Origin of the sequence: Microbacterium sp. HD4P20, assembly GCF_019449275.2 — a bacterium.
In the GTDB taxonomy this organism is placed as follows: Bacteria; Actinomycetota; Actinomycetes; order Actinomycetales; family Microbacteriaceae; genus Microbacterium.
The window spans coordinates 173,015-228,433 of the sequence record NZ_JAHZQZ020000012.1 but is presented as its reverse complement, the minus strand read 5'-3'; the positions used below and the strand labels follow the sequence as shown (position 1 = coordinate 228,433).

At 69.2% G+C, this 55,419-nt stretch carries 55 protein-coding genes and 1 tRNA gene (2 of these 56 only partly in view); 28 read left to right on the top strand and 28 right to left on the bottom strand.

Going from position 1 to position 55,419, the window contains the following annotated elements; all coding sequences use genetic code 11:
- The 3 genes in view from K0817_RS06095 to K0817_RS06085 are tightly spaced (each overlapping or abutting the next) and all read left to right on the top strand, a layout consistent with a single transcriptional unit that may run on beyond the window.
- Positions 1–99, top strand: partial view of an ABC transporter ATP-binding protein gene (locus K0817_RS06095; protein ID WP_253735219.1) — the final stretch only. 714 nt of this gene lie to the left of the window's left edge; the window shows 99 of its 813 coding nt (coding positions 715–813); the start codon falls outside the window, past its left edge; the stop codon is at positions 97–99.
- A complete protein-coding gene (locus tag K0817_RS06090; RefSeq protein ID WP_219980495.1) occupies positions 96–917 on the top strand; it encodes an ABC transporter permease in 822 nt (273 codons plus the stop codon). The genes K0817_RS06095 and K0817_RS06090 overlap by 4 nt, the downstream gene beginning before the upstream one ends.
- The gene (locus tag K0817_RS06085; RefSeq protein WP_219980494.1) at positions 914–1,957 is read left to right on the top strand and encodes an amidohydrolase family protein; all 1,044 of its coding nucleotides are present in this window, start codon (positions 914–916) and stop codon (positions 1,955–1,957) included. Before K0817_RS06090 ends, K0817_RS06085 begins: the two co-directional genes overlap by 4 nt.
- Positions 1,958–2,097: 140 nt before the next feature.
- Here the strand turns inward: K0817_RS06085 and K0817_RS06080 are convergent.
- From K0817_RS06080 to K0817_RS06070, 3 genes are all read right to left on the bottom strand, one after another.
- Positions 2,098–2,170: transfer RNA gene (locus K0817_RS06080), tRNA-Arg, on the bottom strand.
- Positions 2,171–2,276: 106 nt separating this feature from the next.
- The gene (locus tag K0817_RS06075; protein WP_253735218.1) at positions 2,277–2,672 is read right to left on the bottom strand and encodes an MmcQ/YjbR family DNA-binding protein; all 396 of its coding nucleotides are present in this window, start codon (positions 2,670–2,672) and stop codon (positions 2,277–2,279) included.
- A 53-nt stretch (positions 2,673–2,725) separates the two neighbouring features.
- On the bottom strand, positions 2,726–3,295 hold the full coding sequence (locus tag K0817_RS06070) for an asparagine synthase (protein WP_219980493.1): 570 nt from the start codon (positions 3,293–3,295) through the stop codon (positions 2,726–2,728).
- Between the two features lie 100 nt (positions 3,296–3,395).
- Here K0817_RS06070 and K0817_RS06065 point away from each other — a divergent pair, with 100 nt between their 5' ends.
- The 4 genes from K0817_RS06065 (at position 3,396) to K0817_RS06050 (ending at position 5,716) form a co-directional block, all read left to right on the top strand.
- Positions 3,396–4,247, top strand: a complete 852-nt coding sequence (locus K0817_RS06065; RefSeq protein WP_219980492.1) for an SDR family oxidoreductase — start codon at positions 3,396–3,398, stop codon at positions 4,245–4,247.
- A 153-nt stretch (positions 4,248–4,400) separates the two neighbouring features.
- Entirely contained in the window at positions 4,401–4,598 is a 198-nt protein-coding gene (locus K0817_RS06060) for a hypothetical protein (protein WP_219980491.1), read from the top strand.
- A gap of 153 nt (positions 4,599–4,751) precedes the next feature.
- Positions 4,752–5,171, top strand: a complete 420-nt coding sequence (locus tag K0817_RS06055) for a DUF4383 domain-containing protein (protein ID WP_219980490.1) — start codon at positions 4,752–4,754, stop codon at positions 5,169–5,171.
- Between the two features lie 8 nt (positions 5,172–5,179).
- A complete protein-coding gene (locus K0817_RS06050) occupies positions 5,180–5,716 on the top strand; it encodes a hypothetical protein (protein WP_219980489.1) in 537 nt (178 codons plus the stop codon).
- Between the two features lie 9 nt (positions 5,717–5,725).
- Here the strand turns inward: K0817_RS06050 and K0817_RS06045 are convergent, their stop codons facing one another.
- The 6 genes from K0817_RS06045 to K0817_RS06020 form a co-directional block, all read right to left on the bottom strand.
- Positions 5,726–6,616, bottom strand: coding sequence for an RNA polymerase sigma-70 factor (locus K0817_RS06045; protein WP_219980488.1), 891 nt, complete (start codon positions 6,614–6,616; stop codon positions 5,726–5,728).
- Between the two features lie 42 nt (positions 6,617–6,658).
- Positions 6,659–7,663 (bottom strand): aldose 1-epimerase family protein, encoded by a 1,005-nt coding sequence (locus K0817_RS06040; protein ID WP_253735217.1) that lies wholly within the window; start codon positions 7,661–7,663, stop codon positions 6,659–6,661.
- 129 nt (positions 7,664–7,792) lie between these two features.
- Entirely contained in the window at positions 7,793–9,304 is a 1,512-nt protein-coding gene (araA, locus tag K0817_RS06035; protein WP_219980487.1) for an L-arabinose isomerase, read from the bottom strand.
- 114 nt (positions 9,305–9,418) lie between these two features.
- Positions 9,419–11,035: a xylulokinase gene (locus K0817_RS06030; RefSeq protein WP_219980486.1), complete on the bottom strand. Its 1,617-nt coding sequence runs from the start codon at positions 11,033–11,035 to the stop codon at positions 9,419–9,421.
- Positions 11,032–11,760, bottom strand: coding sequence for an L-ribulose-5-phosphate 4-epimerase (locus K0817_RS06025; protein WP_219980485.1), 729 nt, complete (start codon positions 11,758–11,760; stop codon positions 11,032–11,034). Before K0817_RS06025 ends, K0817_RS06030 begins: the two co-directional genes overlap by 4 nt.
- A gap of 94 nt (positions 11,761–11,854) precedes the next feature.
- A complete protein-coding gene (locus K0817_RS06020) occupies positions 11,855–12,466 on the bottom strand; it encodes a TetR/AcrR family transcriptional regulator (RefSeq protein WP_219980484.1) in 612 nt (203 codons plus the stop codon).
- 108 nt (positions 12,467–12,574) lie between these two features.
- On the opposite strand from K0817_RS06020, the gene K0817_RS06015 reads away from it, so the two are divergent.
- Positions 12,575–13,594: an aldo/keto reductase gene (locus K0817_RS06015; RefSeq protein WP_219980483.1), complete on the top strand. Its 1,020-nt coding sequence runs from the start codon at positions 12,575–12,577 to the stop codon at positions 13,592–13,594.
- Between the two features lie 10 nt (positions 13,595–13,604).
- Here the strand turns inward: K0817_RS06015 and K0817_RS06010 are convergent, their stop codons facing one another.
- The 5 genes from K0817_RS06010 to K0817_RS05990 all read right to left on the bottom strand — a co-directional run bounded on the left by K0817_RS06010 (position 13,605) and on the right by K0817_RS05990 (position 20,241).
- Positions 13,605–14,603: a LacI family DNA-binding transcriptional regulator gene (locus tag K0817_RS06010; RefSeq protein WP_253735216.1), complete on the bottom strand. Its 999-nt coding sequence runs from the start codon at positions 14,601–14,603 to the stop codon at positions 13,605–13,607.
- 79 nt (positions 14,604–14,682) lie between these two features.
- The gene (locus K0817_RS06005; RefSeq protein ID WP_219980482.1) at positions 14,683–15,609 is read right to left on the bottom strand and encodes a carbohydrate ABC transporter permease; all 927 of its coding nucleotides are present in this window, start codon (positions 15,607–15,609) and stop codon (positions 14,683–14,685) included.
- The gene (locus tag K0817_RS06000; RefSeq protein ID WP_219980481.1) at positions 15,606–16,580 is read right to left on the bottom strand and encodes a carbohydrate ABC transporter permease; all 975 of its coding nucleotides are present in this window, start codon (positions 16,578–16,580) and stop codon (positions 15,606–15,608) included. The genes K0817_RS06005 and K0817_RS06000 overlap by 4 nt, the downstream gene beginning before the upstream one ends.
- Positions 16,581–16,715: 135 nt before the next feature.
- Positions 16,716–18,065 (bottom strand): ABC transporter substrate-binding protein, encoded by a 1,350-nt coding sequence (locus tag K0817_RS05995; protein ID WP_219980480.1) that lies wholly within the window; start codon positions 18,063–18,065, stop codon positions 16,716–16,718.
- A gap of 43 nt (positions 18,066–18,108) precedes the next feature.
- Complete coding sequence (locus K0817_RS05990) at positions 18,109–20,241, bottom strand: beta-galactosidase (protein ID WP_219980479.1); 2,133 nt, start codon at positions 20,239–20,241, stop codon at positions 18,109–18,111.
- Positions 20,242–20,427: 186 nt separating this feature from the next.
- Here K0817_RS05990 and K0817_RS05985 point away from each other — a divergent pair, with 186 nt between their 5' ends.
- From K0817_RS05985 to K0817_RS05975, 3 genes are read left to right on the top strand one after another with little or no spacing between them, the layout of a single operon-like run.
- Complete coding sequence (locus tag K0817_RS05985; protein WP_219980478.1) at positions 20,428–21,498, top strand: LacI family DNA-binding transcriptional regulator; 1,071 nt, start codon at positions 20,428–20,430, stop codon at positions 21,496–21,498.
- A 47-nt stretch (positions 21,499–21,545) separates the two neighbouring features.
- The gene (locus K0817_RS05980; RefSeq protein ID WP_219980477.1) at positions 21,546–22,400 is read left to right on the top strand and encodes an NAD(P)-dependent oxidoreductase; all 855 of its coding nucleotides are present in this window, start codon (positions 21,546–21,548) and stop codon (positions 22,398–22,400) included.
- Complete coding sequence (locus tag K0817_RS05975; RefSeq protein WP_219980476.1) at positions 22,397–23,017, top strand: DUF1992 domain-containing protein; 621 nt, start codon at positions 22,397–22,399, stop codon at positions 23,015–23,017. The genes K0817_RS05980 and K0817_RS05975 overlap by 4 nt, the downstream gene beginning before the upstream one ends.
- Before the next feature lie 3 nt (positions 23,018–23,020).
- Here K0817_RS05975 and K0817_RS05970 read toward each other — a convergent pair whose 3' ends face one another.
- Both K0817_RS05970 and K0817_RS05965 read right to left on the bottom strand, forming a co-directional pair.
- Positions 23,021–23,311 carry a DUF4287 domain-containing protein gene (locus K0817_RS05970; RefSeq protein WP_219980475.1) on the bottom strand — a complete coding sequence of 97 codons (291 nt, stop codon included), beginning with the start codon at positions 23,309–23,311 and terminating at the stop codon, positions 23,021–23,023.
- Positions 23,312–23,324: 13 nt separating this feature from the next.
- Positions 23,325–23,732 (bottom strand): cupin domain-containing protein, encoded by a 408-nt coding sequence (locus K0817_RS05965; RefSeq protein WP_219980474.1) that lies wholly within the window; start codon positions 23,730–23,732, stop codon positions 23,325–23,327.
- 74 nt (positions 23,733–23,806) lie between these two features.
- Between K0817_RS05965 and K0817_RS05960 the strand changes: the two genes are divergently transcribed.
- Entirely contained in the window at positions 23,807–24,796 is a 990-nt protein-coding gene (locus tag K0817_RS05960) for a DUF5937 family protein (protein ID WP_219980473.1), read from the top strand.
- 10 nt (positions 24,797–24,806) lie between these two features.
- On the opposite strand, the gene K0817_RS05955 is transcribed toward K0817_RS05960, so the two are convergent.
- The gene (locus tag K0817_RS05955; protein WP_219980472.1) at positions 24,807–25,829 is read right to left on the bottom strand and encodes a LacI family DNA-binding transcriptional regulator; all 1,023 of its coding nucleotides are present in this window, start codon (positions 25,827–25,829) and stop codon (positions 24,807–24,809) included.
- 164 nt (positions 25,830–25,993) lie between these two features.
- Between K0817_RS05955 and K0817_RS05950 the strand changes: the two genes are divergently transcribed.
- The 11 genes from K0817_RS05950 to K0817_RS05900 all read left to right on the top strand — a co-directional run bounded on the left by K0817_RS05950 (position 25,994) and on the right by K0817_RS05900 (position 40,055).
- Positions 25,994–27,295: a sugar ABC transporter substrate-binding protein gene (locus K0817_RS05950; RefSeq protein WP_219980471.1), complete on the top strand. Its 1,302-nt coding sequence runs from the start codon at positions 25,994–25,996 to the stop codon at positions 27,293–27,295.
- Positions 27,296–27,353: 58 nt separating this feature from the next.
- Entirely contained in the window at positions 27,354–28,292 is a 939-nt protein-coding gene (locus K0817_RS05945) for a carbohydrate ABC transporter permease (RefSeq protein WP_219980470.1), read from the top strand.
- 11 nt (positions 28,293–28,303) lie between these two features.
- Complete coding sequence (locus K0817_RS05940; RefSeq protein WP_219980469.1) at positions 28,304–29,197, top strand: carbohydrate ABC transporter permease; 894 nt, start codon at positions 28,304–28,306, stop codon at positions 29,195–29,197.
- Entirely contained in the window at positions 29,194–31,137 is a 1,944-nt protein-coding gene (locus tag K0817_RS05935) for a glycoside hydrolase family 127 protein (RefSeq protein WP_219980468.1), read from the top strand. Before K0817_RS05940 ends, K0817_RS05935 begins: the two co-directional genes overlap by 4 nt.
- Positions 31,138–31,278: 141 nt before the next feature.
- Entirely contained in the window at positions 31,279–32,517 is a 1,239-nt protein-coding gene (locus K0817_RS05930) for an MFS transporter (protein ID WP_219980467.1), read from the top strand.
- Positions 32,518–32,741: 224 nt separating this feature from the next.
- A complete protein-coding gene (locus tag K0817_RS05925; protein ID WP_219980466.1) occupies positions 32,742–33,722 on the top strand; it encodes an ABC transporter substrate-binding protein in 981 nt (326 codons plus the stop codon).
- 113 nt (positions 33,723–33,835) lie between these two features.
- The gene (locus K0817_RS05920) at positions 33,836–35,383 is read left to right on the top strand and encodes a sugar ABC transporter ATP-binding protein (RefSeq protein ID WP_219980465.1); all 1,548 of its coding nucleotides are present in this window, start codon (positions 33,836–33,838) and stop codon (positions 35,381–35,383) included.
- A complete protein-coding gene (locus K0817_RS05915; protein WP_301339720.1) occupies positions 35,383–36,450 on the top strand; it encodes an ABC transporter permease in 1,068 nt (355 codons plus the stop codon). The genes K0817_RS05920 and K0817_RS05915 overlap by 1 nt, the downstream gene beginning before the upstream one ends.
- Positions 36,447–37,466, top strand: a complete 1,020-nt coding sequence (locus tag K0817_RS05910; RefSeq protein WP_219980463.1) for a sugar ABC transporter permease YjfF — start codon at positions 36,447–36,449, stop codon at positions 37,464–37,466. Before K0817_RS05915 ends, K0817_RS05910 begins: the two co-directional genes overlap by 4 nt.
- Before the next feature lie 49 nt (positions 37,467–37,515).
- Positions 37,516–39,045 (top strand): sugar ABC transporter ATP-binding protein, encoded by a 1,530-nt coding sequence (locus K0817_RS05905; protein ID WP_219980462.1) that lies wholly within the window; start codon positions 37,516–37,518, stop codon positions 39,043–39,045.
- On the top strand, positions 39,042–40,055 hold the full coding sequence (locus K0817_RS05900) for a LacI family DNA-binding transcriptional regulator (RefSeq protein ID WP_219980461.1): 1,014 nt from the start codon (positions 39,042–39,044) through the stop codon (positions 40,053–40,055). Before K0817_RS05905 ends, K0817_RS05900 begins: the two co-directional genes overlap by 4 nt.
- 112 nt (positions 40,056–40,167) lie before the next feature.
- On the opposite strand, the gene K0817_RS05895 is transcribed toward K0817_RS05900, so the two are convergent.
- A complete protein-coding gene (locus K0817_RS05895) occupies positions 40,168–40,968 on the bottom strand; it encodes an ion transporter (RefSeq protein WP_219980460.1) in 801 nt (266 codons plus the stop codon).
- Positions 40,969–41,118: 150 nt separating this feature from the next.
- On the opposite strand from K0817_RS05895, the gene K0817_RS05890 reads away from it, so the two are divergent.
- Positions 41,119–41,493, top strand: a complete 375-nt coding sequence (locus tag K0817_RS05890; protein ID WP_219980459.1) for a PadR family transcriptional regulator — start codon at positions 41,119–41,121, stop codon at positions 41,491–41,493.
- A 1-nt stretch (position 41,494) separates the two neighbouring features.
- Positions 41,495–42,859 carry a hypothetical protein gene (locus K0817_RS05885; protein ID WP_219980458.1) on the top strand — a complete coding sequence of 455 codons (1,365 nt, stop codon included), beginning with the start codon at positions 41,495–41,497 and terminating at the stop codon, positions 42,857–42,859.
- Between the two features lie 64 nt (positions 42,860–42,923).
- Here K0817_RS05885 and K0817_RS05880 read toward each other — a convergent pair whose 3' ends face one another.
- The 10 genes from K0817_RS05880 to K0817_RS05835 all read right to left on the bottom strand — a co-directional run bounded on the left by K0817_RS05880 (position 42,924) and on the right by K0817_RS05835 (position 53,192).
- Positions 42,924–43,268 carry a sugar ABC transporter ATPase gene (locus K0817_RS05880; RefSeq protein ID WP_219980457.1) on the bottom strand — a complete coding sequence of 115 codons (345 nt, stop codon included), beginning with the start codon at positions 43,266–43,268 and terminating at the stop codon, positions 42,924–42,926.
- 21 nt (positions 43,269–43,289) lie between these two features.
- Entirely contained in the window at positions 43,290–43,736 is a 447-nt protein-coding gene (locus K0817_RS05875) for a DUF6098 family protein (RefSeq protein WP_219980456.1), read from the bottom strand.
- Positions 43,737–43,838: 102 nt separating this feature from the next.
- The gene (locus K0817_RS05870) at positions 43,839–44,303 is read right to left on the bottom strand and encodes a DUF3237 domain-containing protein (RefSeq protein ID WP_219980455.1); all 465 of its coding nucleotides are present in this window, start codon (positions 44,301–44,303) and stop codon (positions 43,839–43,841) included.
- Positions 44,300–45,775: an amidase gene (locus K0817_RS05865; RefSeq protein WP_219980454.1), complete on the bottom strand. Its 1,476-nt coding sequence runs from the start codon at positions 45,773–45,775 to the stop codon at positions 44,300–44,302. The genes K0817_RS05870 and K0817_RS05865 overlap by 4 nt, the downstream gene beginning before the upstream one ends.
- Positions 45,772–47,466, bottom strand: a complete 1,695-nt coding sequence (gene nikE / locus K0817_RS05860; protein WP_219980453.1) for an ABC transporter ATP-binding protein — start codon at positions 47,464–47,466, stop codon at positions 45,772–45,774. Before nikE ends, K0817_RS05865 begins: the two co-directional genes overlap by 4 nt.
- Positions 47,463–48,326, bottom strand: coding sequence for an ABC transporter permease (locus K0817_RS05855; RefSeq protein WP_219980452.1), 864 nt, complete (start codon positions 48,324–48,326; stop codon positions 47,463–47,465). The genes nikE and K0817_RS05855 overlap by 4 nt, the downstream gene beginning before the upstream one ends.
- Positions 48,323–49,282 carry an ABC transporter permease gene (locus K0817_RS05850; RefSeq protein ID WP_219980451.1) on the bottom strand — a complete coding sequence of 320 codons (960 nt, stop codon included), beginning with the start codon at positions 49,280–49,282 and terminating at the stop codon, positions 48,323–48,325. Before K0817_RS05850 ends, K0817_RS05855 begins: the two co-directional genes overlap by 4 nt.
- A 52-nt stretch (positions 49,283–49,334) precedes the next feature.
- Positions 49,335–50,990: an ABC transporter substrate-binding protein gene (locus K0817_RS05845; protein WP_219980450.1), complete on the bottom strand. Its 1,656-nt coding sequence runs from the start codon at positions 50,988–50,990 to the stop codon at positions 49,335–49,337.
- Between the two features lie 55 nt (positions 50,991–51,045).
- A complete protein-coding gene (locus K0817_RS05840; RefSeq protein ID WP_219980449.1) occupies positions 51,046–51,519 on the bottom strand; it encodes a DUF3237 domain-containing protein in 474 nt (157 codons plus the stop codon).
- Positions 51,516–53,192, bottom strand: coding sequence for a CocE/NonD family hydrolase (locus tag K0817_RS05835; RefSeq protein WP_253735215.1), 1,677 nt, complete (start codon positions 53,190–53,192; stop codon positions 51,516–51,518). Before K0817_RS05835 ends, K0817_RS05840 begins: the two co-directional genes overlap by 4 nt.
- Positions 53,193–53,309: 117 nt before the next feature.
- Here K0817_RS05835 and K0817_RS05830 point away from each other — a divergent pair, with 117 nt between their 5' ends.
- From K0817_RS05830 to K0817_RS05820, 3 genes are all read left to right on the top strand, one after another.
- A complete protein-coding gene (locus K0817_RS05830; protein ID WP_219980448.1) occupies positions 53,310–53,885 on the top strand; it encodes a TetR/AcrR family transcriptional regulator in 576 nt (191 codons plus the stop codon).
- Positions 53,886–53,958: 73 nt separating this feature from the next.
- On the top strand, positions 53,959–55,065 hold the full coding sequence (locus K0817_RS05825) for a DNA polymerase IV (protein ID WP_219980447.1): 1,107 nt from the start codon (positions 53,959–53,961) through the stop codon (positions 55,063–55,065).
- Positions 55,066–55,192: 127 nt separating this feature from the next.
- Positions 55,193–55,419, top strand: the 5' end (the start) of a protein-coding gene (locus K0817_RS05820; protein WP_219980446.1) for a glycosyltransferase. It continues 1,051 nt past the right edge of the window; 227 of the gene's 1,278 nt are visible here — the first part of the coding sequence; it begins with the start codon at positions 55,193–55,195; its stop codon lies off the right edge, out of view.

The window sequence follows — 55,419 nt, the reverse complement described above, 5'->3', positions numbered from 1 at the left end:
TACGTCGAGATCACGGCCCACCTCTGGGACCGGCTGCGTGAGATGCATGAAGAGCACCGCGGTCTCGGGCAGGGCCCGGAGCGGCGGGCAGCCGGATGAGCACCATAACGCAAACTCGCACACATCCGGTCGTCGGCATTCTCAAGCCGCGGCTCAGTTGGAGTCGGGTTCCAGTCAGCCTGATCTCGCTGGCCATCGGCGCGGTTCTCTGGGAGATCATCGGTCGAATTGCGAACGTCCCGTTCTTCCCGCCCCTGACGGAAGTACTCGCCACCTTGTGGGAGATGATCGCGTCCGGTTTGATATTCGGCAACCTGCTGGTCAGCCTGGGGAATCTGGCACTTGGCTTCGGCATCTCCCTCGTCACCGGCATCGTCGTCGGCACAGCTATCGGACGCTACCGCCGGGTCAACGCCGCGTTGGGCATCTATGTCTACGCGCTGCTGACCGCACCGTCGCTGGTGTTCGCACCGATCTTCTTCTCGATATTCGGCGCTGGGCAGGCAGCGATCATCGCCGTCATCTTCATGTACTCGGCGTTCATCATGATCATCAACACGGCCTCCGCCGTGGAGAACGTGAACCCGAGCCTGTCCGAGATGGGTCGCTCCTATGGAGCGAGCGAATGGCAGCTCGTCACTCGCATCATCCTTCCCGCTGCGCTCCCGATGATGTTCGCCGGCATCCGCCTGGGTATGGGACGCGCCGTGACAGGCATGATCAACGGCGAGATGTTCATCGCGGTGACCGGGCTTGGTCGCATCGTCACACAAGCCGGCAAGAGCTTCGACGGGGCCGCGGTGCTCGCGATCCTCGTCGTCATCATCGTCGTGGCCCTTGCCGCCGTCGCCCTCGTCCAGCTCGTCGACAACCGTCTGACGAGCTGGATTCCCTCCACGAACAAGGAAGCCCGATGAAGATCGACGCGTTCAGCCACATCCTGCCGCGTCGATACTTCGACGTCATGCAGAAGCACGTCACCGACCCGCGCGCTCTCAAGCGTTGGCTGGATCTGCCAGCACTCCACGACCACGAGGCGCGACTGCTCATGATGGACGAATTCGGCGACGACTACCAACAGATACTCACCCTCTCGTCCCCGCCGATCGAACTGCTGGACGGCCCAGCGACGTCGTGGAAGCTCGCCCGGTTGGCGAACGAGTCGATGCAGGAGCTGGTCGAACAGCATCCGCACCGGTTCCCGGCGTTCGTGGCATCGCTGCCGATGAACTCTCCGGAAGCCTCTCTTCGTGAGCTCGCGTACGCAATCGACGAACTCGGGGCCATCGGTGTCCAGGTCTTCACCAATGTCAACGGCGTCGCACTCGATCACCCGCAGTTCGAGCCGATCTTTGCGGAGATGGCTCGCCGTGATCTTCCCGTATGGATGCACCCCACTCGGTCCGCGGCCTCCGCGGACTACAAGACGGAGGAACGATCCGAGTTCGAGGTCTGGTGGGCGCTCGGCTGGCCGTACGAAACCAGCGTCGCAATGTCCCGGCTCGTCTTCAGTGGCGTCATGGAACGGTGCAAGGGCCTCAAAGTCATCACCCACCACATGGGCGCCATGATCCCGTTCCTGGAGGGGCGGATCAGGCTCGGTTGGTCCGATCAGTTCGGCAGCAGGACGCACGGGTCGTCTGCTGACGAGATCCTCGGACGCCTGAGCGAAGAGCCGATCGAGTACTTCCGCTCGTTCTACGCCGATACCGCGCTATCAGGATCGGAGATCGGCACCAAGTGCGGGCTGGAGTTCTTCGGTGCTGAGCACGTCCTCTTCGCGAGCGACTGTCCGTTCGACCCCGAGGGTGGCCCAACGTACATCCGCGAGATGATCCGTATCATCGACAGCCTGGACATCTCGGAATCGGATCGCCGCCTCATCTACGAGGGAAATCTGCGGAGGATCTGCGGCCTCAATGAAGCCCAGTCGATCGCAACCAGCCGCGTCGCCTGATCTGTCAGGTGGGGCACTCGGAGCCCCCTTCTGGCGAAGCGGGAACCGTGACGCCATGCGCTCTGCCGATCCCGACAAGCGAAAAGACGAAGAGCCGCGGACATCCGCGGCTCTTCGTCGTTCACTGTCTCAACACAGTGCGCGCCTCGAGGGACTCGAACCCCCAACCTTCTGATCCGTAGTCAGATGCTCTATCCATTGAGCTAGAGGCGCACGTTGCCGCTCTCGCGCACAACGTCGTCAAGAATACCTCACGGCGTGGATCGGCGCGAATCGGTGCGGGGATGCCGCGGCCCGATCCCGTGCGTGGTCCGGAGCATCACGGCGACCCGCCGTCGAGCGCCCGCAGCTGCCTCTGCAGCGCGATACGCCGGTACGAGGTGTCGATGAGTTCGGCCAGCAGTTCCCAGTCACCGGCATCCGTGTCGACGCGGATCGCGAGCCAGCCGTAGGCCCCCTCGTACGGCGGTACGAAGACGTCTGCCCGCTCGAGGAGAACGGGTCGCTCCATATCGTCCGGGATGAACAGCACGGCTGCCTCGCGACCGTTGCCGACGATCGCGAACTGGCGCTTGCCGGCGCGGAAGGTGCACCGTCCGTGAGAGATCGCCTCGACCGCCTCGGGGTACGACATGCAGAGTTCGCGCGCCCTGAGCACCAGCGGGTGATCGGGCGGGAACCACATCGGGTGGGCGGAGTACGTGGCGGCATCCACGAGGTGAGCGTAGCCCGCGACCCTCTTCGCGTCAGCCCGTCAGTCGTGAGCGATCAACTCTCGGCGTCGCCCACGTCCGGGTTCGTGGCCCGCCGACGGTGAGCCGACAACCGCGGCAGATCGACCAAGCGAATCGACTGCATGCGCGCGGCCCGCATCCGCTCATAGTCCGGGTCGAGGTCCGGCCGCATCCCCTCGACCGTCAGTCGCCGCTGCAGGTTGGCCTCGACGTCTCCCCACGCCGCATCGCGGGCCTGCTCCACGATCGTGCGGACGACATGGGGATCCTCCGCCATCCGGCGGAGCTCCTTCGCGACGCCGACGTACTGCCTGTGACGCTTGCGCAGATTTCGGGTGTCGCGATCGCGATAGTCGTGCGTGCCGTCGGGGTCGGAGAACTTTCCCCACGCCTTCTTGCGCTGGCGCCGCGCGAGCTCGGCCGCCTGCTCCTGCTCGTCGGCCAGCGAGATCAGAATCTCGCGCGCGTACGGCCCGAAGCCGGCGACGTCGAAAGGCTCGTCCTTGGCGATGGTGTCGACCAGGATCCGGTTGCGCAGAGCCAGACGGGCGGCGGCGGACGCGATGGAGACGCCCTCGGCGATCGCATCCGCGGTCTTGCCCATCGCACCTCCCTCGAAAAGGCTAGTGCGTCCGCACACCGCACGTGGGCGAGAATCGAGGGCGGCGGTCATCACAGGCGATGTCCGTAGCGGGGAGGGCAGCATGGCACGGGCGCGACGACTCGACGTGCGGGGGCGGACCACGGTCATCACGGGGGCGGCCGCCGGGATGGGGGCCGAGGTGGCGCGCGACCTCGCTCGGCGCGGGGCACGCGTCGCCCTCGCCGACCGCGACCCCGACGGGCTCGCGGCCGTGATGGCCGACCTCCACGGCTCAGGTCACACGACGCATGTCGTCGACCTCGCCGATGACAGCGCGGTGTTCGCGAGCGTGCACGAGATCGAGGCATCCCATTCCCGCGTGCAGGCGCTCATTACCTGTGCCGGATCGTCGATGCTGGGCAACCTCGACCAGCTCACGATGGACGAGATGCGCTGGCTGATGGACGTGAACCTGTGGGGAACCGTGAACATCACCAAGGCGCTGCTGCCGGCCCTCCGACGCGAGCCGGCCGCTCACATCACCCACCTCGTGTCGATCTACGGCCTTGCCGCCCCCGCCGGGCGGATTCCCTACGCGATGAGCAAGTTCGCCGTGCGCGGGTTCACCGAGGCGCTGCGCCACGAGCTCGAGCGCTCGACCGTGACGGTCGGCGCCATCTACCCGGCCGGCGTCAAGACCGGCATCATCCTGCGTGGACGCTTCGCGGCTGCCGTCGATCCAGCGATCGCTCAGCGCGCCGCCGCAGCGCAGGCGGCGATGTACCACACCGAGCCGGCCGCCGCCGCGCAGCGGATCGTCGAAGCCACCGTCGCCCGTCGGCCCCGCACGATGATCGGCCGCGAGGCGCATCTGGTCGACGTGCTCGCACGGATCACGCCGAACCACTATTGGGCGCCGATGCGTCGGCCGCTGCGGGCAGCCATCGACACGACGACACCGGTCGGCCGGTAGAACTCGCGCCAGCGGCCCGGAAGCCGCGGCATCCAGCGCAGCATCCCTCGACTGCGTCGCAACTAGCAACCGGCCAGGCCCGGCGCAAGCCCCCTGACCGGGGAATCGGCGATCCGTACCGTCGGAGTCACGACCCCACGAGAGGAGTGAACCATGGGATTCATGGACGACGCCAAAGAGACGGCGAAGGCCGTGGGCGAGAAGGTCAAGGACACGTGGGACGACACGACCGACCGGATCGGCGACAAGGTCGACGAGATGAAGGCCGAATCCGAGGTGAAGAAGGCCGAGGCCGAACGGGACTCGGTCAAGACCCGCAACGACCTCAAAGAGGACCTGCGCGACAACTGACGTCGCGCGATGCCGGGCCAGTCGCCGGTGCGGATGGGCGAGGGCTCCGGTTCGACGGGGCCCTCGTGGCATCCCTCCGGCAAACCGATCCATCCCCGGGTCCGAACAACCCCTGACGCGGCACCGGCCGCACAGAAACTAGGAGGAACGCACATGCGATCGTCACCTAATCGCCTCGTCGCGACGATCTTCGGAGCCGTCTACCTCGTCGTCGGCGCGCTCGGGTTCGCCGTCACGGGCGGCGTGGGATTCATCGCGACCGAAGGCGGTCTGCTGCTCGGGATCTTCGAGGTGAACCCGCTCCACAACGTCGCGCACCTGCTGATCGGCGCCGCTCTGCTGATCGGCGGACTGAAGTCGGTCACCGCTGCCAAGGCCGTCAACATCGTCGTCGGAGCCGTCTACCTGCTGCTGGGCATCGTGGGCTTCTTCCTCGTCGGCACGGCCCTCAACATCCTCGCGTTGAACACCTTCGACCACTTCCTGCACCTGGTGAGCGCCCTCGTGCTCCTCGGCGTGGGACTCGCAGCCGAGCGAGGCGTGCGCAGCTCGACGTCGCCGCGCACGGTCTGAGGACGCACATGCGCACCGCAGCCAAGGCTTCCTCCGCTCCGGCGGTGGCTGCGGTCGCCGCGTGGGGCGCGGGGCTGATTCTGCTCGCTCTGGGGGCGGGCGGATTGACCGGCGCCGAGGGCGCGACAGGGAGTGAGGCCGCCCGGGGGGCCGGCCTCATCCTCGTCGCCCTCGGCGCCGGGGGCGTCGCGTGGGGCGTCGCCGTCCTGATGCAGGGCCGCGCGGTGCTGCCGCGCGTCGCGATCGCCGTCGTGCTGGCGGCGATCGGCGGGCTCACCGCCCTACTGGTGCTGCAGCCGGCGCGGACCAGCGTGATCGCCGTCGCTGCGGCATCCGGTCTGCTCATCGTGGTGGCGCTCGCGTGCGGCCTGCGGCTGCGAGCGAACACCGGCACGACGGATGCCGCTCCCCTGCGTCTGCGGGCGCTCATCGTCGCTGCGGTCGTGGTCGCCGCCGTCGTCACCCCGGCGCTGAGCACCACCGAAGCCGCCCAGCTGGCACCCGACCACGGCACGCACGGTGTGGTCGACCCCGGGCATCACTGACGCCCGAGCTCAGCGGGCCAACGGCATCTCGGCATCGAGCCGGGCCAGCTTCTCGGGGTTGGCGATGGTGTAGACGTGCGTGACCTTGCCGTTCTCGACGGTGACGCTGATGGCGCCGACCAGCTCGCCGTCGACCTCGGCGCGCAGTCCGGGCTGTCCGTTGACGAGCATGGGCGTCATCGACAGGGTGACGCCGTACTTGGCGATTCCGGCCACGAGGTATCTCGCGAGCTTGTCGGAGCCCACGATCGGCCGGCGCGCGGCGCCGCGCACCTTGCCGCCGCCGTCGGCGACCGAGACGACATCGGGCGCCAGCACGTCCATGAGCGCCTGGAGGTCGCCAGTGGTCATGGCGACACCGAGGCGTTCGACGACCTTCTCGTGCTCCGACCGCGCGACCTTCACGCGTGGCCGCCGGGCAGCGACGTGATCGCGCGCTCGATGGGCGATCTGCCGCACCGAGGCGGTCGTTTTGTCCACCGCCGCGGCGATCTCGTCGTAGGGGAGGTCGAAGACCTCGCGCAGCACGAACACCGCACGCTCGGTCGGGGCGAGGGTCTCGAGCACGGTCAGCATGGCGATGGAGATGTTCTCGGCCAGCTCGACGTCGTCGGCGACGTCGGATGAGGTCAGCAGCGGCTCGGGAAGCCACTCCCCCACGTACTCCTCGCGACGCCGCGACACGGTGCGCAGATGATTGAGCGCCTGGCGCGTGACGATCCGCACCAGGTACGCCCTCGCGTCGTGCACCTGGTCGCGGTCGACCGCGGCCCAGCGCAGCCACGACTCCTGCAGCACGTCCTCCGCGTCGACGGCCGACCCGAGCATCTCATAGGCGACCGTGAAGAGCAGGCCGCGGTGCGTGACGAACGGGTCGACGGCCGCCGCGGACGTGCTCATGCCGCCGAGCCTACGGCGTTCGCCGCCGACCCGGCGCGGGTGTCAGACGATCGCGCCGATACGCCAGGAGGCGGTGACGGTCCCCGCGCCCCCTCCGATCGACGCCGGCGCGTCGCGCGGAGCCTCCGAGCGCGCCGACCCGGCCTCCGGCTCGAGCACGATCAGACCGGCGTCGTAGTCGTACGACCCGGCGTTGAATGCGTCGGGCGCGCACGTCATCGGCTCGACCGCGAGCCCCAGCCGGCTCTGCGCGGGGTCGGGCTTGTCTGCCGTGTGGACCTGCACCCACGGGCACGAGGCATCCCATGACATCTCGACACCGGTGCCGGAGGCATCCGTCAGCCGTACCGTGGCGATGCCGTCCGAGCCGCGGATGAGGCCCGAGTACGCGTGGTCGATCTCGGCCGACCCGATGGTGCGCGCCGTACGGAAATCGAAACGCTCCGGATCGTTCGCGTCGACCGGCACGAGGTCGGTGGGGATGAGGCGGTCGGGCGTGGCCTCCAGCACTTGGGCTGCCGGAAGCTCGAGCGTCCACTCGTCGACGCGACCTTCGCCCGCCACGAGGTACGGGTGCGGAGCGGTGCCCCACGGTGCCGGTTCGGCGCTGTCGTTGCGCGCGGTGACCGACTGGGTGAGCCCATCCGGTCCGAGCTCGAAGCGCGCGGTCACGAAGATGCGCCACGGGTAGGCCGTCTGGGGCTGGATGACCGCGGCGAGGGTCACGTGGTCGGAGCCCTTGTCGATCGCCTCGAAGTCGAGCCAGGTGGCAAGCCCGTGGAGGGCGTGCGAGCGGGCCGGCTCGGTCAGTGCCAGCTGGAATTCTCGCCCTCCGAAGGAGTACTTGCCGTCGACGACGCGGTTCGGCCAGGGCGCGAGGGTCGCGCCGCGGTGCGCGGGGCGCACCTCATCGGCTTCGAAGGGGACGACGAGGTCGCGTCCGCGATACGTCAGCGAGCGCAGCGTCGCACCGACGCTCGCGATCACGGCCTCGTAGTCGCCGGCCCGGAGGGCGTGCTGAGTGCCGGATGCGGGGGTTACAGCCATGTTCGATCCTCTGAGTGGGTTTCGGGAAGTTCGCCGCAGGCCAGGCTACCGGGATCGCTCTCACGGTGCCGGTGCGGCCCGTCCGTGAGGCGCTCGGGCCCAGGGCCCGCGCGCCGTGAGGCGGCAGGCCTAGAGGCCCTGTGCCAGGCGGTAGTAGGCCTGGTTCCAGCGCAGCTCGCGCTGGAAGCCGCGGACCGTGGTGTCTTCGTCGATGACGACGAGCTCGGTCTTCGCGATCTCGGCGAAGTCGCGGAACACGTCGATGCCGACAGCGGTGGTCATGACCGTGTGGTGGGCGGCGCCCGCAGCAAGCCAGCACGCGGCGCTGGTCGCGAAGTCGGGCGCGGGCTCCCATACGGCACGGCCCACCGGAAGCTTCGGCAGGTCGGGCGCGTCGACGTTCTCGACGACGTTGGCGACCAGGCGGAACCGGTCGCGCATGTCGCTCATCGCCACCACGAGGGCAGGTCCCGGGTCGGCTGTGAAGACCAGGCGCACCGGGTCGTCCTTGCCGCCGATGCCCAGCGCGTGCACCTCCAGCCGTGGCTTCGCCGTGGTCAGCGACGGCGACACTTCGAGCATGTGGGCGCCGAGGATGCGCTCCGAGCCGGGCACGAGGTCGTACGTGTAATCCTCCATGAGACTCGCGCCGCCCGGCAGGCCCGCGCCCATGACGTTGGCGACCCGGACGAGGATCGCGGTCTTCCAGTCCCCCTCCGCACCGAAGCCGTAGCCGTCGGCCATGAGCCGCTGCACCGCGAGCCCGGGCAGCTGCTTCAGCGCGCCCAGGTCCTCGAACGAGGTGGTGAAAGCGCCGAAGCCGCCCTCCTCGAGGAATGATCGCAGGCCGAGCTCGATCGCCGCACCGTCGCGCAGGGACTGGTGCCGCTCGCCGCCGGGCAGGAGCTCGGGCACGACGTCGTACGACTCGAGGTACACCGCGACCAGGGCGTCGATCTCAGCGTCGGACGCGGCATCCACCGCCTCCACCAGCTCGTTCACGCCCCACGTGTTCACCTGCACGCCGAACCGCAGTTCGGCCTCGGTCTTGTCACCCTCGGTCACCGCGACGTAGCGCATGTTGTCACCGAAGCGCGCGAGCTTGAGCGTGCGCGCGGCCGTCCACCCGGCGGCCGCGCGCTGCCAGTCCTCGACCTGCTGTCGTACCGACGGGTTCGACACGTGGCCGACGACGGTCTTGCGCGCGACGCCGAGGCGCGTCTGGATGTAGCCGAACTCGCGGTCGCCGTGCGCGGCCTGGTTGAGGTTCATGAAGTCGAAGTCGATGTCGGCCCAGGGCAGCTCGACGTTGGCCTGCGTGTGCAGGTGCAGGAGCGGCTTCTGCAGCGCGTCCAGGCCCGCGATCCACATCTTGGCCGGGCTGAAGGTGTGCATCCAGGCGATGACGCCGATCACGTCGTCGCGCGCGTTGACCTCGAGCGCCAGCTTGCGGATGGAGTCGGAGTCCTTGAGCACCGGCTTCCATACGACGTTGACCGGCAGGCTCTCGAGGCCGGCGACGACCTGCTGAGACTGCTCGGCGACCTGGCGGAGGGTCTCTTCCCCATAGAGGTTCTGGCTGCCGGTGACGAACCAGACCTCATACGAGTCGAGCGAGGTGGAAAGGGGCGTGCGGGTCATCGGAGTTCCTTCAGGTCAGTGGGTCCGCGGCATCCATGTCCCACTTTCGTTCGGCAGAGAGGCCTCTACCGGCAGAAAGTGGGACATGAGCGCGGGAAATCGGGACACGGTCGGTCAGAGGGCGGCCACGGCGGCGGCTTCGATGGCGAGACCGGCGCGGTAGCGGTCGAGGTACGAGGCGAAGCCGGCGACGTCGGCCGGATCGGGATCGACCGTGTCGATCGGCGCGTGCGCGAAGACGCGGTCGTCGAGGTAGGACGAGAGCGTGATTCCGGATGCCTGGTTCGCGGCTTCGGCGAAGGCTGCGAGCACCGCGATGCCCCAGGCCCCGCCCTCGGCGGCGGTGTCGCCGACCGACACGGGCGCGACGAGCGCACCCGCGAGGAAGCGCTGAGCGACGCCGGCGGTGCGGAACATGCCGCCGTGGGCGAACATGCGGTCAAGGCCGACCCCTTCGTCTTCGAGCACGCGCATGCCGAGCGCGAGGGTGCCGAAGACGCCGTACAGCTGTGCGCGCATGGCATTGGCGAGTGTGAAACGGCTGTCAGGGGTTCGCACGAACAGCGGGCGACCCTCGGTCAGCCCGGCGATGGGCTCGCCCGCGAGGTGGTTGTAGGCCAGCAGGCCGCCGGCATCGGCGTCGCCGGCCAGCGCCTCGCGGAACAACGTCTCGTACACGGCGTCGTCGTCGAGGGGTGTGCCTGCCGCCGCGGCGAATCGCGAGAACATGCCGGCCCACGCCGCGAGTTCGCTCGCACCGTTGTTGCAGTGCACCATCGCGACGGGATCCCCCGCGGGGGTCGTGACCAGGTCGAGTTCGTGGTGCACCTCCTTGAGAGGCCCTTCGAGCACGACCATCGCGAAGATGCTCGTGCCGGCGCTCACGTTCCCGGTTCGCGGGGCCACGGCATTGGTCGCGACCATGCCCGTCCCGGCATCCCCTTCCGGAGGACACAACGGGATGCCGGGGCGCAGTGCTCCGGTCGGGTCGAGCAGAGCAGCGCCCTCGACCGTCAGCTCGCCGGCCGGCTCACCCGCGGCGAGCACCTCGGGAAGCAGGCCGGTGACACTCGAGCCGTGCAGGCGCCCAGCGGCGAGCCGGTCGTAGCGTGCGATGAGATCCGCGTCGTAGCCGCCGGTCGCCGAATCGATCGGGAACATGCCCGACGCGTCGCCGACGCCGAGCACGCGCCGACCCGTGAGCCCGAAGTGCACGTAGCCGGCGAGAGTGGTGAAGAAGCGAACCTCCGGCACATGGGGTTCCTGGTCGAGCACGGCCTGGTGCAGGTGCGCGATCGACCACCGCAGCGGGATGTTGACGCCGAACGCCTCGGTGAGCTCGGCGGCCGCGAGCCCGGTCGTGGTGTTGCGCCACGTGCGGAACGGGACGAGGAGGTCATCGGCTTCGTCGAAGGCGAGGTAGCCGTGCATCATCGCCGAGACGCCGATCGCGCCGTACGTCTCGGGCCGCACGCCGTGGCGTGCCTCGGCGTCGGCGAGCAGTCCGGCATATGCAGCCTGGAGACCCGACCACACGTCCTCGAGCGCGTACGTCCACATACGGTCCTCGAAGACGTTCTCCCACGCGTACGACCCCACCGCCAGCACCTGGGTGGGGTCGTCGGCCGAGATCAGGCACGCCTTGATGCGCGTCGACCCGAGCTCGATCCCGAGCGCGGTGCGGCCGTCTCGGATCGCCTGGGCGGCGGCATCCTGAGCCATTGCGCTCATCGCCGCTCGTCTCCGCTCTGTCCGTAGACGTTCTGGTACCGGTCGAAGAGCCGGTCGACCGCCTCCTGTGGGATGGGGATCAGCGGGCCGGCCTCGCGTGCGTAGTGCACCGTGCGCGCGACGTCCTCGACCATGACGGCGGCCTTCACCGCATCCTTCGCCGAGACCCCGATCGTGAACGGGCCGTGATTCTGCATCAGCACCGCGCGCGACCGGTGGCCGCGGAGGGTCTCGACGATGCCGCGTCCGATCGAGTCGTCGCCGATGATCGCGAAAGGCCCGACGGGGATCGGGCCGCCGAACTCGTCGGCCATGGCCGTGATCACGCACGGGATCTCTTCGCCGCGTGCGGCCCACGCCACCGCGAACGTCGAGTGGGTGTGCACGACGCCGCCGATGTCGGGCATGTGCCGGTAGACGTACGCGTGGGCGGCGGTGTCGCTCGACGGGCTGCGCTCACTGCCCGGCGTACCGGGGATCGCATTGCCGTCCAGGTCGCACAGGATCATGTTCTCGGGCGCCAGATCGTCGTAGCTGACGCCGCTCGGCTTGATGACGAACAGGTCGGCGCCGGGCACTCGCCCCGAGACGTTGCCGCCGGTCCACACCACGAGGCCGTAGCGCACGAGCTCGCCGTGCAGCTGTGCGACCTCGGCGCGTGTGGCGGCGATGGATGCCTCGACCTCGGGTTCGAAGGTCGGGGTCGCCGATTCCTGGCTGGTCACGAAGGTCCTCCATCGGTTTCGCGGGCTTGCGGTCGGCATCTCGACGCGCGATCGTAACAATGTTACCGGTAACAGAGCCGACTCGCCATCCGTCTCAGCTTTCTTCGTGGCCCACGGCTCCCGGCGATCGAATGACCAACCCGTCCAGGAGCACGTCCATCATCGGGTTGACGGGCTGACCCGGCTGCGCGGGATGACCATCGGCGAGTCGGCTGAGCGCGTTGATGAGGTCCTCGGCGCGGACATCACGGCGAATGGTTCCCTGGGCCGCGCCGGCGTCCAGGATCCTCTGAACTCGTGGTGCGAGCGCCCCCAGGAATTGCGCCGGAAGAGGCTGGTATGCGGGGTCGCCGGAGTGGAGGGCGCTCGCGAATCCGCGCTTGGTCGCGATGAAGCGGGCCAGACTCTGCGCCCACAGCCGGAGCGCCTCCGCGGGCGGATGCTCCGCTGACAGCCGGTCCGCCTCCGCGGCCGTCGCATCGAGCTCACGACGGAAGACGGCGATGATCAAGTCGGAGCGCTGGGGATAGTTGCGGTAGATCGTTCCGACGCCGACCCCCGCCCGGGCCGCGATGTCGCGCATCGACGCGTCGACCCCTGACTCTGCGAACGCCGCCTTCGCCGCCTCGAGCACTGTCTCGGCGTTGCGCACGGCGTCCGCGCGTTTGCGTCGGCCGACGTCCTCCGGGACGTTCTGAGCATCCATTCTCATCTCCAGCGTGACAATCGGAACGGCGTTCCGTATAGTTGCGGACGGCTGTTCCGTTTACGACCAACATACGCACTCGACCACAGCAACACCTCTGGAGGAATCATGCACTACCGCCCGCTCGGCCGCTCCGGCATCCGCGTATCGCCCTTCGCGCTCGGTGCGATGATGTTCAGCTCGTTCGGCAATGGTGACCAGCAGGAGGTGAACCGGATGGTCTCACGTTCCCTGGATGCCGGCGTCAACCTCATCGACACCGCCGACGCCTATGGCGATTCGGAGGAGATGCTGGGCCGTGCGCTGAAGGGACGACGCGACGAGATCGTGCTGGCCTCGAAGTTCGCGCGGCCGATCGGCGACGATGTCAACCATCAGGGGGGCTCCCGTCGTTGGATCGTCACCGCGGTCGAGAACTCACTGCGGCGGCTGCAGACCGACCACCTCGACCTCTACCAGATGCATCGCCCCGACCCCGAGACCGACATCGAAGACACCCTGTCGGCGCTCACAGACCTCGTGCACAGCGGCAAGGTGCGCGCGATCGGCTCGTCCGACATGCCCGCCTCCGAGATCGTCGAGGCACAATGGGTCGCCGAACGTCGCGGCCTGGAACGCTTCCGCACCGAGCAGCCGCACTACTCGCTGCTCGACCGCACGATCGAGCGCGAGGTTCTGCCCGTCGCCCAGCGGTACGGCATGGGCACGGTGATCTGGAGCCCGCTCGCGAGCGGCATGCTCACCGGTCGCATGCGCCGCGGGAAGCCATCGGACCTGCGTCGTAGCGGGATGTTCGCGGCCCTGCGGGACGAGCGGCGCATCGACGCCGTCGAAGAGTTCATCCCCCTCGCCGAGGAGGCGGGGATGTCGCTCACTCACATGGCGCTTGCCTTCGTGATCGCCCACCCGGGCGTGACGGCGGCACTCATCGGCCCGCGCACGATCGAGCAGCTGAACGACCTGCTCGCGGCCGCCGAGATCCGCCTTTCTGACGACGTGCTCGATCGGATCGACGCGATCGTGCCGCCCGGGACCGGCGTGGGCCGGATGGACCAGGAGTACAACACCCCGCCCATCGTCTCGGCACCGTTGCGCCGTCGGGCCGCCCACGAGCGATCGGCGGCCTGAACCCGGGACGTCAGATGCCCCGCGGCGGGGCCGTCGAGGCGCGAGCTACAAGGACAGGCGGAGCTGGATCGACACTGTCCCCACCAAGCACCGCAGCGACGGCGCGTCGCGCCTCACCGGCCAGATCGAGACCGACGGTCGTGAGCGCCGGGTGGTAGAAAGCGGCATCAGGGTTGTCGTCGAAGCCGGCGATGCTCACGTCTCCAGGCACGTCGAGACCGGCCGCCCGCAACCCCGCGATCAGTCCCAGAGCCATCTGATCGTTCGCTGCGGCGATGGCCGTCGGGCCGTCGACTGATCGCACGGCCGCGGCGACTTCGGCGGCCAGATCAGCGCCTGAGGCGGCCGTCCAGTCACCACTCCACCGCACGCCCGGTTCAAGACCCGCGGCCGCCAGGGCGCGTGCCCCACCCGCGTCGCGCCAACGCGCCTCGAGCCAGTCGCCCGGCCCCACGACACGCGCGATCCGGCGGTGACCGAGCGAGACCAAATGGTCGACCGCCAGCGAAGCACCCTCCTCCTGCCGAGTCGCACCGGTATCAGCGTGCAGCGCCGTGATCACCACACCCAATCGCGCGTCCAGCAGCGCAGCGAGCGTGGTGGCGTGGGGCGCCAGCACGATGAGGCCGTCGACCCCCTGCCCGAGCAGCCGGTCGGCGGCTTCGCGGACGGATGCCTCGGATGAGGCATCCGCGTACGCCGTCGCAATCCACCGCCCGGCCTCGCGTGCGGAGGTCTCGAGCGCCGCGATGCCGACCGATGGGCCGTAGAGCGTGGCGTCCGAGGCGATGACGCCCAGCGTGCGGCTCGTGCGCGTGCCGAGAGTGCGTGCGGCATTGTTCACCCGGTACCCGAGGTCGGCCATCGCGTCGAGCACGCGGTTGCGCGTCTCGGGGCGGATGTGGGGATGGTCGTTGATGACACGCGACACAGTCTGCGTCGAGACGCCGGCTCGCGCCGCGACCTCACGCATCCCGGCGCGCGGTCGTGGCATGGCAGGCTCGGGCATGACGTTCAGGCTAGCCCCGGGCGAACCCCGACGGAGTGACGGGGCCGTCTCGGGGCCACCGGGCACCGGCATCCGCCTGTCATCCCTTCACGCCGCCGGTGCCCAGGCCTGACTGCCAGTACCGCTGCAGGAACAGGAACGCGATGACGAGCGGCAGGATCGACACGAACGCCCCCGTGATGACTGTCGAGAACACCGCCTGCGAACCTCCGCCCGCCGACGCCGCGGCCTGCAGCTGGGCCAGGCCAACCGTGATCGGGTAGAGCTCGGACGTGTTGAGCATGATGAGGGGAAGGAAGTAGTTGTTCCAGGTGCCCACGAGGGCGAAGAGGAACACCGTGACCAGGCCGGGCCCGAGCAGGCGGAGGCCCACCTGCCAGAAGATCCGGAACTCCCCCGCACCGTCGACGCGTGCCGCCTCGATGAGGCTGTCGGGAATGGCATCCGCCGCATAGACCCGCATGAGGTAGACCCCGAACGGGCTGACGAGCGAGGGGATGATGATCGCCCACGGGGTGTCGGTGAGACCGGCGCGTGCGAACAGCAGGTAGGTCGGCAGCGCGAGCGCCGTCAGCGGGATCATGATCGCCCCGAGCGTCACGCTGAACAGACCTTTGCGCCCTGGGAAGTCGTATTTCGCGAAGGCGTAGCCGGCCATCGCCGACAGGAGTGTGGCGCCGATCGCGGCCGAGACGGCGTAGACGATCGTGTTCAGCATCCATCGTGCGAAGAGGCCCCCGCGCACCGTGAAGAGCTCGACGAGGTTGTCCCACAGCGAGAACTCACCGCCGAACCACAGCCCGAACGTCGAGAACAGTGCCGAGGTGTCTTTCGTGGATGCGACCAGCAGCCACCACAACGGCAGGACGAAGTACGCGACGCAGATCCACAGGAGCACGGTGAGCAGGATGCTGCGGCGCTTCTGGGGAACGTAGCGGCGCGGTGCGCGGCGTCTGGCCGGGGCAGGACGGCCGGTCACGATGGTGCGGGTTTCGAGGTTCGTCATGACAGCCCCTTCCGTTCGCGACGCTCACGTCGCTGCTCACCCAGCTGCACCACGTACGAGACGATCGCGATGACGAGGCCCAGCAGGAACGCGATCGCGGCGGCGTAGTTCAGTTCTCGGTTGATGAAGGCGAGGTTGTAGGCGTAGTAGTTCGGCGTGAACGAGTTGGTGATCGCGTCGGGGGCGATCGCGTTGAGCAGGCTCGGCTCGTTGAACAGCTGGAACGATCCGATGATCGAGAAGATGATCGTCAGCATGATGGCGGGGCGGATCGCGGGGATCTTGATGCTCCATGCCACCCGGAACTGCCCGGCTCCGTCGATCTCGGCCGCTTCGTAGAGGTCTGCGGGGATCGCACGCAGCGCCGCGTACATGATGATCATGTTGTAGCCGATGAACTCCCACGTGACGATGTTCATCATCGAGCCGAGGATGTTGCCGGGCGACAGGAAGTCGGGTGTGCCCCAACCGAGTCCCCGCGCGACCTGCGCGAGCGGTCCGAAGTCCGGCCCGTACAGGTAGCCCCACATCAACGTGGCGATGACGGCCGGCACGGCATAGGGCATGAAGATCAGCAGCCGGATGCCACGGGAGCCGCGCGCGCGTCCGCTGTCGAGCGCGAGCGCGAAGAACAGCGCGAGGCCGAGCATGATCGGCACCTGCACCACGAGGAAGAGGGCCACGCGCCCGAGCCCCGCCCAGAAGTCGGGATCGCCGAAAGCACGGAAGTAGTTGGCGAGCCCTGCGAACTGCTCTCCGCCGATGAGCCTGCTCTCGAAGAGGCTCAAATAGCCGGCGTAGACCAGTGGCACGACGAGCATCGCGATGAAGACGACGAAGAACGGGAGGATGAACAGATACGCGGCGCGATGCTGGCGACGCGTCGTCGAACTCGGCTTGCGGCCGGACGGCGTCCGCGTGAGGCGGGCCGTCGACGCCGCAGGACCGTCGAGCGTCGGGGAGTGCGACATTGCTGCTCCTTCTTGGTGTTGGTGCTCGAGTAGCGGGCGGGCGATGGGGTCCAACCGAGGCCGGGTGGACCCCATCGCCTCCTCACTCCGAGGCGTCCGATTGACGAGGGCCGCGTGGATGCCGAGGGCCGGTGCTCACTCGACCGTGAAGCCCTGCGACTCCGCGTACGACACGAGCTGCTCCTGCCACGTGTCCAGGGCGTCCGAGATGTCGCCCTTGTCGGCGATCACGGTGCCCATCGTCTCCTCGTAGCTGGAGTACACGTAGTCCATGAAGGGCAGCCACTCGAAGTCGGTGTCGACCGTCTCGGAGATCTCGGCGAACAGCTGGTTGACCTGCTGGCCGCCGTAGAACTCCGACTCTTGGTCGGTGAAGGCCGGATCCTCGAGCACCGACACCTGCGGCGGGAACAGGAACTGCTCCGTCGCGAGCTTCAGCGCGGACTCCTCGTCGTGATTGATGAACTCCGCGAGCATGTACGCGGCGATCGGGTTCTCGCTCGTGGCGAGCACGGCGTCCGACGAGCCGCCCCAGTTGCCCGACACGTTCTCACCGGCGTTCCACTGCGGAAGGGGCGCCGCGCGCCACAGACCCGACGTGCCCTCGGCCGTGCCCTGCAGGAAGATCGGTCCCCATGCGGCGGTCAGCCACCCGGCGTACTTGCCGTTGGCGAGGCCCTGATACCACTCGTCGTTGAAGTCGACATCGGTGGAGATGAGATCCCTCTGGATGAGGTCGGTCCAGTAGTCCGCGACGACCTTCGCCTCTGCGCTGTTGACATCGATCGAGACCGTCTCCGCGCCGTCGTAGCCGAAGGGCTTGACTCCGGCCTGCCAGAAGAAGCCGATCATCTGACCGGCCTGCGTCGCGCCGACATTGGAGATGTAGGAGCCCGTGGCGTCCTTGACGGCCTGAGCGGCTGTCGCGTAGTCGTCCCACGTCGCGGGCGGCTCGTTGATCCCGGCCGCGGCCAGGATGTCCTCGCGATAGAGGTTCCCCATCGGGCCGACGTCCTGCGGGATCGCCCACACCTCTTCGCCGGGCGCCACCTGGTTCCACGCCCACTCGACGAAGTCGCCGGAGATCTCGTCCGCGCCGTAGGGGCTCAAGTCCAGGAGCGATTCGCTCAGCACGAACGAGGGGATGTACTGGTACTCGATCTGTGCGACGTCGGGAGCGCCCTCCCCCGCCTCCAGCGCGCTGCGCAGCTTCTGATAGTGCGCGAGTCCCTGGCCGACGTTCTCGACCTTGACGTCGATCGCCGGGTAGGCCTCCTCGAAGAGCGCGACCTCCTGCTCGATGTCGGGCACCCACGTCCAGAACGTCAGCTCTGTCGGCGTCTCCATCGCGGCGTCGATGTCGTCCTGTGTGACTTCTTCCGTCGCAGCGCCGCCGTTCGAGCCCGGACTGCAGCCCGTGATCACCAGCCCCAGCGCAACGGTTCCGCCGAGCAGCGACGCTGCTGTTCTCCGCGACTTTCTCATCTTGTCCTCCTGTGATTGGTCGGATCGCATGATCCCTTGGCGCTCACTGCCCGAAGAGTGTCCTCGTGGACCAGGCCGGCAATGAGACATCGGTGCCGGCCGGGAGGCTCTCCCCGGTCACGGCGTCGGTGACGGGCGCAGCGAGCGTCAGCGTGCGCGGCTCCCACCCCCAGTTGAAGACGAACCAGGCCCGCGTGCCGCCCGGCAGGGAGCCCGACGAGACCGTGACGGGCAGGGCCCGGCCGGGTGCGAGCTGGTCGGCGATCGGTTTTGCGACGACATGGCGCATGATCGCCGTCGCGAAGCCGGGCGAGGGCACTGTGCCGACGACCGTGATGCGGCCGGCGCCGTGCCCGTTGCTCGTCACTGCCGGGAAGTCCCGGAAGCGAGGGTGATCGTAGCGGCCGAGCACCTCGGCGCCGTCGGCGATGAGGCCGTCCGCCCACAGCCGCGCCGTGACGGGAGACGTGGTCGCCTCGCCCCCCGCACCGTTCCCGGCGAGCGCGAGGTCGCCCTCCGGCTCCACCGGCAGATCCTCGCGCAGGTTCGAGAACTCCTCGTACCGCACCCCCGCCGCCTGCGCGAGCCGCGCGGGGGCCACCTCGACGCGGGCACGCGCCTCTTCATCGCCGTATCCGGTGCGGATGCCGACGATGAGGTGGCCGCCGGCGGCGGCGTAGTCGCGGAGCAGGTCCAGCTGCGCATCGGATGCCGCATAGAGGGCGGGGGCGACCAGGACCGGGAACCGCGCGGCCAGCGCTGCCGCGCCGAGCTCGATCGCCTGGGCGGCATGCAGGACCCGCGCCTGCGCCCCGGCGTCGATGACGCCCCGGTGGAACGCGTCGAAGATCCGCGTGTAAGCGTCGCGGTCGGGGGATCCGTCGGACGTGGCGAGCGGGGGCGAGAACTCCAGCGCGTAGCGGCTGTCGTTCGACCACAGCAGGGCCACGTCGGCGTCGGGCTCGTAGCCGTCGAGGGCGTCGCCGATGCGGTTCAGCACACCGCCGAGAGACGCGACTTCGTCGTAGACACGGCCGGGGCGCAGGCTGTGCGGCAGCACTCCTCCCCAGTAGGTCTCGGTGCCGTAGGGCAAGGTGTGCCAGTGCCAGTACTCGATCATCGCGGCACCGCGCGAGATCAGCGCGAGGGCTGATTGCGCCAACTGGCCCGGGTAGGGCGGAAGGTTGAACTCGGGGCCGCCGATGGACTGCGCGTCCGTCTCGGTCACCAGGAACCGTGACTGCTTGGACGAGTACAGCCGGTCGGCCTGCCGGAACAGCCCCGCAACGCCGGATGTCGTCCACGGCGAGGCCGGAGGCAGCTCGAGGGACGCGTCCAGGTGGTCCTGCATCGCGTAGTACGGGTTTCCGGCGGTGACATCGAGCGCGCGCACGACGTGCTCGTCGTCGACGGCGGGCCGCGGGTAGGCGATGCAGGTGGTCACGAACTGACCCGGTCGCGCGTACTCGCGCACGATGTCGGCCTGCCACGCGATGAACTCGGTGGTGAGATCCGACTGATAGCGGCGCCAGGCGAGGTCGTACTGGGGCAGGCTGTTGCCGTCCGGCGTCCACAGATCCGACCAGTCCGAGAGCCGGTGTGACCAGTACGTGAGACCCCACTCGCGGTTGAGGGTCTCCACATCGCCGTACTTCGCCTGCAGCCGGCGAACGAACCGCCGGAACGTGCTCCGGTTGTGGAACAGCAACATGCCCGGCTCATTGTCGACCTGGTAGCCGATCACGGCGGGGTGACCGGCATAGCGCTCGATCACGGCCCGAATGACGCGCTCGGCGTGGAAGCGGAAGGCGGGGTGCGAGTAGTCGACTTCCTGCCGGGCGCCCCACGGAACGGGCTCGCCGGTGCGGCGCTCAGCTGCGATCTCGGGATAGGCCGTCTGCAGCCACGGCGGCACGGCGTACGTGGGGGTACCGAGGATCACCGCGATCCCGCGCTCGTGTGCGGCGTCGAGCACGGGCTGCAACCAGTCGAGGTCGAATTCACCGTCGCGCGGCTCCCATGTGGACCACACCGATTCCCCGACCCGGATCACGGTGAACCCGGCCTTCTTCATGAGATCGAGGTCGGTGAGGGTCCGATCCTCCTGGTGGTACTCGGCGTAATACGCGGCGCCGAAGAGGATGCCGCTCAGGGGCTGCGGCGGACGGGATTCCATGAAGACGTACTCCGTTGCAGGTCGTTCGAGAGGTGAGGGCTCCGGCCGATGTTTTCGATAACTCGACCGTCGCGGACCACTATGTTGCCGATAACATCGCCTTGTCAAGGGGTAGGATCGCCACGCGCACCAACGGCTCACGGCCGGTGCGGGGCCGACGTGGGGACGGCCGGAGAAGGAGCCGGCATGGAGCTCGAGGAAGCCCGCGGGCAGAGCAGTCGCTCCCCCGCGTGGGCGGACGGTGAGCCGGTGACAGCTGCGCCGTCTCGAGAGGGCCGGCCGGCGACGATCTACGACGTGGCTGCGGCCGCCGGCGTGTCGCATCAGACCGTCAGCCGATTCCTCCGGGGCTTCGAGGGCATCCGGCCGGAGACGAGAGCCCGGGTCACTGCGGCGCTCGATGCCCTCGGGTACCGGCCCAACATGACGGCGCGAAGCCTCAAATCGGGCCGATCCCACCGCATCGGGGCACTGACGCACGAATCCTCACAGGTGGGGCCGACCCGCATCGCCGAGGCGGCGAGTGCCGCAGCCCGCGAGGCCGGCTACATCCTGGATCTGATCTCGCTCGACATGCGAAGCTCGCACGCGATCGACGACGCGCTCGACCAGCTCACACAGCATTCCCTCGCAGGCATCCTCGCGTTGGCCTCGACGGACGAGATGGTCAGAGCCGTCGCCGATGCCGACTTCCGCGTTCCGATCTTCCTCGAGACCGAGGTCGATGAGCCCACGAGCTTCTCCGAGACCGGCGTCACCGAGCTCGTCGAGCACCTCGCCGGTCTCGGGCACCGCCGGTTCCTCCATATCGCCGGCCCGCCCAATTGGTCCTCGGCGCGCGGTCGCCAGCGCGCCTATGAAGCGGCGATCGCGCGACTCGGGCTCACGTCGACTGCTCTCCTCCACGGCGATTGGACCGCCGCCTCCGGGTATCAGGCCCTCGCATCGCGCCGCGATGTCATGGCGGCGACGGCGGTCATCGCCGCGAACGATCAGATGGCTCTCGGCGCGATGCTGGCTCTGAAAGAGAGTGGGCGTCGGATCCCAGAGGACGTCAGTGTGGTCGGGCTCGACGACATCCCTGAGGCGGCCTACTTCGACCCGCCGCTCACCACGCTGCGCAACGACTTCGACCGGACCGGGCGCGAGGCTGTCCTCGCGCTCATCGCGCGCATCGAGGGCCGACCCGTCCCGGCGCGCTCCGCACAACCCCCGCTGCTCGTCACGCGGCGATCGTCCGGTCCGGCGCCTTCCTGAGCTGCTGCGTCGACCCCGAGCAGTCATCACGTGGCACGCTGTTAAGCATGCGCATCGCACTCACCGGCTCGTCCGGAAAGCTCGGCACTGTCGTCGCCCGCGAACTGCGCGCGGCCGGCCACGACGTCATCGGCATCGACGTCGTCGGCACGCGCGGACCGGACTTCGTGCAGGTCGACCTCACCGATTACGGCCAGGTCGTCGACGCCCTCACCGCGGTGAACGACCGCCATGACGGCTTCGACGCAGTCGTGCATCTCGGCGCGATCCCGGCACCGGGCATCAGAAGCGACGTGGCCACGTTCCACAACAACATGACGGCCACGTTCAACGTCTTCTGGGCGGCCGTGAGACTCGGCATCCGTCGCCTCGTCTACGCCTCGAGCGAGACGGTGCTGGGCCTGCCGTTCGACGTGCCGCCGCCTTACATCCCGGTCGACGAGGAGTACCCGCCCCGCCCCGAGTCGGTGTACTCGCTGGTCAAGACGCTCGAGGAGCGGATGGCTGTCGAGCTCGTGCGGTGGCATCCCGACCTGTCGATCACCGGCCTGCGGTTCTCGAACGTCATGGTGCCCGAGGATTACGCCGAGTTCCCGTCGTTCGACGCCGACCCGAGACGGCGGAAGTGGAATCTGTGGGGCTACATCGACGCCCGTGACGGCGCGCAGGCCGTGCAGCGCGCGCTGGAGGTCGCCATCCCCGGCTTCGAGACATACATCATCGCGGCCGCCGACACGGTGATGTCGCAATCCAACGCCGAGCTCGTCGCCGAAGTGTTCCCGCACGCCCCGGTGATCCGCGACCTCGGCGAGCACGACACGCTCCTGTCGATCGACAAGGCCCGCCGGCTGCTCGGTTTCGACCCGCAGCACTCCTGGCGGGACCACGTCGCGGGGTCATGAGCGAGGACCCGCGTCTGGCGGCGGCCCGGTACCGGGTCGACAGGCTCTCGCGTGACGAAACACCTGCCCCGGAGGACGGCGGCGCACCCGACGCTCCGAGCGGTGACACCGCTGAGGCGCAGGCTGCGGGCGCTCGCGAGCCCAATGCGCTGGATCGCGCCGCGTATGTCGAGGTCGTCATCGAGCAGGCGATCCGCCGTGGCGAGTTCGACGACCTTCCCGGCGCGGGCAAACCTATCCCCGATCTCGGCCGGCAGCACGATCCCGATTGGTGGATCCGCCGCAAGATCGAGACGGAGCGGCTCACCGGACTCGGCCCGCCGGCGCTCACCCTCCGCGTCGAAGAGCGCGAGTTGTCGGGCAAACTCGACGAGCTCGCTCGCGAAGACGACGTGCGCGAGGCGGTCGAGGACTTCAACCGACGTGTCATCGAGGCGCGGCGTCAACTGCTCGGTGGGCCCCCGGTGGTGACACCGACACGCGACGTCGAGGCCGAGGTGTCGGCGTGGCGTGCGCGGCGCGCGACCCGTGTGGCCCTCCTCCACGCGGAAGCAGCGGATGCCGCTGCCCGGCGGGGCAGCGGCATCCGATCGCTCTTCCGCCGCCGTCGGCGGTAGGCCTCAGGGGTTCGGGTTCGTCGCCTTGCCGTCGAGCCACAGCGTGTTCGACGGGTCGGAGTGCGCGGTGCCCGACTCGACGTGCTTGCCACTGATCTGCGGCCCCTTGGTGATCACGTGGACCATGGCCATCGCGTGGCCACGCCCCAGGCCGTAGTCCTCGGCCAGCCACTGCACGATGGGCGTGGCCTTGGTCGTGGCGTCGAACCCCTTCTCGTGCGCGAGTGCAACGAGCTGCCGCGGGGTGAGGCCGGTCTTCGTCTCGATGTTGTCGAGGTATGCCTGAAAGGACATGTATCTGCTCCGGTCAGTCGCTGGTGGGGATGTCGAGGGTGCCCGGCTCATCCTGCCACTCCTGGATGATGCGGTCGGACGCGTGGACGCACAGCACCCGCAGGCGCCCGGTGCCGCTGTTCTTGAAGCCGTGCCATGCCCCGGCGGGGGCGGTGGCGGTGTCGCCGGCCACCGCGCGGAAGCTGCGATCGCCGATGGTGAGGCGCGCCTCGCCCTCGATCAGCACCCACGTCTCGGGATAGGGGTGGCGGTGGATGTCCGGGCCTTGACCCGGTTCGTTGTCGACGAAGAAGTACGACACGCCGGCGCCGTGCTCGGCGCCGATGAAGCGTCGAGTGCGGCCGCTGCCGATGCCCAGGTCGGCGGCCGGGACGATCGCGGGGATGTCGGTGGCGGTGCGGGTGAGGACGTCGAGGTCCATGGCTCCTCCTTGGCGGAATCCGGTGACGTGTGTTCAGCCTGTCGCGCCGGCATCCGTCGCCCTATCCTTTCGACGTGGATCGAAAGTACGTCGACTTCCGGCTCGCGCCCGATGACCTCACCGCCATCCGTTTCGGCATCTCGCCGGGCCATGAGCTGTGCCACGCTGTGCGGGCCCTGCACCGGCCGGACCACCATCCGCTGCAGTGGGGGTGGATGCGGTCGACCCGAGGCGCGATCCCGCGCGACGACTTCGAGGTGCTCGCACTGCTCATTCGCGACGACGGATACTTCCCCGACTTCCTGACCTCCACCCCCACGTGGGATCTCACCCCCGAAGCCGAGGCCGAGCGCCTGCGAGACATCGACGACGAACGCTTCGAGGTGGACATGACGAAGGTGCTGGTGCGGTCACGGGGCGCGGCGCAGGGCGCCGTGCAGCGCATGCTCGACCACCCGGTCCGCGCCCGCGCCATGATCGCGGAGGCGTGGCTCTCGGTGTGGAACGCCGGCATCGCCCCGGTGTGGCCCCAGCTGGAGCGGCTGCTGCGCGCCGACATCGCCGTCCGCTCGCGTCGCGTCGCCGAGAGTGGCATCGGCGGCATGATCGCCACGCTCAACGACCGGGTCGAATGGGCCGAGGGGGCGGTGCGGGTGACGATGCGCATCTGGAGCGAGGTCGTGGACTGCCGGGGCAGCGGTCTGGTGCTCGTGCCGTCGGTCATGGGCACGAGCGGATGCAACGTGCTCACCGAGCCGCCCGCACAGCCGACCCTGTTCTACCCCGCGCAGGGCGTCAGTGCCGAGTGGGCGCGCGATCCGACGGGTGTCGCTGATGCCCTGGGCGCACTGCTGGGCCCGGCCCGCGCCCGCATCCTCCTCGACGCTCACGAGCCTCGCACCACCTCGCAGGTCGCGCGCGACACCGCTATCGCCATCTCGACCGCGTCGCATCACCTGACGGTGCTGCGCGACGCCGGACTGGTGGCCAGTTCGCGCGACGGCGCACGCGTGCTGCATCGCCGCACGCCCCTCGGCGAGGCGATGATGGGCGCCACGTTCTAAGGCTCGCCGGTCAGCGGCGCGCGATCGTCGAGCCCCGGATCACGAGGCGCACCGGCAGCTGGTGAGTGCCCTCGCCGATGTCGACACCGTCGATCGCGTCGAACACGCGCTGCGCCGCGTGGCGACCCAGCTGCTGAAGATTGGCGTCGATGCTGGTGAGTTGCGGACGAGAGTTCGTCGACAGCACTTCCCAGTTGTCGTAGCCGATCACGGCGAGGTCGTCGGGCACGCTCCGGCCCAGGTCACGGGCGGTGTCGAGGACGCCGCGGGCGATCTGGTCGGACCCGCAGAAGATCGCGTCGACATCCGGATGCCGCTGCAGCAGCATCGCCGCGGCATCTCTTCCCCAGTGCTCGCTCCATTCCGAGAACATCGGCTCACCCACGAGTTCGAGCCCCGCATCGTCCAGCGCCCTCCGAGCGCCCGCCAGTCGGTCCTGTGCGGCCGCATAGGCCGGATCGCCGGTGATGTGGGCTATGCGGGTGCGACCGCAGGCGATCAGATGCTCGACGGCGATCCGTCCGCCCCCGTCGTTGTCGGGGGTGAACGACAGGTCACGAGGATCGTCCGAGGGGGCGTAGGCGTAGACGACGGGCACCGGCATCTCCTGCCCCAGGGACGGTCGCGGGTCGGTCTGGCGGCCGACGACGATGATGCCGTCGACTCGACGGCTGAGGAGGGCCTTCAGGTGGTGCTGCTCGCGGATCGCGTCGCCGCGGGCATCGCACAGGAACACGTTCACCTGGCCGGCACCGAACGCGTCTTCCGCTCCCATCAGGATCGGCAGCATGAAGCGGCCTTCGAGGTCGCTCGTGAGCAGCCCCACCGTGCCGGTGCGGCCTGCGAGCAGCCCGCGTGCCATGGCGTTGGGTGTGAACGACAGCTCATCGGCGGCCTCGACCACGCGTTGCCGCGTGGCGGGTGCGACGTCGCCGCGACCGTTCAGCGCCTTCGACGCCGTCGCAATCGACACGCCGGCGCGCCGCGCCACATCGCTCAGCGTCGCGCTGCGTACACCACCTTCGCTCGGCACCCCGGTCTCCCCTCGTCACTGAAACGTTATCGAAGCGCCCTCTTGACCGCTGCTGATTTCTCACGATACCTTGCCGAAAGCGGTTTCGAAGTTTTCGGAATCCCACATGGCAGCGGCGCTCGCACCCGCACGCGCACGCTCAATGTCGAGCCAAGGAGACTGCAATGATCCACACCCGACGTCGCGCCGCCGGCTGGCGTGCCGCGACCGCTCTGCTCCTCACCGGCGCCCTGGTCGGCCTCGCCGGCTGCGCGGGCGCAGGCGGAGGCACCACCGCCCCCGAGGACATCCCCGCCGACGGGATCGACGACGGCAGCACGCTCACGCTGTGGACGCGTGCGCCGCTGGAGAAACAGGCCAACCTGCTCGTGGACGCGTACAACGCCACCCACGAGAACCAGGTCGAGCTGACGGTCGTACCCAATGACGATTACGTCGCCAAGGTCGGCGCCGCCGCCGGCTCCGGCGGGCTCCCGGATCTGTTCGCGGCCGACATCGTGTACGTGCCGAACTGGGTGGAGCAGGGCCTGTTCCAGGACCTCAGCGCCCAGATCGACGGTCTCGACTACAAGGACGAGATCAACCAGGGCCATCTGTCCGCCGGCACCGACGCCGAGGGCCGAGAGCACGTCCTGCCCTTCGTGCTCGACCTTTCGATGCTGTTCTGGAACAAGGAGCTCTTCGCCGAGGCGGGTCTGGATCCCGACAAAGCGCCCGCGACGCTCGCGGAGTATGCCGACGCCGCGAAGCAGATCCAGGCGCTCGGCAAGGAGGGCGTGTACGGCACGGCGACGGGCCTGAACTGCGGCGGATGCCTCGTCTTCACGTGGTTCCCGAGCATCTGGGCTTCCGGCGAGGAGGTCCTGAGCGACGACGGGCGCGAGTCGCTGCTGGCGAACGACGCCGCCAAAGAGGTCTACGACACGTGGCGTGATCTGTGGGAGGCGGGGGCGGTGCTGCCCAGCTCACAGGACGAAGCCGGTCCGACGTGGACCGCGGGCTTCACCGAGGGCAACGTCGGCCTCATGTTCTACCCCGCGACGCTGCTGTCGTCCACACCGTTCGACACCGGTGTGGCCGGCATCCCCGGCGTCGACGGCGGCGCCTCGACGTTCGTCGGCGGAGACGGCATCGGGGTTTCGAAGGACTCCGAGCAATCGGCGCAGGCGTGGAACTTCCTCACCTGGATGATGTCGGAAGAGGCTCAGGTCGAGGTCCTCGCGAAGAACAACGACGTCGTCTCCCGCGCGGACTTCGCCGACAACGAGTACGCCGCGGAGGACCCGCGCCTGGTGACGATCAACGAGGTGGCCTCCGAGGGCGACACGCCTGTCGCGCTCAACTTCCAGCAGGCGTTCAACGCTCCTGGGAGCCCGTGGCTGACCCTGGTCCGCAATGCCGTTCTGCAGGGCACCGACACGGTCGACGCCGACAACGAGGCGATCACCGAGATCCTCGCCCAGTGATCCGAGGTGGCGGCCCGGGCGACCGGGCCGCCACCCCCACCCTCCCCCGGAGAACGACATGTCCGCCGACACCCTGACCCCCTCGTCGCGCGCGACGAGCCCTCGCAGCGCACCCGCGACCAGGCGCCGCACCCCTCGCGCGCGCCGCGACGCCCTACGCGGGTGGCTGTACGCCTCGCCGACCGCCCTGTTCGTCATCTTCGTCTTCCTGGTGCCTCTGGTGCTGGTGCTGCAGATGTCAGCGTCGGACTGGCCGCTGCTGGCAGGCAACCAGGGGTGGAACCTTCCCGCCAACTACCTCGACGCCGTCGATCACCGGCTGTTCTGGGACTCGATCTGGTTCACGCTGAAGTACACCGTCATCACGACGGTCCTGCTCATCGGCCTCGGACTCGGGCTCGCGCTGCTGGTGCAGGAGTCGACACGGTGGAAGTCCCTCCTGCGTACGTCGTTCCTGGTGCCGAGCGCGCTCGGCCTGGCCTCGGCATCCCTCCTGTTCTATGTGCTGTACTCCCCGTACGCCGGCCCGTTCGCCGACCTCATGCAGGCGTGGGGGTTCACGTTCCTCGGCACACCTGACGGCGCGCTGTGGTCGACTGTCTTCCTGATCGTGTGGCGGTACGCCGGGTTCTACATGCTGCTCATGCTCGTGGGACTGCAAGCCATCCCCGACGAGGTGTACGAAGCCGCGCGCATCGACGGCGCATCGACCTGGCAGACCTTCCGCACCATCACCGTGCCGCTGCTGCGTCCCACGTTCGCGCTCACGATCGTGCTGTGCGTGACGGGGTCCCTGCTCGCCTTCGAGCAGTTCTACATCCTCACCAAAGGCGGCCCCGACAACAGCACCATGACCATCGTGCAGCTGATCTACAACGTCGCTTTCCAAGGGCAGAACAACCTCGGCATCGCCGCCGCCCTCTCGGTCATCGTGCTGCTCGCGCTCATCGTCATCAACATCTTCCAGCTGCGCGCGTTCCGTCGCGCCGACGACTGAGGGACCTCGACATGACTGTGCAGACCCTCCCCTCCGCGACGCGGCTGATCCGGACGCGCTCGCCCAAGCGGCGCGGTGGACGCTCGGCAGCCCGCCTGGTGTTCGGCATCCCGTATGCGGTGCTGACCACCGCGCTGGCCATCATGTTCCTCTACCCGCTCATCTGGACCGCCGTCTCGTCGGTGGCGCCGCGCGCCGGCACGAGCCAGCCCGTGGGCTGGGGCTTGGGCAACTACGCCGCGCTGGCGGACTACCAGGCCGGCATCTGGGTGTACCTGGGCAACTCGACCTTCGTGGCGCTGCTGACCGTGCTGCTCACGCTGGTCGTGTCGACCCTCGGCGGCTACGCGTTCGCGCGCTTCTCGTTCCCCGGCAAGAACCTGCTGTTCCTCACGGTGCTGGCGATCCTGATGGTGCCGTACGCGACGCTGCTGATCCCGCTCTACGTCATCCTCAGCGCCGTCGGCCTCAGCAACTCGCTCGTCGGGGTCGCCATCGTGCTGACGATGTTCCAGCTGCCGTTCTCGATGTTCATGATGCGGATCTCGTTCGAGTCGGTGCCGCGCGAGCTCGACGAAGCGGCCATGGTGGACGGTGCGACGACGTTCGGAGCGCTCCGTCGCGTGCTGATCCCCGCGGTCAAGCCTGGGCTCATCACCGTCGGGATGTTCGCCTTCCTCGCGGCCTGGAACGACTTCATGGCGCCGCTCATCCTGATCACCGATACCAATCGGATGACGCTGCCCCTGGCTGTATCGAACCTCCGCGTTCAAGTGCAGGGCGTGATCGACTACGGCGCCACCGAGGCGGGAGTCGTGGTGCTGGCGCTGCCCTGCATCCTGCTGTTCCTGGTGCTGCAGCGCCACTATGTCCGCGGATTCATGTCGGGAGCGTTCAAGGGATGACCATGCAGACCACTACGACCCAGCCCCAGTCGCCCGTCGCTCCGGCGCGCGGCACCCGCAGGCCGCTCGGCCAGACGGAGGTGCGCATCACCGGCGGCTTCTGGGGCGAGCGGCAGGACGTCAACGGACGCCGCACTCTCGCGCACATCGAGGGCAAACTGGAGTCCGAGGGCTGGCTGGGCAATTTCGATCTCGCTGCCGCCGGCGCACTGCCGGACGGGCGCCGGGGCCGCGAGTTCTCTGACTCCGAGGTGTACAAGTACCTCGAGGCGCTCGCGTGGGAGATCGGCCGCACCGGCGACCCTGCACTCGAGGAGCGGTTCCGCGCGGTCGTCACCCGCGTCGCGGCGGCACAGGAGGCCGACGGCTACCTGAACACCCGGTTCGGCCGGCCGGGTCAGGCGGCACGCTGGTCGGCACTGGAGTGGGGGCACGAGCTGTACTGCCTCGGTCACCTGTTCCAGGCGGCGGTGGCCCGGGCACGCACACGGCCTGAGGCCGACGACGGCCTGCTGGGCATCGCCCGGCGCGCGGCCGACCTGGTGTGCCGCGAGTTCGGTGCCGACGGGCGGGACGCGATCTGCGGCCACGCCGAGGTCGAGGTGGGACTGGCCGAGCTCTCGCGGGTGACCGGCGATCGTCGCTACCTCGACCAGGCGCGACTGTTCGTGGAACGTCATGGACACGGAAAGCTGGGCGACATCGAATGGGGCCGGGGCTACTTCCAGGACGACGTGCCGGTGCGCGACGCCGAGGTGCTGCGAGGCCACGCGGTGCGGGCGAACTACCTGTCGGCCGGTGCCGCGGACGTCGCCGTCGACACCGACGACGACGCGCTGCTCGCTGCGCTGCGCCGCCAGTGGGACCGCACTGTCGCCCGCCGCACCTACATCACCGGCGGCCAGGGCTCCCACCACCAGGACGAGGCGTTTGGCGAGGACTGGGAGCTGCCGGCCGACCGGGCGTATTCCGAGACCTGCGCGGGGGTGGGGTCGATCATGTTCACATGGCGCCTGCTTCTCGCGGACGGCGGCGCCCGCTACGCCGATCTCATCGAGCGCACCCTCTACAACGTGATCGCCACGTCACCGGCACCGGACGGGTGCGCGTTCTACTACGCCAACACGCTCCACCAGCGGGTCCCGGGCATCCCGGCCGATCCCGGCGCGGTGTCGCCGCGCGCGTCGTCGTCCATGCGGGCGCCGTGGTTCGAGGTGTCGTGCTGCCCGCCCAACGTCGCCCGCACACTGGCGAGCCTCGACGCCTACATCGCGACGGCGGATGCCGACGGCATCCAGCTGCATCAGTACGCCCCGTCGACGATCCGCACCGCCCTCGCCGATGGACGCACCGTAGCCTTCGACGTCGAGACCCGGTACCCGGCGGACGGCGCGATCCGTGTGGTTCATCGAACGGATGCCGCCCCGCAAGCACCATGGACGTTGTCGCTGCGCGTGCCGTCGTGGGCCTCGGGCGCGCGGCTGCGTGTCGAGACGGCAGACGGCGTCGAAGAACGCGAGGTCGAGCCGGGAGTCACCGCCGTGCGCCGCGCGTTCCGCTCGGGCGATGTCGTCGAGCTGCACCTGCCCATGGCGCCACGCCTGACCACGCCCGACGCGCGGATCGACGGGGCGCGCGGGTGCGTCGCGGTCGAGCGCGGCCCCGAGGTGCTCGCCCTCGAATCCGTCGATCTCGCGCCCGCCGGCGTGGACGACGTCGGGCTCGTGGCGCTCGTCCCGGGCACGAAGCCCGTCGAGCGCGACGGGCGCGGGTGGGTCGAGGTGGTGCGCCTCGCGGCGGAGGACGCGGAGTGGCCGTATCGCGATGCCGGCGGCGACCGCGCTCCGGTGGGGCGTGCGGTGGTGCCGCTGGTGCCCTACCACGAGTGGGCCCAGCGCGGACCCTCCACGATGCGGGTGTGGATCCCGACGGCGTCCTGACGCGCTGGAGCGTCCGGGGTTCGTCCAGGCGCCTTCGGTAGACTGCCGGTGCCCATCCTCGATGTGCATCTACCTGTCCGTGCGCGTTCGCGCCGGCACAAGGCGGCACGAGCACCCGCCGTCGGCGGCAGAAGGCCCAAGATGCATACCAACACTCTCACCGCGCCCGAGACGGACCGGCGCCCGAGCCTCATCCGCGAGGCCGGACTCGGCTACTTCCCGATCGCGCTGATCGCACGCCTGCCTTTCGCGATGATGGTGGTCGGCATCCTCACGCTCGTCGTGTCGGCACGTGGATCGCTCGGACTCGGTGGTCTCACCAGCGCGATGACGGGCCTCGGAACGGCGCTCATCGGGCCCCTCCTCGGAGCGGCGGCCGATCGGTTCGGCCAGCGCCGCGTGCTGCTCATCGCCGGCACCGTCAACAGCCTGCTGCTCGCGCTGATGGCGTGGCTCGCTTTCGCGCCGGTGGCGGATGCCGCGCTCCTGGTGGTCGCATTTTTCATCGGAGCCACGATGCCCCAGGTGGCGCCGCTTTCACGCAGTCGCCTTGTCGGCATCATCGGCCGCGCCTACCCGGCGGAGCGGCGTACGTCGGTCGTGGGGGGTGCGATGGCGTACGAGTCGGCGGCGGACGAGATCGTGTTCGTGTTCGGCCCCGTGATCGTCGGCCTGCTCGCCACGACGCTGAGCCCGGCGGCGCCGGTCGTCGGGGCGGCTGTGCTCGCGCTCGTGTTCGTGACCGCGTTCGCGCTGCACCCGACAGCAGCGACCGCCGTCGCCTCGCGAGGCGAGCATCCCGATCAGGCGCCGGCCCGCGAGTTGTTCCGCCTGCGCGTGCTGGCGCCGGTGGCCGGCGCGCTCGGCATGGGCCTGTTCTTCGGCGCGATGCTGACCTCGCTCACCGCCTTCATGGCCGAGCGCGGGGTTCCGGAACAGGCCGGCCTGGTCTACGGCGCGATGGGCGTGGGCTCGGCGGCGCTCGCTCTCGGCGTCGCGCTGTTCCCGGCGCGCTTCACGCTGTCTGCCCGGTGGCTCACGTTCGCGTCGGTCCTCGTCGCGGGATCCGTGGCGCTGCCGTTCGTCGGCACGGTGGGCGCGATGACGCTGTGCCTGCTCGTCATCGGAATCGGCATCGGACCGACCCTGGTGACGCAGTACAGCTTGGCCGCGGGGCACAGTCCGCGCGGACGGTCTGCCACCGTCATGACCATGCTCGGCTCGGCCGTCGTGGTCGGCCAGTCCGCGGCATCCGCCGTGACCGGCCTCGTGGCGGATTCTGCGGGATTGGGCACCGCGCTGCTGGCGCCGCTCGGCGCGGCGCTGGTCGTGCTCGCGGCCGGCGTCGCACACGTGATCGCATCCCGCGCGCGGCGGTAATGAAGGCAACGCGATTGCGTTGTGATCGCTCACTTCGGTTCGTCACCGCACTGCGACCGAACGATCGTCATACGTCCTACCGCTGCTCTGTTATCGGAATGTTATCGCTCACAACTTGCGCTGCCCCGCAATGTGAAGGCTAACATTCGGAGCGCACCGCTTGACGGTGCGAACTGCACTGAGTGCCGGCAGCGATGCCGGAACCCGACAAGGAGGTTTGGGAAATGAAGAGCAAGGTACTCGCAGGCATCGCCCTTCTGGGAGCGATGACGCTGGCGGCCACGGCCTGCTCCAGCGGCGCCGGAGGCGGCAGCGGAGAGGGCGGCGACGACACGATCACCGTCGGCTTCGCGCAGACGGGATCCGAATCCGGCTGGCGTAGCGCCAACACCGAGTCGATGAAGGCCGCGTTCAGCGAGGACGACGGCTTCGAGCTGATCTTCAACGCCGCCGACAACGACCCGGCCGCGCAGATCTCGGCGGTGCGCGACTTCATCAGTCGCGGCGTCGACGCGATCGTCATCGCCCCCATCGTGGAAGACGGCTGGGACGACGTGCTGCAGGAGGCCTCGGATGCCGGCATCCCGGTGATCCTCGAAGACCGCACCGTGACTGCCTCGGAGGATCTCTACGCAGCGTGGGTCGGGCTGGACTTCACCAAGGAGGGCGTCATGGCCGGCGAGTGGGCCGCCGAGACGTTCGGCGACACACCCACCAGGATGGTCGTGCTCGAGGGCACCACCGGGTCGGCGCCGGCCAACGATCGCGCCGAAGGATTCGCGCAGGCCATCGAAGGCACCGGCATCGAGACGATCGACTCGCAGACCGGCGACTTCACCCGCGACGGCGGCAAGACCGTGATGGAGGGCTTCATCCAGAAGTACGGCATCGATGGGATCGACCTGCTGTACGCGCACAACGACGACATGGCACTGGGCGCCATCGAGGCCATCGAGGCCGCGGGCGGCGTTCCCGGCGAAGACATCCAGATCGTCTCGATCGACGCGGTCAAGGACGGCATGCAGGCGCTCGTCGACGGCAAGATCAACTACATCGTCGAGTGCAACCCGCTGCTGGGCGACCTCGCGGCGGGCCTGGTGCGAGACGTCCTCGCGGGTGAGGACGTCGAGAAGACCCACTTCGTGGAGGACCAGACGTTCACGCAGGAGCAGGCCGCCGAGGTCATCGACTCGCGGCCCTACTGATCCCGATCGTCGTCCCGCCGTGGCCACCCCCCGGGCCACGGCGGGACGCTCGGGCAGCGGACCCCACCGGACGCTGCCGGATCCCTGAACGCCGACCAACGAAAGCAGCGCGCATGTCCGCCGCCTCAGCAACGCCCGCCGAGCCATCGCCCATCATCGCGATGCGCGGCATCACCGTCCGCTTCCCCGGAGTCCTCGCCCTCGACGGCGTCGACTTCACCCTCCGCCCGGGCGAGGTCCACTCGCTGATGGGAGAGAACGGGGCTGGCAAGTCCACCCTCATCAAGGCGCTCACCGGTGTCTACGCCGTGGACGCCGGCTCGATCGTCGTCGATGGAGCACCGCACACGTTCACCACCGCCGCCGATGCCCAGCACGCCGGAATCTCCACCGTGTACCAAGAGGTCAACCTCTGCGCGAACCTCTCCGTCGGCGAGAACGTCATGCTCGGGCACGAACCCCGGCGTGGTGCGGGCATCGACTGGTCGGGCGCGCACCGTCGCGCGGCCGAGCAGCTGGCCAGCCTGGGGCTGCAGATCGATACCCGCTCGGCCCTCGCGAGCCAGTCCATCGCGATCCAGCAGCTCGTGGCGATCGCTCGCGCGATGGTGCTCGACGCCAAGGTGCTCGTGCTCGACGAGCCGACGTCGAGCCTGGACCGCGGCGAGGTCGAACAGCTGTTCGCCGTCGTCCGCGATCTGCGCGACCGTGGCGTCGCGATCCTCTTCGTGAGCCACTTCCTCGACCAGGTGTACGAGATCTCCGACCGGATCACGGTGCTTCGCAACGGCCGACTGGTCGGCGAGCACCGCGCCGACGAGCTGCCGCGCGAAGAGCTGGTCAGCCTCATGCTCGGGCGAGAGCTGGCCGATCTGGCCGCGATCTCGGAATCTTCCATGCGCGAGATCGACCGTTCCGGAACGCCCGTCGTCCGCGCCCGGGGCATCGGCCGCCGCGGCGTGCTCGCCCCCTCAGACATCGACGTCCACCCCGGCGAGGTCGTCGGCATCGCTGGACTGCTCGGATCGGGCCGCACCGAGCTCGTGCGCCTGCTCTACGGCGCCGACCGAGCCGACAGCGGAACCATCGAGATCGACGGCCTGCCCTCCCGCATCGGCTCGCCGCGCCACGCCATCGACCGCCGCATCGCCTTCTCGTCGGAGGATCGTCGCGCCGAGGGCATCATCGGAGACCTCACGGTGGCCGAGAACCTCGTGCTGGGGATCCAGGCGAAACGAGGCTGGCTGCGCAAGGTGCGCCGCAGCGAGCAGGACGAGGTGGTTCGCGAGTACATGGGCGCCCTCGGCATCCGTCCGGCCGACCCGAACGCGCTCATCCGCAACCTCTCCGGCGGAAATCAGCAGAAGGTGCTCCTGGCCCGCTGGCTGGCCACGGCCCCGCAGCTGATCATCCTCGACGAACCCACCCGCGGAATCGACGTCGGCGCCAAGGCCGACATCCAGCGCAAGGTCGCCGAGCTGTCGGCGCAGGGCCTCTCGGTGGTCTTCATCTCCTCCGAGCTCGAAGAAGTGCTTCGATTGGCTCAGCGCGTGATCGTGATGCGCGACCGCCGGCGCGTCGGCGAGCTCGACTCCCGCGAGGCCGATCTCGACCGACTCATCGACAACATCGCCAACGATGGCGAAGGGAGGGCAGCGTGATGAAGCTCATGAAGCATCGGCTGTTCTGGCCGATTGCCGCGCTGATCGCGCTGATCGTGGTCAACACGATCGCGCGGCCGCAGTTCATCGGCATCACGTTCCGCGAAGGCCAGCTCTACGGTCCGCTGATCGACATCCTCCGCAACAGCGCGCCGCTCATGCTCGTCGCGCTGGGCATGACGATCGTCATCGCGACCCGAGGCATCGACCTCTCGGTCGGCGCGATCATGGCCGTCTCGGGCGCGGTCGCGCTGACGATCATCGACGGATCCTCCGATCCGGGCGGCATCGGCACGGTCGCGATCGCGCTCGTCACCGCCCTGCTGGTGGCCCTGGTGCTCGGCGCCTGGAACGGCCTGCTCGTCTCGGTGGTCGGCATCCAGCCCATCATCGCCACGCTCGTGCTCATGCTCGCCGGGCGCGGAATGGCGCTGCTGATCACCGATGGCTTCATCACGACCGTGACCAGCGCACCGTACAAGTTCATCGCCACCGGGTACGCGCTCGGCCTGCCCTTCGCGCTTTTCATCTCGGCGGCCGCCATCGCCGTCATCGCGCTCGTCGAGCGGCGCACCGCCCTGGGCGTGCTCACCGAGGCGGTGGGCATCAACCCCGAGGCCAGCCGGCTCGCCGGCGTCCGGTCGCGCGGCATCGTCTTCGGCGCGTATGTGGCCAGCGGCCTGCTGGCGGGACTCGCCGGCATCCTCTACAGCTCGAACATCATGGCCGCCGACGCCAACGCCGCCGGCCTCTACATCGAGCTCTACGCGATCCTGGCCGTCGTTCTCGGCGGCACCTCGCTCATGGGCGGCAAGTTCACCATCGCCGGAACCGTGGTCGGGGTCTTCACCATCCAGACGCTCGAGTCGACGATCCTCTTCCTCGGGGTGCCCTCGGCTCAGGCGCCGGTGTTCTTCGCGGCGGTCGTGATCGTCGTGGTGCTGGTGCAGTCGCCGCAGCTCCACCGGTTCGTGCGCAGGCTCATGACACGGCGGCGAGACGACGACGACACGGATGCCGCTCCCCCGGCGGCCGCGCAGACCCAGACGGAGGTGGTGTCGCGATGACGACCCTGCACGAGCGGACCGGGCTCTCTGAGGGCCTCGCATCGAGATACCGCACCTTCATGAGCCGGCACGCCGGGCTCATGCCCACCCTGGCCGCGGTAGTGATCCTGCTGGTCCTGCTGATCGGCGCACAGATCGCGTTCGGCAACTTCATCGCGCCGCGCAACCTGTCGGCGCTGCTGCTGAACAACGCGTACCTCGTGGTGCTGGCGGTCGGAATGACCTTCGTCATCCTCACCGGCGGCATCGACCTGTCGGTGGGATCGGTCATGGCCTTCACCGGCATCCTGTGCGCAAAGCTGCTCTCGGACGGCCTGCCGGCCGTCATCGCGATCCCGGCGATGATCGCCGGCGGGGCGGTGATCGGCTTGCTGATCGGCATACTCGTCCAGTACTTCGATGTACAGCCGTTCATCGCGTCCCTCGCCGGCCTCTTCCTCGCCCGCGGACTCGCATTCGTGGTGAGCCTGTCCTCGATCAAGGTCGAGGATCCGGCCGTGCTCTGGCTGCAGCGCACGCGCTTCACGGTCGGCGACTGGTACCTGACCCCGACGGGAATCCTGGCCCTGCTCACCGTCGCCGTCGCGACCTTCGTACTGCAGTGGACGCGCTTCGGACGCACCGTGTACGCGATCGGCGGCAACGAGCAATCGGCCCGGCTGATGGGTCTGCCCGTGACGCGTACCAAAGTCCTCGTCTACGTGATCAGCGGCGCCTGCAGCGGTCTGGCCGGCCTCGTGCTGACGGCGTTCTCGGGAGCCGGTTACCCGCTCAACGGGGTGGGCACCGAGCTCGACGCCATCGCCGCGGTGGTCATCGGCGGCACCATCCTCACCGGCGGCAGCGGCTATGTCATCGGGTCGCTGATCGGTGTCCTCGTCTACGGCGTGATCAAGACCATCATCGCGTTCGAAGGTGCCGACCCGTCGTGGACCCGCATCGTCGTCGGAGCGCTGCTGCTGGTGTTCATCGTGATCCAGCGCGTCATCGTCGCCCGCTCCGAACGACGCCGATGATGCCATGACCGTGAGCGGACCCGCTCGTCGATCACGCCATAATGGCGGGATGGACGAGCGGCGTCCGCTCATGGAGATCACCGGGGCGACAGTGAGGTACGGCGCGGAACTCGCGCTCGACGCCGTCGACTTCCGGATCTTCGCCGGCGAGGTGCACTCGCTCATGGGAGAGAACGGCGCCGGCAAGTCGACCCTCATCAAGGCCCTCACCGGCGCGCTGCACCCCGACAAGGGCAGCATCTTCGTGAGCGGGCGTGCCGTGCGCTTCTCCGGCACCGCCGACGCCCTCGCGGCGGGGATCAGCGCGGTGTACCAGGAGATCGACCTTCTGCCGAATCTGTCGGTCGCCGAGAACATCTGCCTCGGCCGCGAACCCCGCAAGCTGGGGATCATCGACTGGGCCGCCATGCGTCAGCGCGCCGCGGACGTGCTCGACGGACTGGGCGTGTCGATCGACCCAGAATCCCAGCTGCGCAGCCATTCGCTCGCGATCCAGCAGCTCATCGCCATCGCGCGAGCGATCTCGGTCGACGCCAAGGTCCTGGTCCTCGACGAACCGACCTCGAGCCTGGACGTCGACGAGGTCGCAGAGCTGTTCCGCGTTATTCGCGAGCTCAAGGAGCGTGGCGTCGCGATCGTCTTCATCTCGCACTTCCTCGATCAGGTGTACGAGATCGCCGATCGCATCACGGTGCTGCGCAACGGACGCCGCATCGGCGAGTATCTGCCGGGTGAGCTGCTGCGGATCGATCTCGTCGAGAAGATGCTGGGCCGTCGTGTCGCCGAGCTCGGCGTGCGGCAGGCCGGCGAAGCGACCGACGAGGCTCCGCAGGCGCTCCTCGACGCGCGCGGCGTGACGGCGGCCCCCGGCATCACGGACGCGGACCTGGAGCTGCGCGAGGGCGACGTCCTCGGCCTCGCAGGCCTGCTCGGATCGGGCCGAACAGAACTGGCTCGCGCCGTCACCGGCGTGGATCGCCTCGACGCGGGCATCATCCGCCTCGAAGGCAGGACCGCCGATCTGCGGTCGCCGCGTCGCGCCATCCAGCTCGGCGTCGTGTACTCGTCAGAGAATCGGCGCACGGAGGGCATCATCGGCGCGCTCAGCGTGCAAGACAACATCACGCTGGCACTCCAGGCCGACCGCGGCGTGCTCCGGCGCATGCGGCCTCAGCGCCGGCGCGAGCTCGCGCGGAGCTGGATCGAGGCGCTCGACATCCGTCCCGCCGACCCTGACCGTCCAGCGGGAACCCTGTCGGGAGGCAACCAGCAGAAGGTGCTGCTGGCGCGGCTGCTGGCGCTGTCGCCGCGGGTGCTCGTCCTGGACGAGCCGACGCGCGGCATCGACGTGGGGGCGAAGGTCGAGATCCAGAACCTCGTCGGCGAACTGGCCGCCAATGGCCTGTCCGTCATCTTCATCTCGGCGGAGCTGGAGGAGGTGCTGCGCGTGGCCTCTCGGGTGGTGATTCTCCGGTCGGGGCGCGTGGTCGATACTGTGCCTTCGGAGAGTCTGACCGTCGACTCGCTGCTGGCACTGGTCGCACAGGCGGATGAGAACGGTACGGAGGAGGGCGCGTGACCGACGACAAGCCGGCGCGCACCGCGAACATCTTCGACGTCGCGCGCCTTGCCGGGGTCTCGCACCAAACGGTCTCGCGGGTTCTCAACGATCTCCCCAACGTGCGACCGGCCACGCGGGCGCGCGTCGAACAGGCGATCGCGCAGCTGCGCTACAGCCCCTCTCCCGCAGCACGTGCGCTGGTGACTCGCCGCACGCGAACTATCGGGCTGGTCTCGCCCGGCGTGGCCGACTACGGGCCCACGTCGATCGCCATCCACTTCACCATCGCGGCGCGCGGCGAGCGCTACAACGTCGAGACCGTGACCGCTCTGGATGCCGACCCGGGTCACGTGCGGGATGCCGTCGAAGGGCTGCTTCGTCAGCGCGTCGACGCGATCGTGCTCATCGTGGTCGACATGGAGGTGCTCGAGGCGGTGCAGGCCCTCGATCTCGGTGTGCCGATCGTCGCCGTCGCAGCGACAGCCCGCCGCAGTCCGCTCATCGTGTCGATCGACCAGTATCGCGGCGCCCGGGCGGCGGTGCGCCACCTCGCCGAGCTCGGCCACACCCGCATTCATCACCTGGCCGGCCCTTCCCAGGCGCCCGATGCGCTCGAGCGGGCGCGGGGGTGGCGCGACGAGCTCATCGCTCAGCGTCTGGACGTGACGCCCACTGTCGCCGGCGACTGGTCGGCCGCCAGTGGCTACGACGCGGGGCGCAGGCTCGACGTCTCCGCCGGTGCGGCCGTGTTCGCCGCGAACGACGCGATGGCGATCGGGCTGCTGTCGGCGCTGCGCGAGCAAGGGCTCGCTATACCGCGGGACGTCAGCGTGGTCGGCTTCGACGACGTGCCCGAGGCCGGCTATCTGTATCCGCCGTTGACGACGGTCCGCCAGGAGTTCGCCGCACTCGGTGAGCTCATCATGCAGAAGGTGCTGGTGGCGCTCGAGGAGCCCGACGGGGTCACCGAGGACACCCCACTGGCGACACACCTCATCGTGCGGGACTCCACGGCCGCACCGCTCTGACCGCCGCCGGCGCCGGCGCCGGCGGCCGAGCGCACCGAACGCCCGGCCTCACGAGGAGGCTCGAAGACACCACCGACACGATGAGCAGCAAACCCCGGGCCGCTCTCCCGCTTCAGCGGCCGGCGTCTTTGGCCAGCAGCCGGCGGATCTCGGCCATCGCCTCCTCGGACTGCGCCAGCAGTTGCTGCACGCGCGCGTCGCGGTCATCAGGCTCATCGGCCGCCGCATCTGTCACGGCGTCCGAGGTCTTGGAGGGACCGAGGAAGAGGTTCGCGAGGTACCCGGTGAAGGTGCCGAAGATGCCGACCCCCACGACGATGATGAGCACGCCAATCAACCGCCCGGCATTCGTCACGGGGAACTGATCCCCATAGCCGACCGTGGAGATCGTCACCACGGTGTACCACAGCGCGTCGGACGCCGACGCGATGTTCGCGCCTTCGGCGTCCTCTTCGACGGCGAGGATGGCCAGGCTGCCGAACTGCAGCACGAGGATGCCCATCAGCAGCAATGTCATGAGGGCGCTGTTCGCCCGGTCGTGGATCAGCGTCTTCCAGACGGTGCGCGGCCCGAGATCGCGCATCAGCCGGTAGACGCGAATCAGCCGGAAGATGCGCAGGATCTTCAGCTGTGCGAAAGGCAGGCTCGCAAGCAGATCGGCCCAGCCGAACCCGCGGAAGAAATAGTGCATCGCTGAGGGGGCGGTGCTGATGCGGTAGACGAAGTCGCCGAGGAAGATCGCGCTGAACAGCGCGTTCATGACCGACAGGACCAGCTGCAGCGCCGGGTCGGACGCGAGCGCGTACATCAGCACGAGGTTGACGATCGACAGGATCGACAGGATGCCGATGAAGATCTCGTATGCGGTGTTCTTCAACTCCGAACGGGGCGCCTTCTCGCGCCGTGGTGCCATGTCGGCTCCTTCGTCTCGCGCTCACGCGACCGGATCGACCGCTCGTGTGCCCATTGTGGAGCATGCCCACGTCGCGGGGTGTCGCGGCGCGCGCGCCGTGATACCTTGTAGCTCTATGTACCTTGCAGCTCTAGGCATGGGAGTGCTCTGATGAAGATCGGCAAAGACCTCGTCGCCGCAGCCGCGACACCGATGGTGCTGGGCATCCTCGCCGAAGGCGAGTCGTACGGCTACGCGATCCTGCAGCGCGTCAGCGAACTGTCCGACGGCGAGCTCGAATGGAGTGACGGCATGCTGTATCCCCTTCTGCATCGCCTCGAGCGCCTCGGCCACGTCCAGGCCACGTGGGGAGCCTCCCCCACCGGTCGCCCGCGCAAGCACTACCGGCTGAGCGCGTCAGGCAGCGCGGCTTTCGCCGAGCAGCGGCGGCAGTGGCGCGTTGTGAGCACCGCGCTGCAGCGCGTCTGGACCGACCGCGACGGTGGCAGCGCCTTCGCCGGCGCCCCGGTGTTCGGGGGTGCCTGAGATGACCGGCGACCTGGATCCGCGCGTCGAGGAGCAGCTCACGACGTGGCGGGAGTACATCTCACGACGCGAGGCGATCGAAGGCCGGGACGTCGACGAACTCGAAGACCACCTGCGCGGCCAGATCGGCCGGCTGGAGGCATCCGGCCTGGCTCCCGACGAGGCGTTCCTCGTCGGCGTCAAGCGACTCGGCGCACTCGATGAGCTCTCTCGCGAGTTCGCTCGCGAGCACTCCGAGCGGCTCTGGAAGCAGCTCATGTTCGCCGACGCCCCGACCCAGCCGCGCGGCCGCTCGCTGTGGCTCGCGCTCGGGCTCGCCGTCGGCGCCGGTCTGGCCATCAAGGCTCCCGCGCTCTTCGGCATCAACTGGGCCGCGGACGGGGCGTTCTACGCACGCTTCGCGGCACTGCTGGTGCTGCCGTTCCTCGCGACGTACTTCCTCGTCAGGCGGCACGCTTCGGCGAGCACGATCGTCATGGTCGGGGCACCGTTCGCCATCACGGCGGTGGTGATGGCGGTGTATCCGTTCGCTCCCGACGGCGCGACGCTGTTCCTCGCTGCCCTCCACGCGGTCGTGCTGCTGTGGCTCGTCACCGGCATCGCGTACGTCAACGGCGCGGTCAGATCAGGACGAGCGCGCATGGACTTCATCCGGTTCACCGGCGAGTGGTTCGTGTACTTCGTCCTCATCGCGCTCGGCGGTGCTGTGCTCGTCGGACTCACCGTCGCTGTCTTCGCGGCGATCGACCTCGACGCCAGCGGTTTCGTCGTCGAATGGCTGCTGCCCTGTGGCGCCGCGGGCGCGATCATCATCGCAGCCTGGCTCGTCGAGGCGAAGCAGAGCGTCATCGAGAACATCGCGCCCGTGCTGACGCGACTGTTCACACCGCTGTTCACGCTCCTGCTGCTGGCCTTCATCGTCGCAGGGTTCCTCCAGGGCACTTTGGCGGACTCCGGGAACGCTCAGCGCGACCTGCTCATCCTGTTCGACATCGTGCTGGTCGTGGTGCTCGCACTGCTTCTCTACTCGTTCTCGGCCCGCGACCCGCTCGCCCCACCGTCGTGGTTCGAGCGCATGCAGCTGGTGATGGTCGCGGCAGCGCTCGTGGTCGACATCATGGTGCTCGTGGCGATGGTGGGCCGCATCGCGGAGTTCGGCGCGAGCCCGAACAAGCTGGCATCGCTCGGCCTGAACATCATCCTTGTCGCGAACCTCGCGGGCGCCGGCTGGCTGCAGTTGCGGTTCGTGATGCACCGCACGCCGTTCGATCGACTCGAACGCTGGCAGACCGGCTACGTGCCGGTCTACCTCGCGTGGGCGGCGATCGTGGTGGTGGCCTTCCCGCCACTGTTCGGCTTCGTGTGAGTGGGGCGGATGCCGCGCTCTGAGGCCGTGACATCCGTCACCGCGCGTGAGTCACGGCTGCGTGTCAGAGATCCTCGGGGGCGAGATCGCCCTGCCCGGCATCTCCCAGCTCCGCCTCTTCGGGGTCCATGCCCTGCGTCTCGGGCTGCCGCGATTGGCCCGGCAGGTCGGTCGCCGGCACCTCGTCGTCGTCGGCGGGGAGGTGGGCCGGGTCGTCACCGGTCGCCGTGGCCTCGTCGAGTTGGTCTTCCGAGACGCCTGCGTCCGCCGCGGCGGTGCGATCCCATTCCACCTGCGCCGGGTCACGTGTCGGGTCGGGCTCGATCGACGTGTCGCGGTCGCGGACGGGCTGAAGCCCTGGCTGGCCGTCGGGCGCGGGCGGCCCCTCGGGGGCACGGTTGTCAGACATTCGCGGTCCTCGCTCTCTCTCTCAGTCTTCCGGCCCTTGGCCCGCACGGAAGCGGACCTTGTACCGGCGGTCGGCCTCGTCGAGCAGCCGGTCGTCCAGCCGCGCGATCGGGGTCACTTCGCGCAGTAGCGGTTCGCAGTCGGGCCCACGGCCCACTTCGACGCCGCTGAGCACCCACGCGAAGCGGTCGGGGTTCTTCTGCTGCAGGTCGCGGTACTGGCACACCTGGCGCGCGATCCAGTCCTCGAGCGGCCGGGTCCACCATTGCTCGGGGTGGAGGGGGTTGACCGACAGCCCGGGCAACGTGAGCCCGCTCTCGGTGTCAACGCTCCCCTCGCGGTCGTTCGACGGGCCCTCGCTGTAGCGCAGGTACGCGCGATCATGGCGTCGAACCACGTCGACCAAGTCCTCGAGCGTCGTGATCGGATCGCCGAGCGCCTCGGTGGCGAACAGTCCGCCTGCCTCCATCACGACTCCTCCCGCGGGGAAGGATCACGATACGGATGCCGCAGACCGGGCTGCACGGGGGTTGACGGGCTGACGGGCGCCGTTGTACGCGGCCGGCGCCCGTCAGCGCAGACGGAAAACCCGGATGCAGACGAGGCCCGGCTCGGGTCGCGCCATCCCGACGAACTGCGACTCGGCGAGCCAGCGGTACGGTTCAGCGCTCGTCTGGAACACGAACGCCGTGCGGTAGTAGAGCTCCTCCTCACTCACCGAGCCGCCCGCGAACAACCGCTCCTCGACCTCGGGCTCGGCCCGCCAGTATCCGCGGTTGACGACGTCGATCGTCGCGCCGTCGGTCGCCCGCACGAGATAATGCGCGTCGAGCTGCACCGTGCTGCCACGCAGTGTCCACCAGTCGCCGCCGCCCGGCACGACGTCGCCCTCGAGCCGCGGGCCCGAGACGGTGCCGCCCGTGATGGGGGTGAAGTGCAGGTCGTCACGGTCGCCGCTGCCGATCCGCACGGCGTCGTCGACGGCGACGCGCAGCTCGAAGACGTACTCGAGCGAAGGCTCCAGCAGCGTGCTCATCGCGCGGCGGCCGAAGTCGCTCCGACGGCCGACTCGGCGCCGGCACCGCGCTGCGCCGCGCCCCGCGGGTCGACCGGCGTGATCTTCCCGAGTGCCGCTTCGACCGCGCGTGCTGCGGCGAGCGCGATGTGATCTCCACCGCGGGGGCCGACGAGCTGCACGCCCGTCGGCAGCTCGTCCTCGTCGAGGCCCGTCGGTACCGCGACGGACGGCAGACCGAGGAAGTTGACCGCCACGAGCATGCGGTGGTCTCGCCACAGCGCGGTCGTGGCGGCGGGGCCTGACAGGTCGTATCCGATCGCGGGCATGCGTCGCGCCGAGACCGGGGCGAGGATCACCGGGTACTGCGCCTGGAACCTCTCCCACTCGGCGGCGACGACCACGCGACGCGCCCAGGCCGCCCCATACGCGTCGCTCGACTCCAGCAGCTGCGTCTCGCTGACGTTGTCGAGGAAGTAGCGAGTGGATCCCTCGCCCAGCGGCACCGGCAGTCCGCCCGGCCGGAACGCACCGACCATCTCGGTCGACGACAGCTGGCGCCACAGCACTGCGGCCTCTTCCAGAAGCGGCGGCTCGGCATCCGTCACGTCCCAACCGGCCGCCGCGAGTGCGTCCGCTGCACGCACGAGGGCGCCCGCGACCTGCGGATCCACGCCCCAGCCGAGCGGATCCCGCACGACGGCCGCTTGCCGCGGTCCGTCGTACGAGGAGGGGTGAGGCAACGTCACGGCGAGCGGATCGCGGCCGTCGGCGCCGTGCATCAGCGAGAACGCGAGGTCGAGGTCGTCGACGGTGCGCGCGATGGGCCCGTTGACCGCGAAGAGCTGCAGCGTGAGCGGCACCGGTTCGATCGACGTCGTCGGCGCGGGGATCCGGCCGGCCGAGGGACGCAGCGCGCACACGCCCGCGGCATACGCCGGAAGCCGGAGTGAGCCGCCGTAGTCGTTGCCGAGGCCCAGCGGCACCATGCCGGTCGCCACGGCGACGGCATCCCCACCGCTGGACCCGCCCGCGACCCGCTCACGATCCCATGGGTTGCAGGTGCGGCCGAAAAGGTCGTTGTCGGTGTCCCACCGTAGCCCCCAGTCGGGCATGTTCCCGCGGGCGACGGGGATGGCACCGGCCTCGAGCAGCCGGCTCACCATCGTGGCATCCTCGGCCGGCACGGCATCGGCGAGGAACGTCCAGCCGCTCGTCGAGGCCGACCAGGTGAGGTCGATGTTCTCCTTGACGCAGAAGGGCACGCCCGCGAGCGGTCCGCGGTCCTCGCCGGCGGCCAGTCCCGCGTCGACCTGGTCGGCGAGCTCGCGCGCCCGATCGTGGAAGACCACGGTGATCGCGTTGACGAGGGGATTGACCTCGTCGATACGTGCCAGGTGGGCATCGATCACGGCTCTCGCCGTGGTTCGGCGTGTGCGCACGGCGTCCGCGAGCTCGCGAATGCTCAGCTGCCACAGTGGTCGATCGGTCATCTCTTGCCTCCAGGGGTCACGATACGGGTGGTCGACGTCGCGACCGTGGGCAGGGCGGAGGTGCGGGCCGGCAGCCGGCGCCGGGGCACCCATCCCTCACGCGGGATGGACTCCAGCAGTGCCCGGGTGTACTCCTCGCGCGGCGCGTCCAGCACCTGCGCGATCGGTCCCTGCTCGACGACGGCGCCCGACTTCATGACCACGACGTGATCGCAGACCCGGCGGACCGTGGTGAGGTCGTGCGAGATCATCAGCAGCGAGACGCCGGTATCGCGACGGATGCCGTCGAGCAGCGTGAGGATCTCGACCTGCGTCGTCACATCCAGCGCCGACACCGCCTCGTCGAGCACCAGGATCTCGGGCTCGGCGGCGAGCGCGCGCGCGATCGCGACGCGCTGGCGCTGCCCGCCCGACAGCGACCGCGGGCGCTGGTCGGCCAGCGCCAGGTCGAGCGTGACGGCGGTCAGCAGTTCGTTCACCCGCGCGTTCAGTTCGGCGCGCGACAACCCGCGGCGATGGACGGCGACTGCTTCGACGAGGCACTGGCGCACCGTCTGACGAGGATCGAGCGACTGGTACGGGTCTTGGAACACCATCTGAGCCACCCGCGCCCGGGCGCGCCGGGCGCGACTGCGTCGGGCCGGCCGCGTCCAGTCTTCGCCCTTGACCGTCACCGAGCCGGCGTCGGCAGATTCCAGGCCGCACAGGATCCGTGCCGTGGTGGACTTGCCCGAGCCTGATTCGCCGACCACGCCCAGCGAACCGCCCCGCATCAGCTGGAACCCGACGTCGTCCACGGCGACGAACTCCTCCCTGCGCCCGCTCGCCGATGCGACTTGGAACGTCTTGCGCAGCCCCTCCACCACGAGCACGGGTTCTTCACCCTCGGTGCGAAACGCGGGACGCTCGGCCGGGAGGGATGCCGACAGCAGGCGGCGTGTGTACGGGTCGGCGGCATCCCGTCTCATGCTGGCCGCCGGCAGGGTCTCGACGGTGCGGCCGTGCTGCATGACGGCGATGCGGTCGCAGACGGCGCCGGCGAGCGCGAGGTTGTGAGTGATGAACAGCAGCGCCAGATCTCGGTGCTTCCGCAGATCGGCGATGACTGCCATGACCTCCTCTTGGGTCGTGACATCCAGCGCCGTGGTGATCTCGTCGGCGAGAAGCAGCGGCGGGTCCATCGCCAGGGTCGCCGCGATCATGACGCGCTGCAGCAGTCCACCCGACAGCTCGGCGGGCCGCTGCCGCATCCGCCGTGCCGGGTCCGGAATGCCGACTTCGGCCAGCAGATCCAGAGCCCGTCGGTGCGCGGCAGCCGGCTTCTCTGCACCCACGGCCACGAGCGCCTCGGTCATGAAGTCGCCGATCGACCGGAGCGGGTTCAGGTGCGCGCGCGGGGTCTGGAAGGCCATGCCGATGCGGCGCGCCCGAATCTGGCGCAGCCGGCCGGGCGGGACGGTGGCGATGTCGTCCCCGTCGAGGCGGATCGCGCCTCCGAGCGTGAAACCCTCGGGCAGCAGTCCGGCGACGGCGCGCACCGACAACGTCTTGCCCGACCCTGACTCGCCCACCAGCCCCAGCGCCTCGCCGGCGCGCACGTGCAGCGTGCAGTCGTGCACGAGGGTGCGCGGGCCCTGGGCGCCGGGCGCGGCGATCGAGACGTTCTCGAGCTCCAGCACGTTGCCGCTCATCGCCCGGCCCTTTCTGCCCACGCGGTCATCCGCGCTCCGAGCACATTCACCGACAGCACCGTCAGCACGACCAACAGCGCCGGGAACATCGACTGCTCGGGCGCGCCGGTCAGCAGCGAGGGCTGCCCGCCGGCGATCATCACACCCCAGTCCGACGAGGGCGGCTGCGCGCCGAGGCCGAGGAACGAGATCGCGGCGAGGTCGAGCATCGCGTAACCGAACCCCACCGTGGACTGCGCCAGCACCGCGGGCAGCAGCGCCGGCACGAGGTGCCGGAAGCAGATGGCGGCCGAACCCACCCCCTGCACGCGCAACGCCGCCATGTAGGGCGTGCCCAGCTCGCGCTGGGAGGCCGTGCGCACGAGACGCGCCACGATCGGGATGTAGGCGATCGACAGCGCCACGATCGGCGCGATCAGCCCCTTGCCGAACATCGACACCGCGAGGATGGCCAGGACGAGGCCGGGAATGGCGAAGATCACCTCGATCAGGCGGGAGCTGATCCCGTCGACCCAGCCTCCGAACCAAGCCGCGCAGACAGCGATGGCAGAGCCCAGCAGCGACGAGGCCAGCACCACCGCGATCGGCGCGAACACGCTGGGTGCCGCCCCCGCCAGGACGCGGGAGAGGATGTCTCGGCCCAGGTCGTCGGTGCCCATGGGGTGCGCCGGGCTGGGAGCGGCCGAGACGGGTCCGGCATACAGCTGATTGGGATCGTAGGGCGCCAGAAGGCCCCCGAAGACGGCCATGGTCACGATGCCGAGTATCACGATTCCGGCGACGATCAGGAGCGGATCGCGCACGGCCATCCGGCGCGCAAGAGCCGGCACGCGGCCGCCGGCGAGCTGGGCGACGCTCATGCGGTCCTCCTCGGCTTCACCGAGTCGGGATCGATCAGGGCGATCGCCACGTCGGCCGCCGCATTGAGCATGACGAACAGCAGCACCAGCAGCAGCGAGATCACCTGCACGACCGGCAGGTCTTTGCGCGCGGCGGCCTCGGTCAGCAGCGAGCCGAGCCCGCCGATGCCGAAGGCCTGCTCGGCGATGGCCGAGGCCGCGAACAGGCCCGCGACCGTGGCACCCGAGATCGCGAGGATCTGAGGCGACGCATTGAGGAACACGTGGCGGCGGAAAATCTGACCGCGAGGGATGCCGCGCACCCGCGCCGTGTCGACGTGCTCGGAGCGAAGCTGCCCGACGACGGCCCCGCGGGTGATGCGACTCAGGTAGGCGATGTACAGGACGGCCAGCGAGATGGCCGGCAACGTGAGGTGATACAGGTTGTCGAGCAGGCCCTCGCCGGCGCCGTACACCGGGAACCAGCCGAGCACACGCCCGAACACCCAGATGAGCAGGATCGCGACGACGAAGGTGGGGAGCGCGACGCCGAACGAGGTCGCGACGAGCACCGCCCGGTCGATGCGCGGCCCTCGGACAGCCGCGAGGATGCCGGAGCCGACCCCGAAGACGGCGATGAGGACGAGCGTGTACATCACCAGCATCAGCGTGATGCCGAACCGAGGCCCGATCAGCGCCTCGACAGGGGTCTTGTATACGAACGAGGTGCCCAGGTCGCCGGTCAGCACGCCGCCGATCCAGTAGAGATACTGCAGCCACACCGGCTGGTCGAGGTGGTGCTCGGCCTTGATCGCGGCGATCATCTCCGGTGTCGGCCGCAGCCCCCCGGCGAGGGCGACGACCGGGTCGCCGGGGGTGAGCAGCACCGCCGAGAAGATCACGACGCTCGCCAGGAACAGGGTGAGAAGGAGCCCGCCGAGCCTGCCCAGCAGCTGCCGGGTCACGCTGGCGTTCATACGGGGCCTCCCTCTCTGGCGCACATCGTGATCCCGACCGGCGGCCCGGCGGTCACTCGCCGCCCATGTGCAGCGCCCACGGGCTGGAATAGGCGGCGACCGACGTCGTGACGCCGGTGAGAGCGTCGCTCAGGAAGGTCGTGTGGTACGAGCCGGCGAGCGTGACCTGCAGCTGGTCGGGGGCGAAGATCGCCTGCGCGTCGACGTACGCTTCGGCCGCGCCGACGGGATCGGGCGTGGTGCGGGCGGCCTCCAGCAGCTCGGTCACCTCGGGATTGGCGTAGCCGCTCCAGTTGAAGATGCCTCCGAGCTCGGCCGGCATGACGAACAGCTGGGGGTATACCAGCACGCCGGGCGTCTCGGTGTAGCCGGTCGTCGCGACGAAGTCGATGTTCTCCCGCGGTCCCGGGTCGGGGAGGAAGATCGCGCCGAAGTCGGCGGGCTGGCGCTCGTCGATCTCGACGGTGAGGCCGATCTGCCCGGCGGCGCTCTGGATGATCGCTGCCGTCTGCGAGAGCTCCTTGCTGCCGGCGGGGATCGCGATGCGCAGCGGCACCGAGGTGTCCTGGCCGGACTGCTCCACGAGCGCGCGGGCCGCATCGAGGTCGACCTCGGGCATGGCGAGGGCCTCGTACCCCGTCTGGTAGACGTTCTCGGCCGGCGAGCCCGCCCATGAGAACGGTGCGACGAACGAGCGCTGCGGCTGGCCGAGTCCGCCCAGCACCGTGGCGATGTACTGCTCCCGATCGATCGCCAGACTCAGCGCCTGACGGATGAGCGGATCGGCACCGGCACCGGAGTCGCGGGTGGGGCCGAACGAGAACGACGCGGTGGACGGCCCGACGACGAGCCGACCCTCGTCCGAGGCGTCGAAGACGCTGCGGCTGGCTGGAGCGACGTTGAACGCTCCGTCGACCTCGCCCTCGAGGAGGGCGTTGGTGAGGGTCGTGCCGTCGGAGATGAAGCGGTAGGTCAGCTTCTTCACCAGCGGCGCGCCGTCCCAGTAGTCCTCGTTGGCGACGGTCACGATCTCGGTGCCCGGGGTCCAGCTCTCGAGCGTGAACGGCCCCGAGCACAGCAGCTCTCCGCCCGAGGTGCCCAGCGCCGCACCCTGCTCCTCGGCGACCGCCTGGCTGAGCACCGCCCCCGCACCGCCGGCGAGCGCCTCGCGGAACGTCGAGTCCGGCGCGACGAAGCGGACGGTCACCTGGTTCTCGCCGGTGACCTCGATCCCGCCCTCGGGGGCGACCAGCACGAACGCACCGTAGAAGGCCGAAGTCACATCGGAACGGTGCCGCTCGAGACCGTAGGCGACGTCGGCTGCCGTCACGGGGGTGCCGTCCCAGAACGTGACGCCGGGACGGATGTCGATGACGAACGTGACCGGGTCGACCCAGTCCGCGCTCTCGGCGATGCCGGGCTCGACCGTGAAGTCGGGCTGCACCCGCAGCAGGCTGTCGCAGAGGTTGGGCTGGACGAAGTTGTAGTCGGCACCGGGAACGAGCGAGCGCGGCTCGCCCTCGACCAGCGCCCACGTCACCTCGTCGACGGTCGTGGTTCCGGCCGGAAGCGCGTCCACCAGCTCGATCGGCGCCGCCGTCGCGTCACCGGTCGGTGTGCTCTGTGCGTCGCGCGCGGTGCATCCGGCCAGCAGCACCATCGCTGCTCCGGCTGCCACCACCGCGGCCGCTGTGCCTCGGATCTTCATCTCGTGTCCTCTCTTGGTGCTGCTGTGCCTTCAGGGGATGCTCCGGGGCAGGTGGTCATCGCACGACGAAGACCCGGATGCAGACTTGGCCGTCCTCGTCGCGTGCGAGGCCGATGAACTGATGCTCGGCGAGCCAGCGGTGGGCCGCGGCATCCGTCTGGAACACCGGCGCCGTGCGGAAGTAGTACTCGTTCTCGGGCACGTTCTCACCGGCTTCCACCCGCGCCATGACATCGGACGAGGCCCGGTAGTAGCCGCGATTGAGGATGTCGATCACCGCGCCGTCGTCGGCTCGCAACAGATACCGCGCCTCGAGCTGCGCCGTGCCGGACCGCTCGACGGCCCAGTCGCCGCCACCGGGCAGCACGACCCCGGCCATAAGCGGACCGGCGACGGTGCCGCCCGCGATCGGCGTGAACGTCAGCTCCTCATCGGCGCTGCGCCCGATGCGCAGGTGCGGATCGATGTCGACGCGGATCTCGAACGCGAACTCCAGGTCGGGCTCGGGCAGTCTCGTGGTCGCGCTCATTCTTCGCCTCTCGTCTCGGGTCTGCGGACGGTCACACTGACACGCAGCGCGTCGTCGCCACCGACGACCACGCGCTGCCGGTTGGATGCGCTCTCGACGGCCCCCCACGGCTCCTCACCGGTCCCCGGCTGTGGCAGGAACTCGGGGAAGTCGCTGCTGTGGACGTGCAGGCGCAGGCGATGCCCGGCGCGCAGCCGGTACCCCGCCTGTCCGAGATCGATGTCGACCAGCGCCGGCGCCTGTGCGCCGCGCACCTGCACCTGGCCCCGCGCGATGCGCAGTGCGGTGCCGTCGGGGGCGACGTCGAGCAGACGTGCGAAGACGTCCATCACAGGCCCGTCGGACGAGACGGATGCCTCCACCCTGACCGGTCCCGTCAACTCGACGTCGCGCACGAAAGGCTCGGTGTCGAATGCGAGCACATCCGCGCGCGCGGTGAGCGCGGCTTCGTCCGGGGCGTACAGCAGATAGGCGAACGCGTTCGGCACCGTCGAGGGCACGAGATCGGCGGGATCGTGCGTCCATTCCACGAAGGTCGCCGTCGCCGGCGGCTCAACCGCGAGCCGGCCCTCGGCGGTCGCGAAGAGCGTCGACGCCTCGACCTCGGGCGGCGGCCACGTCGGGCTGGTGCGCATGCCGGGGCTGCCGGCGAGGTTCCAGGCCACCCGGGGGACGTCGGCGGCCGATCCGTTGCCGCGCATGAAGACCTCGAAGAAGTCGAGCGCCGGATCGAGCATGCGCGGCAGCTGGGCCCGAATGTCTTCGGCGCTGCGCTCCTCCGTTCGCTCCGATGCCCGGTCGTCGAGGTAGAACGCCTCGTGATCCATCGATTCGATCCGCAGGAAGTGGTTGAGCGCCCAGGCGGGACGCTTGTCGATCTCGGCCACGTCGGCCCACGACAGCGGGGCGCAGTTGTCCCACCAGCCGATCGTGTGCAGCACGGGGACCGGTCGCGCATCGAAAGCGCTGGCAAGGGGGAAGCGCGGCAGGTGCACCGGTCGGGGATACCACTGGTCGTAGGACAGCGACCGCGCACCCAGCTGCACCATCACCTCTTCCGCCTGCGCGCTGAAGGGCCGGCGCTGGGCATCCAGCTCCCAGAAGTAGGCATCGCGCGAGTGGAAGTACGTCAGCGGGTAGAGCAGGGTGATCGCCCATTCCACGGGTCCGAGCCGCTCGCCTGCCGGGAAGACGACCGGCTCGCCCAGCTGCGTTCCGGTCACGCGGGGCGCGATCGCCTTCAGTGCCGGATGCTGCGATGCCACGGCCGCCCACTGCGTGTAGCCGTAGTAGCTGTCGCCCCACATCGCGACGCGTCCGTTCGACCAGGGCTGATGGATGAGCCACTCGATCGTGTCGTAGCCGTCATCGACCTCGTTGACGAAGAGCAGAGCATCGCCCTCGGAGCGGAACTTGCCTCGCACATCCTGCGCGACGACCCGGTAGCCGCGCGCGGTGAAATACTCGGCGATGAGCGGGATGAAGGTGTACTCCCCCGACTTGTCGTACGGCAGGCGGATGAGGATCGTGTCACCGGGCTCGTCGTCTGCGACATCCGGCCACCCCGGCAGGTAGACGTCGGCAGCCAGATGGACGCCGTCCCGCATCCGCACCCGCGCTTCGTACGCGGCGGGACTGACGGCGGCGGGGCCGACATGCACGATGTGTGGCACGACATCTCCTCTGCGAGCTGTTTGAGGCAACCGTAGGGAGGAACTTGTTTTTAGTCAAGTCTGACTAGACAATAAACTAGGACGACGCACCAGCTAAGGTGCGGGGAGGAGGAACCGATGGCACGACCATCCGTCGCCGAAGAGCGCGTCGGCCAGATCGTCGAGGCGACGATCCGCACCATCGCCGCCGAGGGGATCACCGGAGCGAGCCTCGGGAGGATCGCCGAAGAGGCCGGCATGTCGCGCGGGCACGTCCGCCACTTCGTCGGCAATCGCGAGGAGCTGCTGCGCGAGAGCGCACGCCGCTTCTACTACGAAGGCACCGAGGGCGAGTCGATTCTCCCCGCGGGCACGGCGGATGTCGCCGGTGCTGTCGACTTCTTCTTCAGCGAGGAGTTCGCCGCGCCCGGCAACGACAACGTCGTCGTCCTCGGCTTCGTCGAGGCGGCGCGCAGCGATCCGGCGCTGGCCGACCTGCTGGTCTCGGCGTATCAGGGCACCCACGTCCTGCTCGCGCGGCTGCTGGCCGCGGAACATCCCGGCGCCGAGCCGGAGGACTGCGACAGCGTGGCCTACGGCGTCGTGGGCATCGCCCTGCACAACGTGTTCCTGAGCGACATCGCATCGGCGGCGACCGGCACGGAGACGGCGCGGACCGCCGCCGAGCGACTCATCGCGACCTTGCCCTCCTGACCGGCCGGCACTTTGCAAGGCATCCGCGCACAATCCGCGTGACTGTGTCGGCCGGCCGGGGCAGACTGAGCGCATGCCTGCGCCGACCGGCCGCACCACCACCGCCGCCACCGCCGAGCCCTGGGTGCTGCACGTCGACCTCGACCAGTTCATCGCGGCGGTCGAGGTGCTGCGCCACCCCGAGCTCGCCGGCAAGCCCCTGATCGTGGGGGGTCGTGGCGACCCCACCGAGCGCGCCGTCGTGTCCACCGCGTCGTACGAGGCCCGCGAGTACGGAGTGGGATCGGGGATGCCGCTGCGCATCGCCGCGCGCAAGGTGCCCGATGCCGTGATCCTTCCGGTCGACCACGCGGAGTACAACGCCGCGTCCGAGCAGGTGATGGCGACGCTGCGAGCACGACCGGGAGCCGTGGTGCAGGTGCTGGGGTGGGATGAGGCGTTCGTCGGCGTCGAGACCGACGATCCGGAAGGCTACGCGCGGCGCATGCAGCAGGCGGTGCTCGACCGCACGCGACTGCACTGCAGTGTCGGGATCGGCGACACGCTCGTGCGTGCGAAGGTCGCGACCGGCTTCGGCAAGCCGCGTGGCGTCTTCCGGCTGACGAGGGACAACTGGCTCGATGTCATGGGCGAACGCCCGACGATCGAGTTATGGGGAGTCGGATCGAAGGTGTCCAAGCGGCTCGCGGGTCTCGGCATCCTGACAGTCGCCCAGCTCGCTGCAGCCGAGCAGGGTCCGCTCGTCGGCGAGTTCGGGCCGAACATGGGCCTGTGGTATCGCCAGCTGGGCCGGGGGGACGGCTCGTCCGTCGTCGATGACACTCCCTGGGTACCGCGCGGACACAGCAAGGAGACGACCTTCCAGGTCGACATCGTCTCGCCCGAGGAGGTCGAGGCAGCGGCGCGCACCCTCCTGGACCAGGTGCTCGACGAGGTCGCCGCCGACGATCGGCCGGTCGTCGGCCTCGGGCTGAAGGTGCGCTACGCGCCGTTTCTCACCAAGACGTTCACGAAGAAGATCCCCGCGACCTCAGATCGCGACGCCGTGATCGCGAAGGCGATGGAGCTCGTTGCGAAGATCGAGCCCGCCCGCCCGATCCGCCTGCTCGGCATGCGCGCCGAGATGGCGATGCCCGAGAACGCCCGCGAGGGCCACACCCCCACCCGCAGTGGCTGGTGACCCGCCACGCGTGAGCGGTCGGTGCTCGTGGCCGATCCTCCCGGCGGCCGGCCAGGAAGGAGTAGGGTGCTGAGCGGAGTGCCGGGAAGCCTGGTCGGCGTCGATTCGACGTTGGCGGAGGCATCCCATGAAAGTACTCATCTTCACGTTCGGCACGCGAGGCGACGTCGATCCCTATGCGGCCCTGGCCGATCGACTCGCGCTGGCGGGACATGAGGCAGTGCTCGCGGCACCGGAGGCATATCGCGACACTCTCGCGCCCGGCGTCTCGTTCGATCCCATCGCGACCGAGATGGATGCTGTCATGCGCGCCGGCATGGCCGGTCTCAGCGGACCCGCCCAAGCACTGACGAT

What these genes read in the sequence shown, in the direction of transcription:
- K0817_RS06045 (WP_219980488.1), bottom strand. Translation starts at nt 6,616, where the DNA reads ATGAGCACGTCCGCGGCGGCCGTCGACCCGTTCGTCACGCACCGCGGC.
- K0817_RS05855 (WP_219980452.1), bottom strand. Translation starts at nt 48,326, where the DNA reads ATGAGCGTCGCCCAGCTCGCCGGCGGCCGCGTGCCGGCTCTTGCGCGC.
- K0817_RS05930 (WP_219980467.1), top strand. Translation starts at nt 31,279, where the DNA reads ATGCATACCAACACTCTCACCGCGCCCGAGACGGACCGGCGCCCGAGC.
- K0817_RS05970 (WP_219980475.1), bottom strand. Translation starts at nt 23,311, where the DNA reads ATGTCCTTTCAGGCATACCTCGACAACATCGAGACGAAGACCGGCCTC.
- K0817_RS05995 (WP_219980480.1), bottom strand. Translation starts at nt 18,065, where the DNA reads ATGAGAAAGTCGCGGAGAACAGCAGCGTCGCTGCTCGGCGGAACCGTT.
- K0817_RS06040 (WP_253735217.1), bottom strand. Translation starts at nt 7,663, where the DNA reads ATGGCTGTAACCCCCGCATCCGGCACTCAGCACGCCCTCCGGGCCGGC.
- K0817_RS06070 (WP_219980493.1), bottom strand. Translation starts at nt 3,295, where the DNA reads ATGGGCAAGACCGCGGATGCGATCGCCGAGGGCGTCTCCATCGCGTCC.
- K0817_RS06055 (WP_219980490.1), top strand. Translation starts at nt 4,752, where the DNA reads ATGCGATCGTCACCTAATCGCCTCGTCGCGACGATCTTCGGAGCCGTC.
- K0817_RS05890 (WP_219980459.1), top strand. Translation starts at nt 41,119, where the DNA reads ATGAAGATCGGCAAAGACCTCGTCGCCGCAGCCGCGACACCGATGGTG.
- K0817_RS06030 (WP_219980486.1), bottom strand. Translation starts at nt 11,035, where the DNA reads ATGAGCGCAATGGCTCAGGATGCCGCCGCCCAGGCGATCCGAGACGGC.
- K0817_RS05840 (WP_219980449.1), bottom strand. Translation starts at nt 51,519, where the DNA reads ATGAGCGCGACCACGAGACTGCCCGAGCCCGACCTGGAGTTCGCGTTC.
- K0817_RS05975 (WP_219980476.1), top strand. Translation starts at nt 22,397, where the DNA reads ATGAGCGAGGACCCGCGTCTGGCGGCGGCCCGGTACCGGGTCGACAGG.
- K0817_RS05905 (WP_219980462.1), top strand. Translation starts at nt 37,516, where the DNA reads ATGGACGAGCGGCGTCCGCTCATGGAGATCACCGGGGCGACAGTGAGG.
- K0817_RS06085 (WP_219980494.1), top strand. Translation starts at nt 914, where the DNA reads ATGAAGATCGACGCGTTCAGCCACATCCTGCCGCGTCGATACTTCGAC.
- K0817_RS06050 (WP_219980489.1), top strand. Translation starts at nt 5,180, where the DNA reads ATGCGCACCGCAGCCAAGGCTTCCTCCGCTCCGGCGGTGGCTGCGGTC.
- K0817_RS05910 (WP_219980463.1), top strand. Translation starts at nt 36,447, where the DNA reads ATGACGACCCTGCACGAGCGGACCGGGCTCTCTGAGGGCCTCGCATCG.
- K0817_RS06020 (WP_219980484.1), bottom strand. Translation starts at nt 12,466, where the DNA reads ATGGATGCTCAGAACGTCCCGGAGGACGTCGGCCGACGCAAACGCGCG.
- K0817_RS06060 (WP_219980491.1), top strand. Translation starts at nt 4,401, where the DNA reads ATGGGATTCATGGACGACGCCAAAGAGACGGCGAAGGCCGTGGGCGAG.
- K0817_RS05865 (WP_219980454.1), bottom strand. Translation starts at nt 45,775, where the DNA reads ATGACCGATCGACCACTGTGGCAGCTGAGCATTCGCGAGCTCGCGGAC.
- K0817_RS06065 (WP_219980492.1), top strand. Translation starts at nt 3,396, where the DNA reads ATGGCACGGGCGCGACGACTCGACGTGCGGGGGCGGACCACGGTCATC.
- K0817_RS05850 (WP_219980451.1), bottom strand. Translation starts at nt 49,282, where the DNA reads ATGAACGCCAGCGTGACCCGGCAGCTGCTGGGCAGGCTCGGCGGGCTC.
- K0817_RS06000 (WP_219980481.1), bottom strand. Translation starts at nt 16,580, where the DNA reads ATGTCGCACTCCCCGACGCTCGACGGTCCTGCGGCGTCGACGGCCCGC.
- K0817_RS06090 (WP_219980495.1), top strand. Translation starts at nt 96, where the DNA reads ATGAGCACCATAACGCAAACTCGCACACATCCGGTCGTCGGCATTCTC.
- K0817_RS05980 (WP_219980477.1), top strand. Translation starts at nt 21,546, where the DNA reads ATGCGCATCGCACTCACCGGCTCGTCCGGAAAGCTCGGCACTGTCGTC.
- K0817_RS05825 (WP_219980447.1), top strand. Translation starts at nt 53,959, where the DNA reads ATGCCTGCGCCGACCGGCCGCACCACCACCGCCGCCACCGCCGAGCCC.
- araA (WP_219980487.1), bottom strand. Translation starts at nt 9,304, where the DNA reads ATGACCCGCACGCCCCTTTCCACCTCGCTCGACTCGTATGAGGTCTGG.
- K0817_RS05925 (WP_219980466.1), top strand. Translation starts at nt 32,742, where the DNA reads ATGAAGAGCAAGGTACTCGCAGGCATCGCCCTTCTGGGAGCGATGACG.
- K0817_RS05985 (WP_219980478.1), top strand. Translation starts at nt 20,428, where the DNA reads ATGGAGCTCGAGGAAGCCCGCGGGCAGAGCAGTCGCTCCCCCGCGTGG.
- K0817_RS05830 (WP_219980448.1), top strand. Translation starts at nt 53,310, where the DNA reads ATGGCACGACCATCCGTCGCCGAAGAGCGCGTCGGCCAGATCGTCGAG.
- K0817_RS05940 (WP_219980469.1), top strand. Translation starts at nt 28,304, where the DNA reads ATGACTGTGCAGACCCTCCCCTCCGCGACGCGGCTGATCCGGACGCGC.
- K0817_RS05935 (WP_219980468.1), top strand. Translation starts at nt 29,194, where the DNA reads ATGACCATGCAGACCACTACGACCCAGCCCCAGTCGCCCGTCGCTCCG.
- K0817_RS05870 (WP_219980455.1), bottom strand. Translation starts at nt 44,303, where the DNA reads ATGAGCACGCTGCTGGAGCCTTCGCTCGAGTACGTCTTCGAGCTGCGC.
- K0817_RS05875 (WP_219980456.1), bottom strand. Translation starts at nt 43,736, where the DNA reads ATGGAGGCAGGCGGACTGTTCGCCACCGAGGCGCTCGGCGATCCGATC.
- K0817_RS05945 (WP_219980470.1), top strand. Translation starts at nt 27,354, where the DNA reads ATGTCCGCCGACACCCTGACCCCCTCGTCGCGCGCGACGAGCCCTCGC.
- K0817_RS05885 (WP_219980458.1), top strand. Translation starts at nt 41,495, where the DNA reads ATGACCGGCGACCTGGATCCGCGCGTCGAGGAGCAGCTCACGACGTGG.
- K0817_RS05965 (WP_219980474.1), bottom strand. Translation starts at nt 23,732, where the DNA reads ATGGACCTCGACGTCCTCACCCGCACCGCCACCGACATCCCCGCGATC.
- K0817_RS05950 (WP_219980471.1), top strand. Translation starts at nt 25,994, where the DNA reads ATGATCCACACCCGACGTCGCGCCGCCGGCTGGCGTGCCGCGACCGCT.
- K0817_RS05920 (WP_219980465.1), top strand. Translation starts at nt 33,836, where the DNA reads ATGTCCGCCGCCTCAGCAACGCCCGCCGAGCCATCGCCCATCATCGCG.
- nikE (WP_219980453.1), bottom strand. Translation starts at nt 47,466, where the DNA reads ATGAGCGGCAACGTGCTGGAGCTCGAGAACGTCTCGATCGCCGCGCCC.
- K0817_RS06005 (WP_219980482.1), bottom strand. Translation starts at nt 15,609, where the DNA reads ATGACGAACCTCGAAACCCGCACCATCGTGACCGGCCGTCCTGCCCCG.
- K0817_RS05880 (WP_219980457.1), bottom strand. Translation starts at nt 43,268, where the DNA reads ATGTCTGACAACCGTGCCCCCGAGGGGCCGCCCGCGCCCGACGGCCAG.
- K0817_RS05845 (WP_219980450.1), bottom strand. Translation starts at nt 50,990, where the DNA reads ATGAAGATCCGAGGCACAGCGGCCGCGGTGGTGGCAGCCGGAGCAGCG.
- K0817_RS05990 (WP_219980479.1), bottom strand. Translation starts at nt 20,241, where the DNA reads ATGGAATCCCGTCCGCCGCAGCCCCTGAGCGGCATCCTCTTCGGCGCC.
- K0817_RS06010 (WP_253735216.1), bottom strand. Translation starts at nt 14,603, where the DNA reads ATGCCCGAGCCTGCCATGCCACGACCGCGCGCCGGGATGCGTGAGGTC.
- K0817_RS05895 (WP_219980460.1), bottom strand. Translation starts at nt 40,968, where the DNA reads ATGGCACCACGGCGCGAGAAGGCGCCCCGTTCGGAGTTGAAGAACACC.
- K0817_RS06015 (WP_219980483.1), top strand. Translation starts at nt 12,575, where the DNA reads ATGCACTACCGCCCGCTCGGCCGCTCCGGCATCCGCGTATCGCCCTTC.
- K0817_RS05915 (WP_301339720.1), top strand. Translation starts at nt 35,383, where the DNA reads ATGAAGCTCATGAAGCATCGGCTGTTCTGGCCGATTGCCGCGCTGATC.